55 protein-coding genes, 2 tRNA genes and 1 pseudogene (1 of these 58 only partly in view) are annotated in these 56,583 nt (G+C 54.5%); 29 read left to right on the top strand and 29 right to left on the bottom strand.

Annotated elements, in window-relative coordinates; genetic code table 11:
* The 10 genes in view from GYRE_RS07120 to acpT are tightly spaced (at most 3 nt apart) and all read left to right on the top strand, a layout consistent with a single transcriptional unit that may run on beyond the window.
* Nucleotides 1-1,465 carry the 3' portion of a glycosyltransferase family 2 protein gene (locus GYRE_RS07120; RefSeq protein WP_038254151.1) on the top strand. It extends 227 nt beyond the left edge of the window, so only the last 1,465 of its 1,692 coding nucleotides appear in the window; its start codon lies off the left edge, out of view; it ends in the stop codon at nt 1,463-1,465.
* Nucleotides 1,466-1,468: 3 nt separating this feature from the next.
* The gene (locus tag GYRE_RS07115; protein WP_006818694.1) at nt 1,469-1,891 is read left to right on the top strand and encodes an acyl-CoA thioesterase; all 423 of its coding nucleotides are present in this window, start codon (nt 1,469-1,471) and stop codon (nt 1,889-1,891) included.
* Complete coding sequence (locus tag GYRE_RS07110; protein WP_038254149.1) at nt 1,888-2,493, top strand: outer membrane lipoprotein carrier protein LolA; 606 nt, start codon at nt 1,888-1,890, stop codon at nt 2,491-2,493. Before GYRE_RS07115 ends, GYRE_RS07110 begins: the two co-directional genes overlap by 4 nt.
* Complete coding sequence (locus GYRE_RS07105; protein ID WP_038254147.1) at nt 2,462-4,783, top strand: MMPL family transporter; 2,322 nt, start codon at nt 2,462-2,464, stop codon at nt 4,781-4,783. Before GYRE_RS07110 ends, GYRE_RS07105 begins: the two co-directional genes overlap by 32 nt.
* Entirely contained in the window at nt 4,780-5,364 is a 585-nt protein-coding gene (locus tag GYRE_RS07100; protein ID WP_006818691.1) for a DUF3261 domain-containing protein, read from the top strand. The genes GYRE_RS07105 and GYRE_RS07100 overlap by 4 nt, the downstream gene beginning before the upstream one ends.
* 1 nt (nt 5,365) lies before the next feature.
* Nucleotides 5,366-6,535: a beta-ketoacyl-[acyl-carrier-protein] synthase family protein gene (locus GYRE_RS07095; protein ID WP_038254145.1), complete on the top strand. Its 1,170-nt coding sequence runs from the start codon at nt 5,366-5,368 to the stop codon at nt 6,533-6,535.
* Nucleotides 6,532-7,008: a hotdog family protein gene (locus tag GYRE_RS07090; protein WP_038254142.1), complete on the top strand. Its 477-nt coding sequence runs from the start codon at nt 6,532-6,534 to the stop codon at nt 7,006-7,008. The genes GYRE_RS07095 and GYRE_RS07090 overlap by 4 nt, the downstream gene beginning before the upstream one ends.
* Nucleotides 7,005-7,736, top strand: a complete 732-nt coding sequence (locus GYRE_RS07085; protein ID WP_038254139.1) for a 3-ketoacyl-ACP reductase FabG2 — start codon at nt 7,005-7,007, stop codon at nt 7,734-7,736. The genes GYRE_RS07090 and GYRE_RS07085 overlap by 4 nt, the downstream gene beginning before the upstream one ends.
* Nucleotides 7,733-8,962, top strand: coding sequence for a beta-ketoacyl-ACP synthase (locus tag GYRE_RS07080; protein WP_038254137.1), 1,230 nt, complete (start codon nt 7,733-7,735; stop codon nt 8,960-8,962). Before GYRE_RS07085 ends, GYRE_RS07080 begins: the two co-directional genes overlap by 4 nt.
* A gap of 1 nt (nt 8,963) precedes the next feature.
* Nucleotides 8,964-9,566, top strand: a complete 603-nt coding sequence (gene acpT, locus GYRE_RS07075; RefSeq protein WP_072009052.1) for a 4'-phosphopantetheinyl transferase AcpT — start codon at nt 8,964-8,966, stop codon at nt 9,564-9,566.
* Here acpT and GYRE_RS07070 read toward each other — a convergent pair.
* Nucleotides 9,499-9,948, bottom strand: a complete 450-nt coding sequence (locus GYRE_RS07070; protein ID WP_038254135.1) for a PACE efflux transporter — start codon at nt 9,946-9,948, stop codon at nt 9,499-9,501. The two genes, acpT and GYRE_RS07070, sit on opposite strands and share 68 nt — an antisense overlap.
* Nucleotides 9,949-10,167: 219 nt before the next feature.
* Here GYRE_RS07070 and dbpA point away from each other — a divergent pair, with 219 nt between their 5' ends.
* On the top strand, nt 10,168-11,541 hold the full coding sequence (gene dbpA, locus GYRE_RS07065; protein WP_038254295.1) for an ATP-dependent RNA helicase DbpA: 1,374 nt from the start codon (nt 10,168-10,170) through the stop codon (nt 11,539-11,541).
* Nucleotides 11,542-11,647: 106 nt separating this feature from the next.
* Here dbpA and zinT read toward each other — a convergent pair whose 3' ends face one another.
* Together zinT and GYRE_RS07055 are read right to left on the bottom strand one after the other, a co-directional pair.
* On the bottom strand, nt 11,648-12,298 hold the full coding sequence (zinT, locus tag GYRE_RS07060) for a metal-binding protein ZinT (protein ID WP_038254132.1): 651 nt from the start codon (nt 12,296-12,298) through the stop codon (nt 11,648-11,650).
* Between the two features lie 70 nt (nt 12,299-12,368).
* Nucleotides 12,369-13,517 (bottom strand): alpha/beta hydrolase, encoded by a 1,149-nt coding sequence (locus GYRE_RS07055; RefSeq protein ID WP_038254129.1) that lies wholly within the window; start codon nt 13,515-13,517, stop codon nt 12,369-12,371.
* 333 nt (nt 13,518-13,850) lie between these two features.
* Between GYRE_RS07055 and GYRE_RS07050 the strand changes: the two genes are divergently transcribed.
* Together GYRE_RS07050 and GYRE_RS07045 are read left to right on the top strand one after the other, a co-directional pair.
* Nucleotides 13,851-14,108, top strand: coding sequence for a YjhX family toxin (locus GYRE_RS07050; protein ID WP_038254127.1), 258 nt, complete (start codon nt 13,851-13,853; stop codon nt 14,106-14,108).
* Nucleotides 14,109-14,118: 10 nt separating this feature from the next.
* Entirely contained in the window at nt 14,119-14,865 is a 747-nt protein-coding gene (locus GYRE_RS07045) for an SAM-dependent methyltransferase (RefSeq protein ID WP_038254124.1), read from the top strand.
* 217 nt (nt 14,866-15,082) lie between these two features.
* Here GYRE_RS07045 and GYRE_RS07040 read toward each other — a convergent pair whose 3' ends face one another.
* The 6 genes and pseudogenes from GYRE_RS07040 to proB form a co-directional block, all read right to left on the bottom strand.
* Nucleotides 15,083-15,838 carry a transporter substrate-binding domain-containing protein gene (locus GYRE_RS07040; protein ID WP_038254123.1) on the bottom strand — a complete coding sequence of 252 codons (756 nt, stop codon included), beginning with the start codon at nt 15,836-15,838 and terminating at the stop codon, nt 15,083-15,085.
* Nucleotides 15,839-16,685: 847 nt separating this feature from the next.
* Nucleotides 16,686-17,828 (bottom strand): hypothetical protein, encoded by a 1,143-nt coding sequence (locus GYRE_RS07030; protein WP_038254293.1) that lies wholly within the window; start codon nt 17,826-17,828, stop codon nt 16,686-16,688.
* Between the two features lie 211 nt (nt 17,829-18,039).
* Nucleotides 18,040-18,665 (bottom strand): annotated as a pseudogene (locus GYRE_RS24950) (tyrosine-type recombinase/integrase); the annotation flags it as partial.
* A gap of 133 nt (nt 18,666-18,798) precedes the next feature.
* A tRNA-Thr gene (locus tag GYRE_RS07020) sits at nt 18,799-18,874 on the bottom strand.
* A 111-nt stretch (nt 18,875-18,985) separates the two neighbouring features.
* A complete protein-coding gene (gene proA, locus GYRE_RS07015; RefSeq protein ID WP_038254120.1) occupies nt 18,986-20,239 on the bottom strand; it encodes a glutamate-5-semialdehyde dehydrogenase in 1,254 nt (417 codons plus the stop codon).
* Between the two features lie 10 nt (nt 20,240-20,249).
* Nucleotides 20,250-21,353 (bottom strand): glutamate 5-kinase, encoded by a 1,104-nt coding sequence (gene proB, locus GYRE_RS07010; RefSeq protein WP_038254119.1) that lies wholly within the window; start codon nt 21,351-21,353, stop codon nt 20,250-20,252.
* A 290-nt stretch (nt 21,354-21,643) separates the two neighbouring features.
* Between proB and GYRE_RS07005 the strand changes: the two genes are divergently transcribed.
* The gene (locus GYRE_RS07005) at nt 21,644-22,741 is read left to right on the top strand and encodes a porin (RefSeq protein ID WP_038254117.1); all 1,098 of its coding nucleotides are present in this window, start codon (nt 21,644-21,646) and stop codon (nt 22,739-22,741) included.
* Nucleotides 22,742-22,794: 53 nt separating this feature from the next.
* Here GYRE_RS07005 and crl read toward each other — a convergent pair whose 3' ends face one another.
* The 3 genes from crl to gpt form a co-directional block, all read right to left on the bottom strand.
* Complete coding sequence (gene crl / locus GYRE_RS07000) at nt 22,795-23,196, bottom strand: sigma factor-binding protein Crl (RefSeq protein ID WP_038254115.1); 402 nt, start codon at nt 23,194-23,196, stop codon at nt 22,795-22,797.
* A 57-nt stretch (nt 23,197-23,253) separates the two neighbouring features.
* Complete coding sequence (frsA, locus tag GYRE_RS06995; protein ID WP_006818614.1) at nt 23,254-24,498, bottom strand: esterase FrsA; 1,245 nt, start codon at nt 24,496-24,498, stop codon at nt 23,254-23,256.
* Between the two features lie 106 nt (nt 24,499-24,604).
* On the bottom strand, nt 24,605-25,063 hold the full coding sequence (gene gpt / locus GYRE_RS06990; protein ID WP_038254113.1) for a xanthine phosphoribosyltransferase: 459 nt from the start codon (nt 25,061-25,063) through the stop codon (nt 24,605-24,607).
* A 258-nt stretch (nt 25,064-25,321) separates the two neighbouring features.
* Here gpt and pepD point away from each other — a divergent pair, with 258 nt between their 5' ends.
* Nucleotides 25,322-26,779: a cytosol nonspecific dipeptidase gene (gene pepD / locus GYRE_RS06985; protein WP_038254111.1), complete on the top strand. Its 1,458-nt coding sequence runs from the start codon at nt 25,322-25,324 to the stop codon at nt 26,777-26,779.
* Between the two features lie 53 nt (nt 26,780-26,832).
* Here pepD and dinB read toward each other — a convergent pair whose 3' ends face one another.
* Nucleotides 26,833-27,888 (bottom strand): DNA polymerase IV, encoded by a 1,056-nt coding sequence (dinB, locus tag GYRE_RS06980; protein ID WP_006818611.1) that lies wholly within the window; start codon nt 27,886-27,888, stop codon nt 26,833-26,835.
* A gap of 209 nt (nt 27,889-28,097) precedes the next feature.
* On the opposite strand from dinB, the gene GYRE_RS06975 reads away from it, so the two are divergent.
* Both GYRE_RS06975 and GYRE_RS06970 read left to right on the top strand, forming a co-directional pair.
* Nucleotides 28,098-29,102: a hypothetical protein gene (locus GYRE_RS06975; protein ID WP_038254109.1), complete on the top strand. Its 1,005-nt coding sequence runs from the start codon at nt 28,098-28,100 to the stop codon at nt 29,100-29,102.
* Nucleotides 29,103-29,114: 12 nt separating this feature from the next.
* A complete protein-coding gene (locus GYRE_RS06970; RefSeq protein ID WP_038254107.1) occupies nt 29,115-29,426 on the top strand; it encodes a hypothetical protein in 312 nt (103 codons plus the stop codon).
* Between the two features lie 67 nt (nt 29,427-29,493).
* Here the strand turns inward: GYRE_RS06970 and nqrM are convergent, their stop codons facing one another.
* From nqrM to GYRE_RS06935, 7 genes are read right to left on the bottom strand one after another with little or no spacing between them, the layout of a single operon-like run.
* The gene (nqrM, locus tag GYRE_RS06965; RefSeq protein WP_038254291.1) at nt 29,494-29,706 is read right to left on the bottom strand and encodes a (Na+)-NQR maturation NqrM; all 213 of its coding nucleotides are present in this window, start codon (nt 29,704-29,706) and stop codon (nt 29,494-29,496) included.
* A 2-nt stretch (nt 29,707-29,708) separates the two neighbouring features.
* Entirely contained in the window at nt 29,709-30,932 is a 1,224-nt protein-coding gene (gene nqrF, locus GYRE_RS06960) for an NADH:ubiquinone reductase (Na(+)-transporting) subunit F (RefSeq protein WP_006818609.1), read from the bottom strand.
* A 12-nt stretch (nt 30,933-30,944) separates the two neighbouring features.
* A complete protein-coding gene (gene nqrE, locus GYRE_RS06955) occupies nt 30,945-31,541 on the bottom strand; it encodes an NADH:ubiquinone reductase (Na(+)-transporting) subunit E (protein ID WP_006818608.1) in 597 nt (198 codons plus the stop codon).
* A gap of 6 nt (nt 31,542-31,547) precedes the next feature.
* The gene (locus GYRE_RS06950; RefSeq protein WP_006818607.1) at nt 31,548-32,186 is read right to left on the bottom strand and encodes an NADH:ubiquinone reductase (Na(+)-transporting) subunit D; all 639 of its coding nucleotides are present in this window, start codon (nt 32,184-32,186) and stop codon (nt 31,548-31,550) included.
* Nucleotides 32,179-32,973, bottom strand: coding sequence for a Na(+)-translocating NADH-quinone reductase subunit C (locus GYRE_RS06945; RefSeq protein ID WP_038254105.1), 795 nt, complete (start codon nt 32,971-32,973; stop codon nt 32,179-32,181). Before GYRE_RS06945 ends, GYRE_RS06950 begins: the two co-directional genes overlap by 8 nt.
* Complete coding sequence (locus tag GYRE_RS06940) at nt 32,966-34,204, bottom strand: NADH:ubiquinone reductase (Na(+)-transporting) subunit B (protein WP_038254103.1); 1,239 nt, start codon at nt 34,202-34,204, stop codon at nt 32,966-32,968. The genes GYRE_RS06945 and GYRE_RS06940 overlap by 8 nt, the downstream gene beginning before the upstream one ends.
* A gap of 3 nt (nt 34,205-34,207) precedes the next feature.
* A complete protein-coding gene (locus GYRE_RS06935; protein WP_038254101.1) occupies nt 34,208-35,551 on the bottom strand; it encodes a Na(+)-translocating NADH-quinone reductase subunit A in 1,344 nt (447 codons plus the stop codon).
* A 414-nt stretch (nt 35,552-35,965) separates the two neighbouring features.
* Between GYRE_RS06935 and dpaA the strand changes: the two genes are divergently transcribed.
* Entirely contained in the window at nt 35,966-36,706 is a 741-nt protein-coding gene (gene dpaA, locus GYRE_RS06930; RefSeq protein ID WP_006818603.1) for a peptidoglycan meso-diaminopimelic acid protein amidase, read from the top strand.
* Here the strand turns inward: dpaA and GYRE_RS06925 are convergent.
* Together GYRE_RS06925 and lpcA are read right to left on the bottom strand one after the other, a co-directional pair.
* On the bottom strand, nt 36,677-37,444 hold the full coding sequence (locus tag GYRE_RS06925; RefSeq protein WP_006818602.1) for a class II glutamine amidotransferase: 768 nt from the start codon (nt 37,442-37,444) through the stop codon (nt 36,677-36,679). The genes dpaA and GYRE_RS06925 overlap by 30 nt on opposite strands.
* A 50-nt stretch (nt 37,445-37,494) precedes the next feature.
* Nucleotides 37,495-38,076: a D-sedoheptulose 7-phosphate isomerase gene (lpcA, locus tag GYRE_RS06920; protein WP_006818601.1), complete on the bottom strand. Its 582-nt coding sequence runs from the start codon at nt 38,074-38,076 to the stop codon at nt 37,495-37,497.
* 240 nt (nt 38,077-38,316) lie between these two features.
* On the opposite strand from lpcA, the gene fadE reads away from it, so the two are divergent.
* The 7 genes from fadE (at nt 38,317) to GYRE_RS06885 (ending at nt 47,079) form a co-directional block, all read left to right on the top strand.
* Complete coding sequence (gene fadE / locus GYRE_RS06915; RefSeq protein ID WP_038254099.1) at nt 38,317-40,761, top strand: acyl-CoA dehydrogenase FadE; 2,445 nt, start codon at nt 38,317-38,319, stop codon at nt 40,759-40,761.
* A 115-nt stretch (nt 40,762-40,876) separates the two neighbouring features.
* The gene (locus GYRE_RS06910; protein WP_038254097.1) at nt 40,877-41,647 is read left to right on the top strand and encodes an amidohydrolase; all 771 of its coding nucleotides are present in this window, start codon (nt 40,877-40,879) and stop codon (nt 41,645-41,647) included.
* 263 nt (nt 41,648-41,910) lie between these two features.
* The gene (locus GYRE_RS06905; RefSeq protein WP_006818598.1) at nt 41,911-43,017 is read left to right on the top strand and encodes an AI-2E family transporter; all 1,107 of its coding nucleotides are present in this window, start codon (nt 41,911-41,913) and stop codon (nt 43,015-43,017) included.
* A complete protein-coding gene (locus GYRE_RS06900) occupies nt 43,010-44,533 on the top strand; it encodes an efflux transporter outer membrane subunit (protein WP_038254095.1) in 1,524 nt (507 codons plus the stop codon). Before GYRE_RS06905 ends, GYRE_RS06900 begins: the two co-directional genes overlap by 8 nt.
* Nucleotides 44,530-45,624: an HlyD family secretion protein gene (locus GYRE_RS06895; RefSeq protein WP_038254094.1), complete on the top strand. Its 1,095-nt coding sequence runs from the start codon at nt 44,530-44,532 to the stop codon at nt 45,622-45,624. The genes GYRE_RS06900 and GYRE_RS06895 overlap by 4 nt, the downstream gene beginning before the upstream one ends.
* Before the next feature lie 8 nt (nt 45,625-45,632).
* On the top strand, nt 45,633-46,658 hold the full coding sequence (locus GYRE_RS06890; RefSeq protein WP_038254092.1) for a DUF2955 domain-containing protein: 1,026 nt from the start codon (nt 45,633-45,635) through the stop codon (nt 46,656-46,658).
* A gap of 1 nt (nt 46,659) precedes the next feature.
* Nucleotides 46,660-47,079, top strand: coding sequence for an ion channel (locus tag GYRE_RS06885; protein WP_006818594.1), 420 nt, complete (start codon nt 46,660-46,662; stop codon nt 47,077-47,079).
* Between the two features lie 59 nt (nt 47,080-47,138).
* On the opposite strand, the gene GYRE_RS06880 is transcribed toward GYRE_RS06885, so the two are convergent.
* Nucleotides 47,139-47,215 (bottom strand) — tRNA-Asp (locus GYRE_RS06880).
* A gap of 132 nt (nt 47,216-47,347) precedes the next feature.
* Nucleotides 47,348-48,079, bottom strand: coding sequence for a DNA polymerase III subunit epsilon (gene dnaQ / locus GYRE_RS06875; protein ID WP_006818593.1), 732 nt, complete (start codon nt 48,077-48,079; stop codon nt 47,348-47,350).
* On the opposite strand from dnaQ, the gene rnhA reads away from it, so the two are divergent.
* Nucleotides 48,033-48,599 carry a ribonuclease HI gene (gene rnhA, locus GYRE_RS06870; protein WP_161617679.1) on the top strand — a complete coding sequence of 189 codons (567 nt, stop codon included), beginning with the start codon at nt 48,033-48,035 and terminating at the stop codon, nt 48,597-48,599. The two genes, dnaQ and rnhA, sit on opposite strands and share 47 nt — an antisense overlap.
* A gap of 2 nt (nt 48,600-48,601) precedes the next feature.
* Here the strand turns inward: rnhA and GYRE_RS06865 are convergent, their stop codons facing one another.
* On the bottom strand, nt 48,602-49,318 hold the full coding sequence (locus GYRE_RS06865) for a class I SAM-dependent methyltransferase (RefSeq protein WP_006818591.1): 717 nt from the start codon (nt 49,316-49,318) through the stop codon (nt 48,602-48,604).
* A 33-nt stretch (nt 49,319-49,351) separates the two neighbouring features.
* Here GYRE_RS06865 and gloB point away from each other — a divergent pair, with 33 nt between their 5' ends.
* Nucleotides 49,352-50,107 (top strand): hydroxyacylglutathione hydrolase, encoded by a 756-nt coding sequence (gene gloB / locus GYRE_RS06860; protein ID WP_038254085.1) that lies wholly within the window; start codon nt 49,352-49,354, stop codon nt 50,105-50,107.
* A 71-nt stretch (nt 50,108-50,178) separates the two neighbouring features.
* The gene (gene mltD, locus GYRE_RS06855; protein WP_038254083.1) at nt 50,179-51,546 is read left to right on the top strand and encodes a murein transglycosylase D; all 1,368 of its coding nucleotides are present in this window, start codon (nt 50,179-50,181) and stop codon (nt 51,544-51,546) included.
* Nucleotides 51,547-51,601: 55 nt separating this feature from the next.
* Here the strand turns inward: mltD and GYRE_RS06850 are convergent, their stop codons facing one another.
* The 3 genes from GYRE_RS06850 to GYRE_RS06840 all read right to left on the bottom strand — a co-directional run bounded on the left by GYRE_RS06850 (nt 51,602) and on the right by GYRE_RS06840 (nt 54,570).
* On the bottom strand, nt 51,602-52,372 hold the full coding sequence (locus GYRE_RS06850) for a class I SAM-dependent methyltransferase (protein WP_038254081.1): 771 nt from the start codon (nt 52,370-52,372) through the stop codon (nt 51,602-51,604).
* A gap of 79 nt (nt 52,373-52,451) precedes the next feature.
* Nucleotides 52,452-53,252 (bottom strand): endonuclease/exonuclease/phosphatase family protein, encoded by an 801-nt coding sequence (locus GYRE_RS06845; protein ID WP_071777513.1) that lies wholly within the window; start codon nt 53,250-53,252, stop codon nt 52,452-52,454.
* Between the two features lie 142 nt (nt 53,253-53,394).
* Nucleotides 53,395-54,570, bottom strand: a complete 1,176-nt coding sequence (locus GYRE_RS06840) for an MFS transporter (protein ID WP_038254077.1) — start codon at nt 54,568-54,570, stop codon at nt 53,395-53,397.
* Between the two features lie 106 nt (nt 54,571-54,676).
* On the opposite strand from GYRE_RS06840, the gene yafC reads away from it, so the two are divergent.
* Nucleotides 54,677-55,579, top strand: a complete 903-nt coding sequence (gene yafC / locus GYRE_RS06835; protein ID WP_038254075.1) for a DNA-binding transcriptional regulator YafC — start codon at nt 54,677-54,679, stop codon at nt 55,577-55,579.
* A 34-nt stretch (nt 55,580-55,613) separates the two neighbouring features.
* On the opposite strand, the gene dkgB is transcribed toward yafC, so the two are convergent.
* Nucleotides 55,614-56,417 (bottom strand): 2,5-didehydrogluconate reductase DkgB, encoded by an 804-nt coding sequence (gene dkgB, locus GYRE_RS06830; protein WP_038254072.1) that lies wholly within the window; start codon nt 56,415-56,417, stop codon nt 55,614-55,616.
* Between the last annotated feature and the right edge of the window lie 166 nt (nt 56,418-56,583).

Genomic DNA, 56,583 nt, shown 5'->3' with positions numbered 1-56,583 from the left:
TGGCCTGCAGGCCGCGCAGCAGATGGGCTTCAGCCATGCGGTGCAGGTGGATGCCGACGGTCAGCACGCTATCGAAGATATTCCGCGGATGCTGGCCCTTGCTGAACAGCACCCGCAGGCGCTGATTTCCGGTCAGCCGATTTATGATGACTCTATTCCCCGCGCCCGGCTGTATGGCCGATGGGTCACTCACGTCTGGGTGTGGATTGAGACCCTGTCGCTACAGCTGAAAGACAGCATGTGCGGCTTTCGCGTTTATCCGGTCGCCCCAACGCTGCAGCTGGCGCGCCGGGTGAAGATCGGCAAACGGATGGACTTCGATACCGAGGTGATGGTTCGCCTCTACTGGCAGGGTAACACCAGCTATTTTGTTCCCACCCGGGTGACCTATCCCGAGGATGGACTGTCGCACTTCGACGCCCTGAAGGACAACGTGCGCATCTCATTGATGCACACCCGGCTGTTCTTCGGCATGCTGCCGCGCATTCCTTCCCTGCTGCTGCGCCGTCGTTCATCGCACTGGGCGCAGCAGAAAGAGGTCAAGGGTCTGTGGGGGATGCGCTTTATGCTCACCGTCTGGCGGCTGCTCGGGCGCAACGCGTTTACCGTGCTGCTGTGGCCGGTGGTTGCCGTCTACTGGCTGAGCGCGACCCGCGCCCGCCAGGCCTCGCAGAACTGGCTCGCGCGGGTGCGCCTGCAGCTTGCCGCCCGGCAGATGCCGGTGCCAAAGCCCTTCAACAGCTATCACCATTTCCTGCGCTTCGCCAACGCCATGCTGGATAAGATAGCCAGCTGGCGCGGTGAACTGCACTTTGGCCGCGACGTGGTCTTTGCTCCAGGAGCCGAAGCCACGCTGGCACTCGATAAACCGCAGGGCAAACTGCTGCTGGCCTCGCATCTTGGCGACGTTGAAGCCTGTCGGGCGCTGGCGAGCCTAAAAGGTACCAGCCCTATCAACGCGCTGGTGTTCAGCGAGAACGCTCAGCGCTTTAAGCAAATCATGGAAGAGATGGCCCCGGAAGCCGGAGTGAACCTGTTACCGGTGAACGACATCGGCCCGGAAACCGCCATCATGCTGAAAGAGAAGCTCGAACGCGGTGAATGGGTAGCCATCGTCGGCGATCGTATTGCGGTCAACCCGCAGCGCGGCGGCGATTTCCGAGTCACCTGGAGCCCGTTTATGGGCCAGCCGGCACCGTTCGCCCAGGGACCGTTTATTCTCGCCTCGATTCTGCGCTGCCCGGTGCTGCTGATTTTTGCACTACGCCAGCAGGGCGTACTTAACATCCACTGCGAACCGTTCGCCGACCCGCTCCTGCTGCCGCGCGCCGAGCGCCAGGCCGCGCTGGAGCAGGCCATCCACCGCTACGCCGCACGTCTTGAACATTACGCGCTGCTGTCGCCGCTGGACTGGTTTAACTTTTTTGATTTCTGGCAGCTGCCAGACGCCGCCGATAAGGAGTAAAGGGTGCTGACCGATCCCCGCTTTACCGCCGAGGTTGAACTGACCGTACCGTTCCACGACGTCGATATGATGGGCGTGGTGTGGCACGGCAACTATTTTCGTTACTTTGAAATCGCCCGCGAGGCGCTGCTCAACCAGTTTGATTACGGCTACCGGCAGATGAAAGCTTCCGGCTACGTCTGGCCGGTAGTGGATACCCGGGTGAAGTACCGCGACGTACTGACCTTTGAACAGCGTTTTCGCGTGCGCGCGAAGCTCGAAGAGTATGAAAACCGCCTGCGTATTGGTTATCAGATTTTCGATGCCGCCAGCGGCAAACGCACCACGACCGGCTACACCATTCAGGTAGCGGTAGAGGAACAAAGTCGGGAGATGTGCTTCGTCAGCCCGGCGGTCCTGTTTGAACGTATGGGAGTCACGCTATGAAATTCTGGCCCGTTGTTCTGCTGCTACTGAGCCCGTTCGTCAGCGCCGTAACCCTCGACGAGCTGCAGCAGCGCTTTACCGAGCAGCCGGTGGTGCGCGCTCATTTTGATCAGACCCGGACGATAAAAGATCTGCCGCAGCCGCTCAGATCGCAGGGTGAAATGCTGATCGCCCGCGATACCGGCCTGCTGTGGGATCAGAAAACGCCGTTCCCGATGCTGCTGATGCTCGACGATAAGCGGATGGTGCAGGTGATAAACCACCAGCCGGCGCAGGTGATCACCGCCGAAAATAACCCGCAGATGTTCCAGTTTAACCATCTGCTGCGCGCGCTGTTCCAGGCCGACAGAAAGGTGCTGGAGCAGAACTTCCGTATTGATTTCCAGGATAAGGGACAGGGCCGCTGGACGCTGCGTCTGACGCCAACCACCACGCCGCTGGATAAGATCTTCGCCACGATCGATCTGGCGGGACAAACCTATCTGGAAAGTATTCAACTGAATGATAAGCAGGGCGATCGCACCGATATCGCGCTTTCTCAACATCAACTGACGCCCGCCGCGCTGACCCATGACGAACGCCAACGCTTTGCCGCCCAGTAATTCCCGCCGCCCGGCGCTGCTGTGGGGCATATTGTGCCTGGCGCTTGTCGGCGCACTGCTCGTGCTGCTGCCGCAGTCGCGGATGAACAGCAGCGTGCTGGCGATGCTGCCAAAACAGGCGCTGGGGGCAATCCCTCCGGCGCTGAATGACGGCTTCATGCAGCGCCTTGACCGCCAGCTGGTGTGGCTGGTAAGCCCGGGGAAAACCGCCGATCCGAAAGCCGCACAGGCGTGGCTCACCGCGCTGCAAAAATCATCCGCACTCAGCGAGGTGAAAGGCCCGATGGATGCAGCCGGTCAGCAGGCCTGGGGCGCGTTCTTCTGGAGCCATCGCAACGCGCTTATCGATAGCGCTACCCGTGCGCGGCTGCAAAACGGCGGCGAAGCGCAGGCGCAATGGATCCTCTCCCAGATGTATTCGGCGTTTTCCGGCGTCAGCGGGAAAGAGCTTAAAAACGATCCGCTAATGCTGATGCGCGGATCGCAGCTGGCGTTAGCACAGAACAGCCAGCGCCTGCAGCTCAAAGACGGCTGGCTGGTGACCCAGGACGAGCAGGGCAACTACTGGTATCTGCTGCACGGCGAGCTTGCGGGCAACTCCTTCGATATGCAGCAAACCCACCGGCTGGTTACCACCCTTGCCGGACTTGAAGGCGAGCTTAAAGCGCAGTACCCACAGGCGCAGCTGCTGTCACGCGGCACGGTGTTCTACAGCGATTACGCCAGCCAGCAGGCCAAACGCGATATTTCGACCCTCGGCGTGGCCACCATTCTTGGGATTATTCTGCTGATTGTGCTCACCTTCCGCTCCCTGCGACCGCTGCTGCTGTGCCTGATTTCTATTGGCATCGGCGCGCTGGCGGGTACGGTAGTGACGCTGCTGCTGTTTGGTGAACTGCATCTGATGACGCTGGTGATGAGCATGAGCATCATCGGTATTTCGGCTGACTATACCCTCTACTACCTCACCGAACGGATGGTGCACGGCGCGGAGCATTCGCCGTGGCAAAGCCTGCTTAAAGTGCGTAATGCTCTGCTGCTGGCGCTGCTCACCACCGTGGCCGCCTACCTGATTATGATGCTGGCCCCCTTCCCCGGCATTCGCCAGATGGCGGTGTTCGCGGCGGTGGGACTGAGCGCTTCCTGCCTGACGGTGCTGTTCTGGCACCCGTGGCTGTGCCGTGGTTTACCGGTGCGCCCGGTTCCCGCCATGGCACCGATGCTGCGCTGGCTGGCGGCCTGGCGGCGCGACAAGCGGCTGCGCATTGGTCTGCCGGTGGCGTTGACGCTGCTGTCGCTAACCGGGCTGGCGCTGTTAAAAGTGAATGACGATATCTCGCAGCTGCAGGCGCTGCCGCCGTCAATTCTGGCACAGGAGAAAGCCATCACCCGCCTGACCGGCCAGAGCGTCGATCAGAAGTGGTTTGTGGTGTACGGCGATACGCCGGAGCAGACCCTGACGCGCATGGAAGCCTTTACGCCAGCGCTCGAAGCGGCGCGCAGAGACGGCGTGCTGAAGAGTTACCGCACGATCCCGTTAAACTCGCAGGCGCGCCAGCAGCAGGATCTGCAGCTGCTGCGCGACGCAACGCCTGCGGTTGAGCGCACGCTGCAAAGCGCCGGACTCAGTGCCGTCACGCCCGATCTCAGCCCGATGACCGTCACCGTCGACGCCTGGCTGCAAAGCCCGGCCAGCGAAGGCTGGCGGCTGATGTGGTTGACGCTGCCAAACGGTGCCAGCGGGGTGCTGATCCCGGCTGATGGCGTCACCGACAGCCACGCGCTGGCGGTGCTGGCGGCGAAACAGCCGGGTATTGCGTGGGTCGATCGTAAGCTGACCTTCGATGCGCTGTTTGCCGAGTACAGAACCCTGCTGACCGGCCTTCTTGGCATCGCGCTCGCGGTGATTGCCTGCGGCGCGGTTGCCCGCCTGGGCTTACGCAAGGGGCTGATAAGCCTGGTGCCGTCGGTACTGTCGCTCGGCTGCGGGCTGGCAGCCTTGTCGCTTAGCGGTCATTCGGTGAACCTGTTTTCACTGCTGGCGCTGGTGCTGGTGCTCGGTATCGGCATCAACTACACCCTGTTCTTCAGTAACCCGCGCGGTACGCCGCTGACCTCGCTGCTGGCGATTACCCTCGCGATGCTGACCACGTTATTAACCCTTGGCATGCTGGTCTTCAGCGCCACCCAGGCTATCAGTAGTTTCGGCATTGTGCTGGTGAGCGGTATTTTCACCGCTTATCTGCTTTCGCCATTAGCCATGCCGGACAAAAAACGAGAAAAACGATGATGAAACACTCCCTCTGGCGCGCTGTCGCCCTGCTGGCCGCCTTCACCCTTGCGGGCTGTAGCCATTCGGTTCAGGAAAATAACGGTCGCCCACAGGCCTGGCTGGAACCTGGCGCGCGCGTCACATTACCGAAGCCGGGGATAAGCCCGGCGGTCAACTCGCAGCAGCTGCTGACCGGCAGCTTCAACGGCCAGACCCAGTCGCTGCTGGTGATGCTCAACGCCGACGACAAAAAGCTGACCCTCGCGGGGCTCTCTTCCGTCGGGATCCGTCTGTTCCTCGTGACCTATGATGAAAAAGGGCTGCATACCGAGCAGTCGATCGTCGTGCCACAGCTGCCGCCGGCAAGCCAGGTGCTGGCAGACGTGATGCTAAGCCACTGGCCAATCAGTGAGTGGCAGCCGCTGCTGCCAAAAGGCTGGACCCTCATCGATAAGGGTGATAAACGTGAACTGCGCAACGCCCGTGGCACGCTGGTGACGGAAATTATCTATCTGCAGCGCAAGGGCAAACGCGAGCCTATCAGCATTGAGCAGCACGCCTTTAAATACCACATCACCATTCAATATCTGGGTGACTGAGATGATCTACATTTCTGCCATCGGCATGATTAATGCGCTGGGCAACAACGCAGCAGACGTGGCGGCGAACCTGACCCGTGGCGTGTCGCCGGGGATGCGCCCACGCGCAGGCTGGCTGCAAGGCTTCCCTGAGGCGGTACTGGGCGGCGTGGACGCGGAGCTGCCGCCCATTCCCGATAGTTTTTCTGCTCATCGAACGCGCAATAATCAACTGCTGCTCGCGGCGCTGGCACAGATCCAGCCGCAGGTGGATGAAGCGATTGCACGCTATGGCCGCGACCGTATCGCCGTGGTGATGGGCACCAGCACCTCGGGGCTTAACGAAGGCGACGCGCACGTTAATCTTTCGCTGAACCAGCAGCCAAGCCCGCACTGGCAGTACCCGCAGCAGGAGCTCGGCGATCCGTCACGTTTTCTCAACCGCTGGCTGGGGCTTGCGGGCCCGGCGTTTACCCTTTCCACCGCCTGCTCATCCAGCGCCAGAGCTATCATCAGCGGTCGCCGCCTGATTGAGGCCGGGCTTGCCGACGTGGCCATTGTCGGTGGTTCTGACACCCTGAGCCGGATGCCGGTTAACGGTTTCAACAGCCTGGAATCCCTTTCCCCCACCCTGTGCCAGCCGTTTGGCCGTGACCGCAGCGGCATTACCATTGGCGAAGGTGCCGCGCTGATGGTGCTGACCCGCGAACCGCAGCCCATTGCGCTGCTGGGCGTCGGGGAATCCAGCGACGCATGGCATATCTCCGCGCCGCATCCGCAGGGCGAAGGGGCGATTCGGGCGATTACGCAGGCGCTCAACGACGCCGGGCTACAGCCGGATGACGTGGGCTATATCAACCTGCACGGCACCGCCACACCGCTCAACGATCAGATTGAATCCAGAGTGGTGCATGACCTCTTTGGCGAACGAGTTCCGTGCAGCTCGACCAAACATCTCACCGGCCATACGCTGGGCGCGGCGGGGATAACGGAGGCGGCGATCGCCACGCTTATTCTGCAAATGCAGCTGCCGCTGCCGCCGCAGGACTTCAGCCGCGGCGAGATTGACCCGACGCTGCCTGCCTGCGGCGTTCTGCGTGAAGCGCAGCCGCTGGCCCGCCCGGTTATCCTCTCCAACTCATTTGCCTTTGGCGGTAACAACGCCAGCATTCTGCTGGGGAGAGTGTCATGAGCCACTATTTAGCCCCTGCCAGCTACCTGCCGCACGAGGCGCCGATGCTGTTGCTGGAAGAGGTGGTTAACGTCACTGACAATACCGCCCATTGCCGGGTCACCGTCTGCCGCCACGGCGTACTGGCACCGTTTATCGATCCTCACGGTCATCTGCCAGGCTGGTATGCGCTGGAGCTGATGGCCCAGACGGTCGGCGTATGGTCAGGCTGGCACCGTCAGCACGACGGCAAAGAGTGCATCGCGCTCGGCATGGTGCTCGGCGCGCGCGAACTGGTCTGCGCCGAAGGGCATTTACCGGCGGGAGCAACTCTTGATATCGAGGTGAAACTGCTGATGCAGGACGAGCGTTTTGGCAGCTTCGAATGCACCATTAAAGCAGATGGCGCTCAGCTTGCCAGCGGTCGCGTTAACACCTTCCAGCCGACGAACGAAGAATTAACCACGCTTTTTAATCAGGGAGATAGCGCATGAGTCGCTCAGTGCTGGTCACCGGAGCCAGTAAAGGAATTGGACGCGCAATTGCCCGTCAACTTGCCGCCGATGGATTTACCGTTGGTGTTCACTACCACCGCGATGAGGCGGGGGCAAAAGAGACGCTGGCCGCCATTGAGCAGGCGGGCGGCACGGGCCGCGTACTCGGTTTCGACGTTGGCAACCGCGAGCAGTGCCGCGAGGTGCTGGAGCAGGAAATAGCCCAACATGGTGCCTGGTACGGCGTGGTCAACAACGCGGGCATTACCCGCGACGGCGCGTTTCCGGCCCTGAGCGAAGACGACTGGGACAGCGTTATCCATACCAATCTCGACAGCTTTTACAACGTCATTCACCCCTGCATTATGCCGATGATTGGCCTGCGCCAGGGTGGGCGGATAATTACGCTGTCTTCGGTATCCGGAGTTATGGGTAACCGCGGCCAGGTGAACTACAGCGCGGCGAAGGCCGGGATCATCGGCGCGACCAAAGCGCTGGCCATTGAGCTCGCCAAACGCAAAATCACCGTTAACTGCATTGCCCCCGGGCTGATTGATACCGGGATGATAGAAATGGAAGAGGCGGCGCTGAAAGAAGCGATGGCGATCATCCCGATGAAGCGCATGGGTCAGGCCGAGGAAGTCGCCGGGCTTGCCCGCTATTTAATGTCCGACATTGCGGGCTACGTCACCCGACAGGTCATTTCCATCAACGGAGGGATGCTATGACTCGTCGCGTTGTGATAACCGGGATGGGCGGCGTCACCGCCTTTGGTGAGAGCTGGGATGCGGTTTCCCGCCGTCTGCTGGGCTACGAGAACGCCGTACGCAAAATGCCGGAGTGGCAGGTTTATGACGGCCTGAACACCCTGCTCGGCGCACCGATCGACAATTTCACACTTCCCGAGCACTATACCCGCAAGCGCATCCGCGCTATGGGCCGCGTGTCGCTGCTCTCGACCCGTGCCAGCGAACTGGCGCTGGAGCAGGCCGGGCTGATTGATGACCCGGTACTCACCAACGGTGAAACCGGGATTGCCTACGGCTCTTCTACCGGCAGCACCGGTCCGGTGAGCGAGTTTGCCACCATGCTGACCGAGAAACACACCAACAACATCACCGGCACCACCTACGTACAGATGATGCCACACACCACGGCGGTGAACACCGGGCTGTTCTTCGGCCTGCGCGGACGGGTGATCCCGACCTCCAGCGCCTGTACCTCCGGCAGCCAGGCCATCGGCTACGCCTGGGAAGCCATTCGCCACGGTTACCAGACCGTGATGGTGGCAGGCGGCGCGGAAGAGCTCTGCCCTTCGGAAGCCGCGGTGTTTGATACTCTGTTCGCAACCAGTCAGCGCAACGACGAACCCAAAACCACGCCTTCACCGTTCGATCAGAAGCGCGACGGGCTGGTGATTGGCGAGGGTGCAGGCACGCTGGTGCTGGAAGAGTTAGAGCACGCCAAAGCGCGCGGGGCGACCATCTACGGGGAGATCGTCGGCTTTGCCACCAACTGCGATGCGGCGCACATCACCCAGCCGCAGAGCCAGACGATGCAGGTTTGCATGCAGAAGGCGCTGAATATGGCAGGGCTTGGACCACGCGATATTGGCTACCTCTGCGCGCACGGCACCGCGACCGATCGTGGCGATATTGCCGAGAGCCAGGCCACTGCGGCAATCTACGGGGATAACGTGCCAATCTCCTCGTTGAAAAGCTATTTCGGCCATACCCTGGGTGCCTGTGGCGCGCTGGAAGCGTGGATGAGCCTGCAGATGATGCGCGAAGGCTGGTTTGCCCCTACCATCAATTTGACCCATCCGGACGAGCAGTGCGGCGCGCTGGACTACATCATGGGTGAAGCCCGCCGTATCGACTGCGAGTATCTACAGAGCAACAACTTTGCTTTCGGCGGGATCAACACCTCCATCATCATTAAGCGCTGGGCGTAACGTGCTGCGGGTCTGGCTTGGAAGTCTCTCACAGCTGAGTCAGGCCCCGTTGCCCGCGGGGCTGCAGGTGCCGGTTTCACCACGTGCAGGCTGGCATGCCGGCCGCGTGCTTCTTGCGCACGCCCTCTCCCCTTCCCCATTACCAGAGCTGGTGATCCATCAGAACGGTAAACCGGCGTTCGCAGGAAAACCGAGGCTGTGGTTTAACCTGAGCCACAGCGGCGATGACATTGCGCTGGCGATAAGCGATGAGGGCGAAATCGGTTGTGATATCGAGGTGGTTCGCCCGCGTAAAAACTGGCAGGGCGTGGCCGAGGCGGTATTCAGCGACGGGGAGCGTCAGCAACTGACCGACGCGCCAGAGCCGGAGCGGTTAAACCTCTTCTGGCAAATCTGGACGCGCAAAGAAGCGATTCTGAAACAGGCCGCCGGGCAGGTGTGGCAGATGGCGGATGTGGATAGCGTGGCACCGCACCACGCGCTTCGCCAGCAGTTAATTGACGACAGGCTGTGGCTTGCGGTGTGCGCAGAAGCGGCTACCGACTGGCAGCTTCAGCGTGTTTACCTACCAGCTGCCAGCGCAAGTGATCGTAAGTCAGGTTAAACACCAGCGTATAAGGTAAGAAGAACAGCACCAGCCCCGTCTCCACCACCAGCGCTTCCATCATCGTCAGATCCAGCAGATACATCGCCACCGGCAGCAGTGCCACAATCAGCCCGGCTTCAAAAATACAGGCATGAATAGCCCGCACTTTAAACGTCCGCTCGAACTTATAACGGCGCTGAATACCATCGAAGATGTAGTTAAAAATATAGTTCCACAGCGTAGCGGTGGCGGCAGAAACAACCGAAAGTGTGCCGGAAATAGCCAGTGATACGCCTAATAATTTCGCCACCGACACGGCAATAATGATGTTTGCTAACACTTCAAATAACACGGCATGCAGTATGCGTTCTTTAAAACTTTTATTTAGCTCAACCTTCACCCATTGTGCTCCTTATTTCCATTACCAATAAAAAACCATGCACATCATAGGGCCGAGTGATACTTAATCAAGGACAGAGCCCGTAAACCTGAGGTTTTGTACCGATTTGTTAAGAAAAGCGTGAACACGGTGGCGCTATCGTCTGTGCAGATTACTGCCACCTGACGTCGGCGAATCTGCTAGCATACGCGCTGACCGATATTTTATGAGATGACCAACGTGACCGCTTTTTCCGCTCTGAACGCCTTACCTGAAGCACAACTCGCCAACCTGAACGAACAGGGATACCACAGTATGACCCCCGTTCAGGCCGCGGCGCTCCCCGCCATTCTTGCCGGGAAGGATGTCCGTGCTCAGGCGAAAACCGGCAGCGGTAAAACGGCAGCCTTCGGCCTTGGCCTGCTGCAGCACATTGACGCCAGCCAGTTTTTAACCCAGTCGCTGGTGCTGTGCCCGACGCGCGAACTCGCCGACCAGGTAGCAAAAGAGCTGCGCCGTCTGGCACGCTATATGCCGAACATTAAAATCCTGACCCTCTGCGGCGGGCAGCCGTTCGGTATTCAGCGCGACTCCCTGCAACATGCGCCGCACATTATTGTGGCAACGCCGGGCCGTCTGCTGGATCACCTCAAAAAAGAGACCGTAAACCTCGATGCGCTGCAGACGCTGGTGCTGGATGAAGCCGACCGGATGCTCGATATGGGCTTTGCCGATGCGATTGACGAGGTGATAACTCACGCTCCGGCTAATCGCCAGACGCTGCTGTTCTCCGCCACCTGGCCGACGGCGATTGCCGCCATCAGCAGCCGCGTGCAGCGCGACCCGCAGACCATCGAAATTGATTCGGTGGATGAACTCCCGGCGGTGGAGCAGGTATTTTATGAAGTTTCGAACAACGGCAAAATCAACCTGCTGCTGGCGCTGCTCAGCAAGCACCAGCCCGCTTCCTGCGTGGTGTTCTGTAACACCAAAAAAGACTGCCAGGCGGTGTGCGATGCGCTGAACGAGCGTAACCAGAGCGCGCTGGCGCTGCATGGCGATATGGAGCAACGCGATCGCGACCAGACGCTGGTTCGCTTCGCCAACGGCAGCAGCCGCGTCCTGGTGGCGACCGACGTTGCCGCCCGTGGCCTCGACATCAAGGCCCTGGAGATGGTGGTGAACTTTGAGCTTTCCTGGGATCCGGAAGTTCACGTACACCGCATTGGACGTACCGCCCGCGCCGGGCAGAGCGGCCTGGCGCTGAGCTTCTGCGCACCGGAAGAGGCCCAGCGCGCCAACGTGCTTTCAGAAATGCTGAGCCTGTCACTCAACTGGCAACCGCTGCCGACCGGCATTGCCATCAAACCGCTGGAAGCCGAGATGGCAACGCTGTGCATCGATGGCGGCAAGAAAGCCAAAATGCGTCCTGGCGATATTCTTGGCGCGCTGACCGGGGAAATGGGGCTTGAAGGTGCCGATATCGGGAAAATTGACGTTCACCCGATTCACGTCTTCGTCGCCATTCGTAAATCCGTTGCTCGCCATGCCTGGAAAAAGCTGCAACAGGGCAAAATTAAAGGTAAATCCGTGAAGGTACGGCTGCTCGGCTGAGCCTAATACCATGAAATCATAAAGGGGCCTACGGCCCCTTTTAGCCATTAACCGTCTGGAGGGAGGCAATGATGATGAAAAACGATTGTTACTTCCCGCCTCTTTGCTAGTGATGCAGCATATCGTCAATCACCTGATCGTTCTTTAGCTGATAAGGATAGTAAGTCGGCCAGTTGTCCATTTCTGCTAACAGCGCCTGCTGCGAGGTGTTACCCATGAAGATATGGAAGTGAGCTGATTTGCGCGGGGCGATGATGTGGTCACTGAACTGAACAAATTTCGGGGCTTTACTGCTCGCGTCGTGGCACTCAAAAAGGTAGCGGACGCCCTTTTTTCCTGATGTGTAGGTCAGGATTTTATACCCGGCATAGTCATATTTGCAGGACGCAACCTTGTTCCCGGTGTGAAATTCCATAACACCGTTTTCAATGCCGATAGTATCCACGTCTGTTGCATATCCTTTGCGGTAATACTCCTTCACCTCGTTGAAGGTTTTACTCTTATCTTTCTCCGCTTTCTTTTTGAAAACAGGATCCAACTCGCCACTCACCAGATACGGATAAACGGATTGCCAGACCCCATCCCAATCGCTCAGCTCGCGGTCTTTAACGTTCTTATCGTCGAAAACACCTTCTGAAGCTTTTTTCTCAATGTCGCTCATGGGAACACCGTGGGAGTGGTCACCATGCGCCAACGCCTGACCACTGATAAACAACATCCCCAGAGCTATCGATAATTTTTCAAAATGAATAGCCAAAATTTCACCCTCATTAATTATTTGAGAGCGATTGTTATATTATAACATAACTTCAAATTCAATACTGATGTTACTGGGCATTTCTTGATTGAGCATTGGCCCTGAAGATAAAGGGCACAGAGTCACGCAGCGATGGGTTCACGGTGCCGCTGTGATCCAGCCCCTCATACACATGAACATCGGCCGCAGTACCTGCGGATTTTACCGCCTCGGCGAATCGCATTTGCATCGAGGTAGGTACGTTGACATCCTTGTCGCCCATTCCGATAAATACCGGGTGCGAGAGCTTCAGCGTAGGGTAGCGCAGCGTACTGACCTGAGTACTAAGCAGAGATTCAATACCTGGTTTCAAGGTATTCGCCGCATTTAACCCCGCCTGCATGGTGGCATCGCTCAGAGGAGTGATGCACTGCTGACTGGCCATTTGCAGGTACGGTAATGCTTTTTCCTGGAAATAATCAGAAGGTTTAAGTGAAGGATCGGCATCAGCGGCAGAAAGATAAATATAAAAAATGTACGGTATTTTGGGGTCACCCGTCGTCGGTAAGGCCCCCTTCGCCGGCGGTAAAATATCTGCAGCCGTGGTGCCTTTGTCGAAATAAGGTGTACCGGTCAATACCGTGGCACGGATGTTAAGCTCCGGCGCATACTGCGGTTGAAAACCGGCGCTGGAGAATGCGGCGTGGGCCCCCTGAGATTGCCCAACCAGAATGAGATCGTTTTTCAGCGGGAAGGTTTTCAGCGCTGCCCGCACAGCGTCCAGCACGCTCCAGGCCTCGCCGCGGGCGTCGAGGTAATGGTGCAGACCAGCGGAGCCAAGCCCCGCGTAGTCTGGCGCCACGACGGCATATCCCAGCGACAGCCAGGTATTCAGGTACTGTTTATCGCGATCGGAACGCACATTTAATGATGGAGCACAGTGGTTTGCCACCCCCACGGTGCCGTGCGCCCACACCACCACCGGCCAGCCACCCGCAGGTGTTGCGCCAAAGGGAATAAACACGGCAGCGGTATCTTCACGCTTCGTTTTGCCATCAACGCCACTTACGGAGGGGTAGCGCAGCAAGTATTGCCTGGCGGCTTCCGTCAGCCCTCGCTCCTCCGGGATTGGCGTGTAGTTTGTAGCGACCTCAGTTGCCGCAGCGCATACCCCAGCGGTAGATAGCAGTAGCGATGAAACGGCAGTGGCGAATCCTGGTACCGAAAAAAATTTAGTCATCTCAATGGGCTCTGAAGTTAGTCATGCTAGCAATGTAGACTATAAGCGCTCAATAAAGGGTCAACCAGGACGGCGTTAGCCTTGCATGAAAGGCACTCTTCAGGTTCACATTTTTCAACCCTGGCTATTCACTTATAAAAAACAGGTGTTATTATTCACCCGTTAAATACCTTTCAACTCAACCCGAGGCTTTGATGCTGGAGAATGTAATCATCCGATAATCAGCTTACTGACCTATTCAGGCCAGACTGATTATCAATGCGCTGAAATCAACTGCGGACACCGCTGTGTGTTTGCACGTTTTGCACATGATGATTAAACAGGTTTTCCAGTATGAATTTATCCCGTCAGGAACAACGTACCTTACACGTTCTCGCTAAAGGTGGACGAATTGCGCACGTCCGCGATTCGTCAGGCCGCGTCACCTCTGTGGAATGCTACAGCCGCGAAGGGCTGCTGCTCAGCGACTGCACGCTCGCCGTCTTTAAAAAACTCAAAACCAAGAAGCTTATCAAATCCGTCAACGGTCAGCCCTACCGCATCAATACCATGGGCCTGAACAACGTTCGCGCTCAACCGGACAATCGTTAAGGAGAGGATGATGGATATTCCCCGGATTTTTACTATTAGCGAAAGCGAACACCGTATCCACAACCCGTTTACGCCGGAAAAATACGCCACACTAGGGCGCGTATTACGCATGAAGCCAGGCACACGCATACTCGATCTGGGCAGCGGCTCGGGAGAGATGCTTTGTACCTGGGCACGCAATTACGCTATCACCGGTACCGGCATTGATATGAGCCCACTCTTCATCGCGCAGGCAAAGCGGCGAGCAGAGGAGCTCGGCGTCAGCAAGCGTGTGCATTTTATTCATAACGACGCCGCCGGGTACGTTGCGGATGAAAAATGTGGCATCGCGGCCTGCGTAGGTGCCACCTGGATTGCCGGTGGCGTCGTCGGGACGATTGATCTGCTGGCGAGAAGCCTCAGACCAGGCGGTATGATTCTCATCGGCGAACCATACTGGCGTCAGGTCCCGGCGACGGAAGACATCGCCCGGGCCTGCGGCGTCTCTTCCATCGCAGACTTTCTCACACTCTCCGAGCTTGTCGCCTCTTTTGGCGAGCAGGGTTTTGACGTGGTGGAGATGGTACTGGCAGATCAGGAAGGCTGGGACCGTTACGAAGCAGCAAAATGGATGACCATGCGCCGCTGGCTGGAGGAAAACCCTGACGACGAATTTGCGAAGGAGGTTCGGGCGGAGCTGACCATATCGCCAGCACGCCACGTCACCTACGCACGGGAATACTTTGGCTGGGGTGTGTTTGCGTTGATTCCCCGATAGTAAGGAGTGAAGCGCGTAGCCCGATCGGCCTTTTTTAAAGGCCGATCGTTTTGTTATACATCCCCATACCAGCTTTCAATATTAGCTATCCGCTGAGGTTGTCAGCCATTCGACGTAAGCACAGCTCATGAGCATTAACAGGCTTGCCCCTGTGATCACTTTCGCTTCAATTATCCTGACCTGGTTTTATGGGTGATGCGCGGAAACAACATATAACTTACTCTGCTATTTTCCACTGGTGCTTGAGTACGGTGTGATCCCGTTTCATCAGCCACTGATTAGTTTTCTCCAGCAACTGCGGATTATCCTTACTCATCATATAAACCTTATAGCTCTCCGTACCTGGTAGCGGCTGTTTCGTTGCCACGCAGAATACACCCGGCTCCTGCTCCTGATACCAGATACCTTCAATAAGGTCGGTAACCATCATGTCGGCAGTTTTATCCCTCAGCGCCTGCAGATTATCCACGTTGTTCTTCACCCGAATAATCTGCGCATGCTTAATATACTTATCCACATAACTCTGATTGGTTCCCCCTGGATTGACCACCACCTTCACCTCCGGGCGGTCAATTTGCTTCAGGCTTCCGAGCAAGGGTGCGACCTGGCAGTTAGACAGGGCAATTTTCCCATTGGCAACGACAGGCTGGCTCAGGGCAAACGCCTTTTCCCGCTCTTGTGTGCGGGTGACGCCGCCCATAGCAATATCAAACCTGTCAGCTTTCAGATCGGTAGAGAGTGTCGGCCAACTAGTCTGGACGAAGTCCACCCTGAGCCCCAGAGTTTTACCGAGATCTCTTGCCATATCGATATCGTAGCCAAGCAGTTCACCGGCCTTGTTATGGAAGGCCAGTGGTGCGTAGTCACCCGGGACCCCAATCTTCAGCACACCGCTGTGGGTAATGGTCTGCATATCACGCGCCTGGCTGCCGAACGCCAGCAACAACAGTACAACTCCTGCCCTTAGTGTCATCCTTTTATCCTTACAGATGGATATGTGTATTCCGCTCTGAATAAACATATTTTCTCAAGGGGCATCGTTCAGTGAATTGCTGTTTTCGACGCCCCTGGAGAATTGGATTACTCTTCTCTTTTAAGCTGTATTTAGATTATTTTCCAGCATCTATTTATTTTTTCATGGGTTTCCCAAGGATAGCAAAAATGAAGATGGGTTCAGCGGATGCTTGTCTGCCCGCTATAGCGCCATCAAAACGCAGTCGGACTTTGCAGAAAGTTCCCTGATTCGGATCGGTGTCCAGGAAGGTTTTCATTAGCACAGCTAACCCGAACTTTGCGGTTTCTCGCATGGCATCCTCGACAGCGCTTCGTAAACTGTCGGCAGAAATACCTCGCTATAAACAAACTGGTGCCGGGAGCTGACAAGTGAAGTGCGAAGCGTCAACAAGCGTGTGCATTTTCCTCATAACGACAACGTCGGGTACGTTGCGGATGAAAAATTTGCGAAATATAAGGCACCAACAAGAATTCAGCTGAACATAAAGCATAGAGCACGCACATTCGCTTGGCCCACTTAAGATGGAAGTATGCCTCGGCATGGTATATTGGTCGTGCCACCAGCCACGTTTCTGCTACACAAAGACCTGGGGCTATGAACACGGTCATAAGCCAGATTGTTATGCTTAGCCCGCGCTTACCGATAAAAACTAAAGGTATTGCAAAAAATAAAAGAGAGGGTGACGGTATCTAACAGTATATCTTTTAATATATTTCAAACAATTGGGCTAAGTTTTCATTCATTGAATACATTTAGTTATTTTTTACAATTAAAGCCCCTTGTTAAGGGGCCTAATCCAGGATGATTAAAGAGAGCTTTTTTTTGTTTTCTCAAACTCAGCTTCACAAACATCATAATTTGTGAATGAATACTGCAGGTGAACATTACCTTGTTCGGAATCTTTCGACCTAGCCTCAATGAATATAGTGGCAATATTATTTTTAAGTGGCATTTCTTTTGTTCCCTTCCAGGTGGCAGATAAGAAGCGTTCTTTTTTGCTTAGCCCCATCATCCAGTCCTGAGGTTCTTTCCATACTGAACCGGCCAGTAAAAGGTCTTTGGTTTTTGCCTTTCCATAAAGCGAACTGAGTGGGGCTCTTAAATATTCAAACTTGGATTTCAGAGCAAGCCCATAACTATCGGTATCAATGAGTTTACCAACAGCTGTAATTTGACATAAGCCAACATTAGGTGAGATCAACAAGCCATACATATCAAATTCAGAATTTGGCTTTGGTAATTTATCGGAAACATACAGATTCAACCCCTCAGGAAGTCGTTCTAGTTTTTCCCCGATCATGTCTTCGATATTTTTTTGGGTCAGCCCAGCCTCCAGACCGAACGGACCTTCAGAAGGTGGCAGCAGAGGGGGATGTTCCTGGATAGTTTTAGCTGTAGCCTCCTTCTTAGCGCTGGTGGCTGCGACATTATCCTGAACCGGCGCCAGCCTAACTTCCGCAAGCCCATACTTAGCGGTAAGATATCTTTGCTGCAGCATAGCCATGCTTTGTTCTTCAGTAGCAACGGCTGATAGTTTAAGTACCTGTATTAAACCACCACTGTACTGGCTGGCATCTGCTTTAGCTTCGTTGATTTTTGCAGTCAGATTATCTATCTCTGTTTTAATAGAGGCCGCAAGTTCAGGGTCTGGCTTGGTACCAGAGATAACTACATCAATTTTGGCTCCGGACTCAATAGCATTTATACGCTGTTCTAAAAGAGCCTTATTAGTTCCTAAAACCTCCAATCTTGCGGTAGTTAAATTCTTTATTAGCCCACCAGAAAATTGTTGGTCAACGTCTTTCGCTGCTGAGATTTCCCCCTCCGTTTGGGACAATTCAGCCTTAAGTGCAGAAACTTCCTGTTTTTGTTCGGGGGTTAACTCTTGTGGTCCACACCCGGTTAACATCGTTATGCCCACTAATGTTGCAATCAAAGTTATCTTCATATCCCTATCCCAATCGAAAGTATTCGGATTAATCCTATCAAGAAGATAACCATAACTGAACATTTGAATGGCTTTTTTTCTACCAGCAAAACTGACAATTTCTGACTCCAGAAAAAAACATCTCCTCTATGCAAAGCCTTTCAACCATCTTTTGAGAGCGCTAAGCTCACAAAAATCACCGTCAGATATAGTAAAAAAATCTCAAGGCAGAAATTTTTGTTGCCAGTATAATGACCTGTTCTGACAAAAGAACAATATATTGGCGGCGCCTTTTTATTCTTTCCGCAGGTACTTCCCATATTTCCCCTTCAAATTCATCTCATGAGGTAACTCTTATCTTTCCGGTTCTAACACCTGTCAGTTAAAATGGGGGTGATGATTGGACTGATGACTTTGCATTGAAATGGTTAGATTAGAGGTGGGGCTATACTTAGCACGCCCAGTAACGATGGCAAAGCGAAAAACTTCCCCGAAACGTTGGCGTACTCTTTTGGCTTTCTCTGTTGCCCCCCGGGCTTCATTTCCGAGATCACTATATTGCCGATAAAAGGAAAAATGTCTTTGTTGCGCGCTTCGAGGATGTCAGAAGCATTTCCAGCAGACCACTTCTTAAGTTTGCTTTCATACCATTCCAGAACGATTTCGTTAAATGTATTCTTTACAACCAGAACCCGAGTAATCTTCTCTTCTCGCTTAGATATTCCCAGAGATCCCCCTCTTCGCCTCACCTCGATTTGAACGAGCATCAGCAGGGGCAACTGCAGGGTAAACACCTAAAGCCAGGAGTCTCTCTTTGCCATCCACACGGGGTTTTAAGCGCCAGTAGCGAGCTCCGTTGGCGGTATCTCATTTAGACCGAACAGCATATATCCCAAAATAATGTAGATTAAGGTGTACTTCACTCGACCTCAAAATATTGAGAAAGGGTTGAGGCTTTGAGGACTTGAGTAAACTTCGATAGATCTTGAAATGGTGCCGATAATAGGAGTCGAACCTACGACCTTCGCATTACGAATGCGCTGCTCTACCAACTGAGCTATATCGGCCCTGAGAGGGGTTCACGAACGTGAAGCACGGTGTAGAAGGTTAAAACTATCAGGGTGATGCGTCAATGGCCTTGGGAATCAAATGGCTACTTTTGCATCACCCTTTGTTAGTTACGCACGAATCGTATCGTCGCCGATGCCGATCCATTTGTAAGTGGTCAGCGCTTCCAGGCCCATCGGACCGCGGGCGTGCAGTTTTTGTGTGCTCACCGCCACTTCCGCGCCCAGGCCAAACTGGCCGCCGTCGGTAAAGCGGGTGGAAGCATTCACGTACACGGCTGACGAATCCACTTCGTTGATGAAGCGGTCGGCGTTGCGCAGAGTCCGGGTCAGAATCGCATCCGAGTGCTGAGTTCCGTGCTGGCGAATATGGGCGATAGCGTCATCAATACCAGTAACCACCTTCACGTTCAGATCCAGCGACAGGAACTCGTCGTCGTACTGCTCTGCTTTCACCGCCTCAACCTTCGCTGGACCATTTTTCAGCAGCGTTATGGCGTTGTCGGCCGCATGCAGCGTTACGCCACTCTCTGCCATCTGCTTACTCAGCGCAGGCAGGAAGCTATCGGCAATGTTCTGATGAACAAGCAGCGTCTCGACGGTATTACAGGTGCTCGGGCGCTGCGTTTTGGCGTTGACGATGATTTTCAACGCCGGAGCAATTTCAGCACTCTCGTCGACGAAAATGTGACATACGCCAATCCCACCGGTGATCACCGGGATCGTCGACTGCTCGCGGCACAGCTTATGCAAACCTGCACCACCGCGAGGGATCAGCATGTCGATGTATTTATCCATGCGCAGCATTTCGCTGACCAGCGCACGATCCGGGCTTTCAATCGCCTGTACCGCACCAGCCGGCAGACCGCACTCTTCCAGCGCCTGCTGGATAACTTTTACGGTGGCAGCGTTGGTGCGCCAGGTCTCTTTCCCGCCGCGCAGGATGGCCGCATTGCCGGTTTTCAGGCACAGCGAGGCGACATCCACCGTCACGTTCGGACGAGCTTCATAAATGACACCAATAACGCCAAGCGGCACGCGGCGGCGCTCAAGACGCAGACCGCTGTCGAGTAGCCCGCCGTCAATCACCTGCCCAACCGGATCCGCCAGGTTGCATACCTGACGCACGTCGTTTGCAATGCTCTGCAAACGCGCTGGGGTGAGCGCCAGACGATCGAGCATCGCATCGCTCAGGCCGTTGGCTCGCGCTTCGGCGAGATCCTGCTGGTTGGCCTCGAGGATAGTCTCAGTCTGTGCTTCCAGATAATCGGCAATTTTTTCCAGCACCCGATTTTTCTCGCGGCTGGAGAGTAGCGCCAGTTGGTAAGATGCCGCTTTGGCGGCGATCCCCATTTGTTCCAGCATGGTGGTCTCCTTAACGGGTGATCATATCGTCACGATGTACGGCAACCGGGCCGTACTCGTAGCCAAGAATGGCGTCAATCTGCTGCGAATGATGCCCCGCAATGCGGCGCAGCGCATCGCTGTTATAACGGCTAACGCCGTGGGCGATGTCGCGGCCTTCAAGATTACAGATACGAATCACTTCACCACGGGAGAAGTTACCTGTCACGCTTTTAATTCCTTTCGGAAGCAATGAGCTCCCACGTTCCAGAATTGCGCTGGTTGCCCCTTCATCGACGGTAATTTCACCCGCTGGCGGTGCACCAAAGATCCAGCGTTTACGGTTTTCCAGCGGTGATGCCTGAGCATGGAAGCGGGTACCTACAGAAACCCCTTCCATCACATCACCAATCACCCCAGGGCGACTCCCGGCGGCGATGATGGTGTCAATGCCCGCACGGCAGGCAACATCGGCGGCCTGCAGCTTGGTGCCCATACCGCCAGTCCCCAGGCCAGAGACGCTGTCTCCCGCAATAGCGCGCAGCGCGTCATCAATACCATAAACGTCTTTAATCAGCTCCGCCTGCGGGTTGTTACGCGGGTCGGCGGTGAAAAGGCCCTGCTGATCGGTCAGCAGCAGCAGTTTATCGGCACCGGCGAGAATAGCCGCCAGTGCGGAAAGATTGTCATTGTCGCCAACTTTGATTTCGGCAGTAGCAACCGCATCGTTTTCGTTAATCACCGGAACGATGTTGTTGTCGAGCAGCGCGCGCAGGGTGTCACGTGCGTTGAGGAAACGCTCGCGGTCTTCCATGTCGGCTCGGGTCAGCAGCATCTGGCCAACGTGAATGCCGTAAATAGAGAACAGTTGTTCCCAGAGCTGAATCAAACGGCTTTGCCCTACCGCCGCCAGCAGCTGTTTGGAGGCAATCGTCGCGGGCAGTTCAGGGTAGCCAAGGTGCTCTCGTCCGGCGGCAATCGCCCCGGAAGTCACAATTACAATACGATGCCCTGCGGCATGCAACTGTGCGCACTGGCGCACCAACTCCACGATATGGGCGCGGTTCAGGCGGCGCGATCCGCCCGTTAAAACACTGGTGCCCAGTTTTACCACCAGCGTCTGGCTGTCACTCATGATTCTCTGCCGTTCACAATAAGAGGAAATTTGATGTTGAAGTGACGTTTTAACAGGTGTCAGGCCGCTTGCCAACTCCCACGGCACAAGGCGTAACACTTTATTGCGCGGGATCAGCAAGCCTGCCTGCAACATTTGACATTTTTATGACAGAAACATGAAAACACAGTTTTTTAAAATTATTCTTACTTTGTCATAAAACTTTCATTTCAGAGGGTTAAAAACCTCTCTGTTTTTCACGGGACAGAGATCCCACGAATATTAGCGCGTTTGAAAACTCGGGAATGAAAATGAAAAAAAGCACACTGGCATTAGTGGTAATGGGCGCAATGACCTCTCTGGCTGCCCAGGCTGCAGAAATTTATAACAAAGACGGGAACAAACTGGATCTGTACGGCAGGGTTAAAGCTGAGCACTACATGAGCGACAACAATGCTGTCGACGGTGACCAGTCTTATATCCGTCTGGGCTTTAAAGGCGCGACCCAGATTAACGACCAGCTTTCAGGTTACGGTCAGTGGGAATACCAGGTTGCCGCAAACCGTGTGGAAGGCGATCCGAATACCGCTAAAACCCGTCTGGCGTTTGCTGGCCTGAAAGCCGGTGACTACGGCTCATTCGATTACGGTCGTAACTACGGCGTACTGTATAACGTCGCCGCTTACACCGATATGATCCCAGAATTCGGTGATGACTCCTTCGTTAAAACCGACAACTTCATGACCGGCCGTGGTAACGGCATGGCGACCTATCGCAACAACAACTTCTTCGGTCTGGTAGACGGTCTGAAGCTGGCGCTGCAATATCAGGGTAAAAACGAAAACGACGCCCGTGCCGCCAGCAAAGCGAACGGTGACGGCTTCGGTACTTCTCTGAGCTACGACTTCGGCGATTCTGGTTTCACCCTGGGTGCTGCCTATGCTAACTCCGACCGTACTCAGGCGCAGGAAAGCCAGCGCCTGGGCCACGGCGCCAACGCAGAAGCCTGGACCACCGGCGTGAAATATGATGCTAACAACGTCTACCTGGCCGCTATCTATGCGGAAACCCGCAATATGACGCCAATTTCTGGTACCGCTTCAATTAACGGCGTAAATACCAGCGTGAGCGGTTTTGCGAATAAAAACCAGGCATTCGAAGTGGTCGCCCAGTACCAATTCGACTTTGGCCTGCGTCCGTCCATCGGATATATCCAGTCCAAAGGTAAGGATATTGAAGGCGTTGGCGATGCTGACCTGGTGAAATACATCGACGTCGCGGCAACCTACTACTTCAATAAAAACATGTCAGCGTTTGTGGATTACAAAATCAACCAGCTGAGCGATGACAACAAACTCGGTCTGAACAATGACGACGTGGTGGCATTAGGTCTGGTTTACCAGTTCTAATTCCCGCCATAAAAAAAGAGCCCTTCTGATGAAGGGCTCTTTTTATTTTATCTTCAGGCCGAAAGCCTGACGGCTTCTTCGTTAAAATCATCCGCAGGTTCGAACTCAAGGCCCAGGCCAGCCAGCAGCTCTTTAACACGTTCATGGAACGTGCGCCGCGTTAGCTCAAGCTTCTCAGTCACTTCGCTGTCCTTGATAACCGTCGGCTGCCACTTGCCGTCTTTGTCATAAAGACCGAACTGGTAGCTGTAGGTAAAACGCTTTTCCTGCGCTTCCATAATCATCCACCAGCCCCAGAATTCACGCTTTTCCGGAGCCGGTTTAACATTTACACATACAGCAAGGCAGTCGAAAAAAAAGCGAGTATCTTCACACTGTTCTTCGCGAATATAAGGGCCAAGCGCAGCAAATTTCTTGATCAGTCTACTTTTCGGATGTCCACTCGGTAACGTCATTGCGATCTCCTTTAGTGATGCAACTGTTTTACCAAATCAATAAAATTTAGCAATATATTAACTTAATTGCCGGTTGATCCATGTGGCAATTTCCTTCAAAGCTTTGTCAAAATTGCGATACACCGGATTAAACGGAATCGATAATAATTTTCCCTCGGCGGATGACGAGGTGATTAAACGCGATTCCTCTTCCGGGCTGAACGGGTCGTTCTGCCAGAAGCCGGAAAGCATCGGGGTTGGACAACGGCGTCCCAGCAGTCCCTGGGTTTTCAGGGAGTAACGGTTTAGCTCGACGCGCAGCGCCTCATCCGAAGAATCGTGCATACCCAGCCGCGAGGCCAGTACGTCGAGGTACATCTCCGGTACGCTGCCCTGACGCGCCGGATCGACCAGGAGATGATGTACGACCGGCCCAAGACAGGCGACGGCCCGCAACCGGGAGGATTCCAGATAAGCCAGACGCACCGCAATATTCCCACCAAAGCGGAAACCAAACGCCGCCACGCGGGTATTATCGACCCAGGGAATATTCGGCAGTGACTTCAGTACGTGCTGGTGCAGAAAACTGGAATCCTGGGTGAGTTTCCACTTTGACGAGAATCCAATTGAAGGCATATCGAGCGTCAGCATCGCAATACCCAGTGGCGCTAAATAGTTCTCGTAGAGGTTGTAATAATCGCTCTGCAGAGCATCAAGACCACCGCACATCAGCACGGTTGGGAATGGTCCTTCGCCGCCGGGCATATGTAAGAAGCCCACCACGGACGGGCCATCCGGAATGGTAAACTCCAGTTCACGAATGGTGCCAGGCAAGCGCTGCGCCGCCTCTTCAAAAGCACGGTTAGCCAACGCCTGAGCCTGCTCGGCCAGGTCATCGCCTTTAAGGTGCGGATAAGCGGCAATACTATAGAGCTTGGAGGCGTGCATCCAGTGGCGCCCACTCAGCTTTTCATCCGTCTCCTGGCAGGCTTTTTGCTGCCAGAGCATCGCCTGTTTCGCCCACTCGTAGATCCAGTTGCCACCACGGTAACCCACAACCGTGTCGTAGAGCTCAGGATCGGTGCGTTCGGCATCACTCATGACGATACGCGACTGCACGTCAAGAATCTCCTGCGGAGAGACGCCGCGCCAGACCCACATCAGGCGGTTGACCATCCGATACCAGTGCGGGGTGCTCTGGCCTTCCAGTGCCAGATGCATAGCGGGTTGATGGTCGCGATGCGCTCGACGGACCAGAGTAGATGTTTCCGGATGCTTGAACCGGGGTTTGAACAGGGTTTCGCTGAGGTTAGCCTCTGACATCGCGCAGCCTCCATGAGAACGATACTGCCCTTATTGTAACCTGCCCGCGCCCAAAATGAATAACGCCCGGCTAAACCGGGCGTTATTTTACAAAATACGTTGGCGATTATCGGCCAGAGATTGGCGGTACGAAGACTACGCCCATATCCCACGGCTGTTCAATCCAGGTATCCTGAGGGATATCAATCACATAATCGTCTACCAGCGGCTGACCAGCCGGTTTAGCAAAAATGGTAACGAAGTGAGCTTTTGGATACATTTCGCGGATAGCAACCGCAGTACCACCCGTATCAACCAGATCGTCGATAACGATGAAGCCTTCACCGTCACCTTCAGCGCGCTTCAGAACGGTCAGCTCACGCTGATTGTCGTGGTCATAGCTGGAGATGCAAACGGTATCCACATGACGAATTCCCAGCTCACGGGCCAACAGGGCGCCTGGTACCAGACCACCACGGCTAACGGCAATAATGCCTTTCCACTGTTCAGCGGGCAGCAGGCGGCTTGCCAGCTTGCGGGCGTGAATCTGCAACATGTCCCAGGTGACGACGTATTTTTCGCTCATGTCATATATCCCAGCCTGTCTAATACGGCTTAAAAAGTGTTCGAGGGGGAAAAGGTTGCGCGAGATTATAGAGATCTGGCGCACTAAAAACCAGCGTTAAGCGGCGGAGCCTGCTCTTTTTGCATGCCTGGCACTACCAGAGCAAGCAGAAAGTGGTATTCTCGAACACCATCTCGCAAGCACTGCTTGTGTTGAAAATGAATTAGCTAACCCTTTACCTGCAAGCGACTTTTGCAGAATGCCGTAAGGAGACTTATCGTGTCTGAACTGTCTCAATTATCCCCGCAACCGCTGTGGGATATTTTTGCCAAAATTTGTTCCATCCCGCATCCGTCCTACCACGAAGAACAACTCGCAGCGCACATCATGGGCTGGGCGAAGGAAAAAGGCTTACACGCAGAACGCGATCAGGTTGGTAACATTCTGATTCGTAAAGGCGCGACCGCAGGTATGGAAAACCGTAAACCGGTCGTCCTGCAGGCGCACCTCGACATGGTGCCGCAGAAAAATAACGACACCGTTCACGACTTCACTAAAGACCCGATTCAGCCGTATATCGATGGCGAGTGGGTCAAAGCGCGTGGCACCACCCTTGGCGCAGACAACGGTATCGGCATGGCTTCTGCCCTGGCGGTACTGGCCGACGACGCCGTTCAGCACGGTCCGCTGGAAGTGCTGCTGACCATGACCGAAGAAGCGGGCATGGACGGCGCGTTTGGTCTTCAGCCGAACTGGCTACAGGCCGATATCCTCATCAACACCGATTCCGAAGAAGAAGGCGAAATCTATATGGGTTGCGCCGGTGGAATTGACTTCACCTCTAACCTGACGCTGAACCGTGAAGCGGTACCGGCAGGATTCCAGAGCTTCAAACTGACGTTAAAAGGCCTGAAAGGCGGTCACTCCGGCGGTGAAATCCACGTTGGTCTGGGCAACGCCAACAAGCTGCTGGCGCGCTTCCTGGCCGGTCACGCAGAAGAGCTGGATCTGCGCCTGGTCGATTTCAACGGCGGTACCCTGCGCAACGCTATTCCGCGTGAAGCCTTTACCACCGTTGCCGTTCCGGCAGATAAAGCTGATGCACTGAAAGCACTGGTCAGCACTTATCAGGACATCCTGAAAAACGAACTGGCGGAAAAAGAGAAGAATCTGGTCGTGCTGCTGGAATCCACTAGCCACGACAAAGCGGCGCTGACTGCGGCTTCTCGTGACGGATTTATTCGTCTGCTGAACGCCACACCGAATGGCGTTATCCGTAACTCCGACGTAGCGAAAGGCGTGGTGGAAACCTCCCTCAACGTGGGCGTTGTGACCATGACCGACAGCAACGTTGAGATCCACTGCCTGATCCGCTCGCTCATCGACAGCGGTAAAGACTACGTGGTCAGCATGCTGGATTCTCTGGGCAAACTGGCGGGTGCCAAAACTGAAGCGAAAGGCGCGTATCCTGGCTGGCAGCCGGACGCTAACTCTCCGGTGATGCATCTGGTACGTGAAACCTATCAGCGTCTGTTCAACAAGACGCCGAACATCCAGATTATCCACGCCGGTCTGGAATGTGGTCTGTTCAAGAAACCGTATCCGAACATGGATATGGTTTCCATCGGGCCAACCATTACTGGCCCGCACTCTCCGGATGAGCAGGTTCATATCGAAAGCGTTGGCCAGTACTGGACGCTTCTGACTGAACTGCTGAAGGCGATCCCGGCGAAGTAAGCCATTACGTAGCGTACCCGGCAGCATTGTCGGGTGCGCTGCGCTTACCCGACCTACAGTCCAAGCACCAGCTGGCGCTCCATTTGCGGATCCAGCAGCGTCACGTGCAATCCCACCAGCCTTACCCCCCTGCCGCTTCTTCGTTCCTGCCAGGTGTTATACGCCGTAGCAATTAAATCGGCTTTGTTAAGCTTCGGCCAGACGTGTTCCTGGGTTGTGAGCTGGAAATCGTTGAATTTAAGTTTGATACCCTGACGGGCAATCAGCAGATCCGGTTTCACCTTCGCCAGCCGACGCTCCAGCTCAGGGTACAGCCGTTCAATGATGGCTTCACACTCTGCCCAGTCGTGAATATCTTCTATCAGGGTACGCTCTACGCCCACCGATTTACGCAGGCGCTCACTGCTTATCTCACGCTCATCGATCCCCTGGCTGCGCTCCCACAGCACCCGACCAAACTTACCAAAACGCTTGAGCAGCATGGCGAGATCGCTTTTCTGCACATCTTCGCAGGTACGTAGCCCCATACTTTCAAGCTTTGCGGCGGAGACTTTCCCGACCCCGGGGATCTTTGCAAGCGGCAGCGTCTTCAGAAAGGCCGGGACATCGGCGGGGGTTATCACATACTGGCCGTTGGGTTTGTTGAGATCGGAGGCAATTTTAGCGAGGAATTTAACCGGCGCGACGCCCGCCGAAGCCGTCAGCTGCAGCTCGTTGAATATCGTCTGGCGGATCTCCTGGGCCATCAGCGTTGCCGAGCCCAGGCAGTGAACGCTGTCGCTGACATCAAGATAAGCTTCGTCCAGCGATAAGGGCTCGATAAGCGAGGTGTAGCGGGAAAAGATCTCGCGAATATGCACCGAGGCTTCTTTATAGGCATCGAAGCGTCCTGGCAGCAGCGTGAGATGCGGACACAGCTTCAGCGCCATCGCCGTCGGCATGGCGCTGCGTACACCAAATTTCCGCGCCGGGTAGTTGGCGGTACTGATAACCCCCCTTTGTACCCGGCTGCCGCCAATGGCTATCGGGATGTCGCGCAGGGCTGGATTATCCCGCATTTCAACCGCGGCGAAAAAACAGTCCATATCGACATGGATAATTTTGCGCATTGTTAGCCCTCACTCACCACTGGATAAGTATACAGCACAAATCCTCACACAGGGAAGTTCGGCGTTGCGACCTGAATCGGGCTAAGCAGAAAAAATAATACTTATGTGCTGTGGCAAAGAATTAAAAAGTGACATAGCTTTATTTTACTAACGCAGTGTTACTATTTGTTTCCGTTTGTTCATGACTCACACTACAGCAAGGTTTAAGTATGAATAAAACAAAACTAATGATGGCTATATCTATAGCCTGGATATTATCTGCCTGCGCCAAAGGGCAAATGACTGAAGAGCAAACCCAAAAAACAGTTGCCGAAGGACAAAAAGTCATCATTGCTTCCAATGATTATTTTAATAGTCTTATTGCTCTACAAATTCAGAGCGCATCAATTATTTACGCTACTCACCCAGAGTGTAATTTTAATGCGGAAGGGAAATACCTACCGCCAAAAAACCTTTCGAGTAACCTTTGCTCATCCGAAAAAAATAGTGGTTTAGATTATAAAGACCTCCCGAGCTTCCTGCCACTATCTCAATCTGATTTCGCCGTCGACCAGGCGGCGCTAAAATCATTCAGCGAATATCTGAATGCGCTGAGCGCCTATACATCCAATGATGATTCAGCGTTAAAAGACCTGTTAGATGCGGCAAAAACCGATAGCGATGCAGCTAAGAAGCTGGCAGAGCAAGCCCATCTCGACGCATCACAGGTCTCTGCCCTTAAGGATATGGCTGATTTCATGCTGACACTCGCCCAGCAGCACGCCAATGGTGAAGATATCGGAGAGTTAGTGAAAGCCCGCGGACCGCAACAGTCACAAAACTTAGAATCACTTCGTACTCATGTGATTCAACTTAAAGATAATTATGTGGTTGCTATGAACCAGACCAGCATCAATGCGATGGTCAGGTATTATAACAATCCTGCCATTCGTAAAAAGAACTTTACCGACTTTGATAAATCAAGCGAGTTTGCCGGTCGAGTACTGAATATGAAAAATAGTCTAAACATCATCAAAGAAAATAAAACTTCCACAGAAATTGCTATTGATTCATTTGTAAAATGTAATAATGAGCTTCTCGCCATTATCAGCAATACGGGATTAACTCCAGAACAGAAGTCGAGAAAAAATGAAATTGCCAGAGCTAACCTACGCAGAGCCGTTAATGACATCACGCAAATTGTTAAACCTCTCGCTAAAGCAGCATTACTTTAAGAGGATATGATGATGGCAACTCAAGTACAGAAAACATTATTAATAGACAACCTTAGAATACTCGCTGAGAAATGCAGTCAAAACATCGGCGCACCCGGTGTTAGCGATGAAGAGAGTGGGTATTACGAAAGCGCTGCCTCACATATCTGGGTTTATATTCAGGCCATTGACAAAATAGCACCGGGCGACCTGAACTCTGGTCAGGCCAACCTTGCCAGGATACTCACGCTAGCAGCCATTGATGAGCTCAATAATGGCATTGATTATAATGACATTGCAGCACTTAACTTACTTTTCAAGCAATTAGATACGCTGTTAGTCTGATTATTCTCTTTCCACTGACACACTGCAGCCGATGTCCTTCATGCAGGAGACATCGGCTGCGTTTGCATTACAAAATCCGGTTTTGCTGGCGAGCCTCGCGGGCCATGCGTTTTTTCCGCGCGTCGCAGGGCTCCGGGCAGTCGCAGACTTTTTCCATCCCGAGGGAGGAGATACCACCGCAGCTGCCCTGAATGCTTTTACGCTTCACCAGATACCCAAGCGACATGCCGAGAACCACCAGCAAAAAGATGCCAAATGTCGCCAGAAACACGGTTAACATCATCAGCCTCCAAAGTCGTCGAGCATGATGTTTTCATCCTCCACGCCCAGGTTTTTCAGCATGCTGATAACCGCTGCGTTCATTACCGGCGGCCCGCACATATAAAACTCACAGTCCTCAGGCGCCGGGTGGTCGCGCAGGTAGTTTTCATACAGCACGTTATGGATGAAGCCTGTATAACCCGTCCAGTTATCTTCCGGCTGAGCGTCAGAAAGCGCAACGTGGAAGGTAAAGTTCGGGTTATCACGCGCCAGCTGTTCGAACTCGTCGTCATAGAACATTTCGCGCAGCGAGCGCGCCCCGTACCAGAAGCTGATTTTACGCTTGCTGCCCAGACGCTTGAGCTGATCGAAAATGTGCGAACGCATTGGCGCCATCCCGGCACCACCGCCGATGAAGACCATCTCAGCGTCGGTCTCTTTGGCAAAGAACTCGCCGAACGGCCCGGAGATGGTGACCTTGTCTCCTGCCTTCAACGACCAGATCCAGGAGGACATAATGCCCGGCGGAACGTCCGGCGCCGACGGCGGCGGCGTGGCGATACGCACGTTGAGCATGATAATCCCCTTCTCATCCGGGTAGTTCGCCATCGAGTAGGCGCGCAGCGTCGGCTCCGTAACCCGAGATACGTAGCGGAACAGATTAAATTTGTCCCAGTCTCCGCGGTACTCTTCGGGCACATCAAAATCGGCATAAGCCACTTCATGCGGCGGGCATTCAATCTGAATATAGCCACCAGCGCGGAACGGTACGCTTTCCCCCGCCGGGATAGCGAGCTTCAGCTCTTTAATGAAGGTAGCTTTGTTGTCATTCGAGATGACCTCACATTCCCACTTCTTCACGCCGAAAATCTCTTCCGGCAGCTCGATTTTCATGTTCTGGCGTACCGCCACCTGACAGGCCAGGCGACAACCGGCTTTCGCTTCACGTTTGGTGATATGGGCAAGCTCGGTCGGCAGAATGTCACCACCGCCCTCTTTCACCGTCACCCGACACTGCCCGCAGGAGCCACCGCCACCGCAGGCGGAGGAGACAAAAATACCATTGCCGGAGAGCGTATTCAGAAGCTTGTCGCCCGCAGGCGTGCGCAGCCTGAGGTCTGCTTCATCGTTAATTTCAATGGTCACGTCACCGGCGTTAACCAGCTTCGATCGCGCCGCCAGAATCAGTCCCGACAGTACCAGAACGATCAGGGTGAACATCACCACCCCAAGAATAATTTCCATACTTTTCCGCCCTTACAGCTGCACACCGGAGAAGGACATAAAGCCCAACGCCATCAGGCCGGTGGTGATAAAGGTGATCCCTAAGCCACGCAGTCCTGCGGGCACGTTCGCATATTTCATTTTTTCGCGGATCCCCGCCATCGCGACAATCGCCAGCATCCAGCCAATACCGGATCCGAATCCATATACAACAGATTCACTGAAGTTATAGTCGCGCTGCACCATAAATGAGACGCCGCCAAAAATGGCGCAGTTTACGGCAATCAGCGGCAGGAAGATGCCGAGCGCGTTGTACAGCGCCGGGAAATACTTATCGAGGATCATCTCGAGAATTTGCACCAGCGCGGCAATGACGCCAATAAAGGTGATGAAGTTGAGGAAGCTGAGATCCACCCCTTCCACCAGCGCACCGTCGCGCAGCACCAGGTTATACACCAGGTTATTGATTGGCACCGACAGGCCGAGCACGACGGTCACCGCCACGCCAAGACCAAACGCCGTAGATACCTTCTTCGACACCGCGAGGAAGGTACACATACCGAGGAAGAAGGCCAGCGCCATGTTCTCAACAAACACCGCCCTGACAAACAGAGTGAGATAATGAGCCATTCGCGGTTACTCCTTTTCCTGCTGTTCGGGCTTCCAGGTACGCAGTGCCCAAATCAACAACCCGATAATAAAGAATGCGCTGGGTGCCAGCAGGAACAATCCGTTCGGCAGATACCAGCCACCGTTTTGCACGGTATCCAGCACCTGAACACCAAACAGCTTGCCGCTGCCGATAAGCTCACGCACAAAACCAACCACAATCAGGATAACACCGTAGCCAAGGCCATTACCGATACCGTCCATAAAGGAGGCCAGCGGCGGCGATTTCATGGCATAGGCCTCCGCACGCCCCATCACGATACAGTTGGTGATGATTAGCCCCACAAAGACCGAAAGCTGCTTCGAGACTTCATAGGCAAACGCCCGCAGCAGCTGATCGACCACGATCACCAGCGAGGCAATAATCGCCATCTGCACGATGATGCGTACACTATTTGGGATGTGATGGCGGATCATAGAGATAAACATGCTGGAAAACGCCGTCACCAGAGTGACCGCGACGGTCATCACCACCGCCGTCTCGAGCTTGGTGGTTACCGCCAGCGCCGAACAGACCCCCAGCACCTGCAGGGCAATCGGGTTATTGGCGAGCAGCGGCCCGACCAGCACCCGCTTAACTTCTTTCATCTCGCTTTGTTCAGCCATTGTTCAGCACTCCTTCACGAACCTGTTTCAGGAAAGGCCCAAAGCCCAGTTCGCCCATCCAGAAATCAAAACTGTGTTGTACGCCATTTGAGGTGAGCGTCGCGCCGGAAAGACCATCCACGGCATATTCATCACCGGGACGAGCTGCGCCCTTCATGACCTTCAGCGCCGGCGAACCGTTGTCGTCGAGGATTTTCTTACCGACAAACTGTGCGCGCCAGTTCGGGTTTTCAACTTCACCGCCAAGCCCCGGGGTTTCACCCTGGTCGTAGTAAGTAATCCCTTTTACCGTCCGGCCATCGGTTTCCAGCGCGACAAAAGCGTGCATCATCGACCACAGGCCGTTGCCGTATATCGGCAGCACCACTTCCTGCACCTTTTGCTGGGCGTCTTTCACCAGATAGATTTCAATAATGTTGCTGCGTCGCTTAATCCCGGCAGGATCCTGGCCTGCCTCAAGCGCAATACTGCGCTCCGGGTCTTTCAACGCCTGCGCCTGGTTGAATTTCGTCGGGTCTTTATCCAGCAGCGTACCGGTTTTCAGCTCCAGCAGGCGTGGGGTGATACGGGAGTTAAAGGTCTGCGCGACGTCATCGGCGCTCATCTCTGGCTGCATCAGCCCGGCGACCGCAAGGATGTTGCGCTGCTTATCCAGTGCACGCTGCGCCTGCTGGCGCGATTTAAGTCCTACCGCCGAGCCTGCTACCACAATGGAGCACACCAGGCAGAGCACCAGCACCACCAGCAGCGTTTTGCCAATACTGTCGTTACTTTTTTTCTCAGCCACGTGACTTCCTCCGCTTAATGTTGGCCTGCACCACCAGGTAATCGAACAGCGGCGCAAAGAGGTTAGCGAACAGAATGGCCAGCATCATCCCTTCCGGATAGGCCGGGTTCACCACGCGGATAAGCACGCACATCACACCAATCAGCGCGCCGTAGCACCATTTACCTTTATCGGTAAACGATGCGGAAACCGGATCGGTTGCCATGAACATCATGCCAAACGCAAAACCACCCAGCACCAGGTGCCAGTACCACGGCATGGCAAACATCGGGTTGGTGGCCGAACCTATAACGTTGAACAGCGTAGCGGTTGCCACCATGCCGACCATCACCCCGGCGACAATGCGCCAGGAGGCAACGCGACCAAAGATAATGATTGCGCCGCCGATGAGGATCATCAGGGTTGAAACTTCGCCGATCGAACCGGGAATATTGCCGAGGAAGGCGTCAAACCAGGTAACCGGCTGACCGCTAACGTTGTTGACCAGCGCCTCTCCACCGTGGCTTGCCCACTGGGAAAGCGGAGTCGCGCCCGAGAAACCATCCGCTGCCGTCCACACCAGATCGCCAGAAATTTGCGCCGGATAAGCAAAGAACAGGAACGCACGCCCCGCGAGCGCCGGGTTAAGGAAGTTACGTCCGGTACCGCCGAAGATCTCTTTGCCGATGACCACCCCGAAAGAGATCCCAAGCGCCGCCTGCCATAGCGGGATGGTGGGTGGGACGATCAGAGCAAACAGAATTGAGGTGACGAAGAAGCCTTCGTTGATCTCATGCTTACGCACAATAGCGAACAGCACTTCCCAGAATCCGCCGACGAGGAAAACGGTAAGATAAATCGGCAGGAAGAACACTGCCCCCAGCCCCATCATGCTCAACCAGCCGGCATCCGCTGCAAAGCTGACCCCAAGCGCCTGCGCCACGCGATAGTGCCAGTGGCTGGCAATCACCTGCTGCAGTTGTTCCGCACCATACAGGCTGTGCAGCGCCGGAATGGTCTGCAGGCCCACGTTATACATGCCCCAGAACATCGTCGGGAACACCGCGAACCACACCAGGATCATCATTCGTTTCAGGTCGATGGCATCACGGACGTGTGAGGCGCCTTTCGTCACCTGACCTGGGGTATAAAAGATAGTGGCTGCCGCTTCATACAGCGGGTACCACTTCTGAAGTTTGCCGCCCTGCGTAAAGTGCGGCTCGATTTTTTCCAGATAATGTTTTAAGCCCATCACTTATCCTTCCTGCTCAATACGGGTCAATATCTCGCGCAGCACCGGGCCATATTCATATTTCCCCGGGCAGACGTAGGTACAGAGCGCCAGATCTTCTTCATCCAGCTCCAGACACCCCAACGCCTGAGCACTGTCGGAATCTCCGGCCAGCAGATCGCGCAGCAGCGGGGTTGGCAGGATATCGAGCGGCATAACGCGCTCGTAGTTGCCGATAGGGACCATGGCGCGCTCACCGCCGTGGGTATCAGTGGAGAAGTTAAACAGACGGTGTTTCAGGAAGTGACCGAGCGTGGTACGGGTCACGGAGAATTTGTCTTTCCCCGGCATCACCCAGCCGAACAGCTCTTTGTTACGCCCTTCAGCCACCACGCTTACCTGCAAATGGTAGCGACCAAGGAAGCCGTGCGGTCCGCGGGCAATAGTCCCGTTCAGCACCGAGCCAGAAATTACCCGGTTTTCCCCTTCCTCTAGTTCACCTGCCAACAGGTCTTCAAGACTCGCACCCACAACGGTGCGCAGCAGACGCGGCGCTTTTACCTGCGGGCCACCGAGGGCGATGATGCGTTCGCTCCACAGTTCACCGTCGAGGAACAGCTTGCCAATGGCGATAGCATCCTGGTAGTTCAGGTGCCAGACCTGCTTTTGCAGACTGACAGGGGCGAGAAAATGAATATGCGTTCCCACCAGTCCGGCAGGGTGAGGGCCGGTGAATTCGTTGAACTTCACCTGACCGCAGGGATGGCCGCCAAGTTTGCCACCGCTAGCCTGGCAGACGTGTATCGGGCCATGCGTCAGACGGCTGAGTAGTGTCAACCCCGCGTTGAACGCTTCGCGATGCGCGAGAACGATCGGCTGCGGATCCGCCGCCAGCGGGTTGGTATCCATGGCGTTAACGAAGATAGCCGTTGGTTCGGTGCCCGGAACCGGGGTTTTGCTATAAGGACGGGTACGCAGGGCAGTCCACAGACCAGACTCAAGCAGCTGTTTTTGCACCTGTTCTGCAGTCAGCATGGCCAGTTCGTCAGCGGCGAAACGGTCAAACGCCATGGATTCATCACCTTCAACGTCGATGACCACCGACTGCAGCACCCGGCGCTCGCCACGGTGAATAGCACTCACCACGCCGCTTGCCGGAGAGGTAAAACGCACGCCCGGGTTCTTTTTATCTTCGAAGAGCAACTGCCCTTTCTTTACCCGGTCCCCTTCCTGAACAGCCATGGAGGGACGCATGCCGACGTACTCTTCGCCGAGCAGCGCCACGCGCTTGACGGGCGCACCTGCGGAAATCTGCGATACAGGTATGCCAGCTATGGGCAGATTTAGCCCTTTTGTGATTTTAATCATATGGTTAGCAGGTATCCATAAACACAAAATCAGCCATAAGCTGATATCAGCGTATTGATAAATGAACGTAAGAAAGGTACTGCAGGCGCCCGAACAATGTCCCTGTGGGCATGAGAGGGGAAAAGCATCCTTTCTTATTCCGTCAAATGACCGCGGGAGTGTAGCATTTTAGCCACCCAGGAGGCAGCATTTCGCCGGGTCAGGCTGCGGTTTTGCGAGCTATTGCGCAAAGTTCTGAATGTGGCTTGCGGTTATTTGCGATATAACGAATAAGTAAATTGTAAACACTGCGGTCCGGGCTTGCGAAAAACTACGGTGATGCTAATGTGAGCGCAGCTAATCAGGATTAGTCCTATTTTTGGGTCTCTTTTGCCGTCCTGGCATTCATTACGGGTTTATCAAGGAACAAGTAGTATGCGCAAAATCGCATTGTTCATTGCGATGTTTCTGATTCCGTGCGTCTCATTCGCCGGTTTGCTTAGCAGCAACCACGGGTCCACGCCGGTCAGCAAAGAATTTAAGCAGCAGTTGATGGGATCGCCGGTATATATCCAGATCTTTAAAGAAGAGCGCGCGCTCGACCTCTACGTCAAAATGGGTGAAACTTACCAGCTTCTTGATAGTTATAAGATTTGTAACTATTCCGGTGGCCTGGGCCCAAAACAGCGCCAGGGCGATTTTAAAAGCCCGGAAGGTTTTTATAACGTCAGCCGCAACCAGCTCAAACCCGACAGCCGCTTTTATAAAGCGATCAATATCGGTTTTCCAAACGCCTATGACCGTGCGCACGGTTATGAAGGTAAATACCTGATGATTCACGGTGCCTGCGTGTCGATCGGCTGCTACGCCATGACCGACAGCGGTATTGACGAGATCTTCCAGTTTGTCACTGGTGCGCTGGTGTTCGGCCAGTCAAGCGTCCAGGTCAGCATCTACCCGTTCCGTATGACCGATACCAATATGCAGCGCCACAAATACTCTTATTACGCTGACTTCTGGAAACAGCTGAAACCTGGCTACGACTATTTCGAACAGACCCACAAGCCGCCGGTGGTTTCCGTCGTTGACGGCCGCTATATGGTGAGCAAGCCTATCAGCAGCGACGTGGTTCAGCCGCAGCTGGCGTCAAACTACACGGTCCCCGAGACAAAATAACGTCCACTCGCCTGGCATAATCTTGTGCCAGGTTTCATTTCCCGTCAGCGGCTGCGTGGCAATCACAGAGACGACATCGTTCGGTGTGGTCTCTTGCTGAAAATCAATTTCCACGTCCTGGTCCAACAGCTTCGCCACACCAAACGGCGCACGACGCGTTATCCAGAACAGGTTGGTTGAGCAGTACGCCATCACATAACGACCGTCCGACAGCAGCATGTTAAACACGCCCATCTCACGCAATTCTCCCGCCAGTTCCGCAATGTAGCGAAACATCGCAGGCATATTCCCCGGAGTGCGCGGGTAGCGCTGCGTTAGCTTATGCAGCAGCCAGCAAAACGCTTTTTCGCTGTCGGTTTCCCCGACCGGGCGAAAATTACCGGTTTCCAGCGATTTGTAGCCGGTGAGTTGGCCGTTGTGCGCATAGGTCCAGTTACGTCCCCACAGTTCGCGGGTGAAAGGATGCGTATTCTCCAGGGCAACCATTCCCCGGTTCGCCTGGCGAATATGTGCAATCACCGAGCAGGATTTGATTGGGTAATCCTGCACCAGTTTAGCGACAGGAGACCGAAAACTCGGTTGAGGATCTTTGAACGTACGACAGCCTTTTCCCTCATAGAAGGTAATTCCCCAGCCGTCTTTATGCGGGCCTGTCCCGCCGCCGCGCTGTACCAGTCCGGTAAAGCTAAAGCAGATATCAGTTGGGACATTCGCGCTCATCCCGAGCAGTTCGCACATACGTTACTCCTCACCCACCCCCTCCCGTGAGAGAGGGGGACATCGGGGAATTAAGCCTTAACCATCTCTTTTTCGATAAGCATGATCAGGATGTGGATCACTTTGATGTGAATTTCCTGAATGCGGTCGGCATAGCCAAAGTGCGGTACGCGAATTTCTACATCAGCGGAGCCCGCCATTTTACCGCCGTCTTTACCGGTCAGCGTGATCACTTTCAGGCCTTTGGCACGCGCGGCTTCGATAGCTTTAATCACGTTGCCAGAGTTACCGGAAGTTGAAATCCCAAGCAGTACATCACCTTCGCGGCCTACGGCTTCAACATAACGAGAGAATACATAGTCGTAGCCAAAGTCGTTGCTGACGCAGGAAAGGTGGCTTACGTCAGAGATAGCAATACCTGGGTAGCCCGGACGGTTTTCACGATAACGACCCGTCAGCTCTTCGGCAAAGTGCATAGCGTCGCAGTGTGAACCACCGTTACCACAGGAAAGTACCTTACCGCCCGCTTTGAAGCTGTCGGCCAGCAGGACCGCCGCACGCTGAATAGCGTGGATATTTGCTTCATCTTTCAGGAAGTTAGCCAGCGTGTCTGCCGCTTCGTTCAGTTCGTTACGAATAAGATCCTGGTACATGAGTATATTCCTTCAACTTTATAAGAAATGACATCCCGAAGTGTACCGGATAGCGCCAGATGCGAGAAGCTAAAGGGGAAGGAAAAGGGACAGCTTTTGATTTTCCGTGCTTCTTAAAACGATAACAATGTGAGCGGCGTTGTAATTATTTTGTAAACACATTGCTAAAACAATTTACATCCTCTACAACCTTAATATCACAAGTGGTCAGACCTCCTACAAGCAAGGGAGCTTTTCTTTATGATGATTTTGAGTGTTGTTGCAACCATCGTGTTACTCGGCGTGCTCTTCTATCACCGGGTGAACTTGCTGCTTAGCAGCGTAATATTGCTGGCCTGGACCGCGGCGCTGGGCGTTGCTGGTCTGTGGAATATCTGGCTGCTGGTACCGCTGGCCATCATTCTTCTGCCGTTTAACCTGGCACCGATGCGTAAGTCGATGATTTCTGCACCGGTGTTTCGCGCATTCCGTAAAGTGATGCCGCCGATGTCTCGCACCGAAAAAGAAGCTATCGATGCGGGTACCACCTGGTGGGAAGGCGACCTGTTCCAGGGCAAACCCGACTGGAAAAAACTGCACAACTATCCGCAGCCACATCTGACGGAAGAAGAGCAGGCCTTTATTGACGGCCCGGTTGAAGAAGCCTGCCGTATGGCGAATGATTTCCAGATAACCCACGAAATGGCGGATCTGCCGCCGGAACTGTGGGCTTATCTGAAAGAGCATCGCTTCTTTGCGATGATCATTAAGAAAGAGTACGGCGGCCTGGAATTCTCCGCCTACGCACAGTCTCGTGTACTGCAGAAACTCTCTGGCGTCTCCGGGATCCTCGCGATCACCGTTGGCGTACCTAACTCACTCGGCCCGGGCGAGCTGCTGCAGCACTACGGTACCGATGAGCAGAAAAATCACTACCTGCCGCGCCTGGCACGTGGTCTGGAGATCCCATGCTTCGCGCTGACCAGCCCGGAAGCGGGTTCCGATGCCGGCGCGATCCCGGATACCGGTGTGGTATGCATGGGCGACTGGCAGGGCGAGCAGGTGCTCGGTATGCGCCTGACCTGGAACAAACGCTATATCACCCTGGCGCCGATCGCCACCGTGCTTGGCCTGGCGTTTAAACTTTCTGACCCGGATAAACTGCTGGGTGGCGAAGAAGATCTGGGCATTACCTGTGCGCTGATCCCGACAGGCACGCCAGGGGTGGAAATTGGTCGTCGTCATTTCCCGCTGAACGTTCCGTTCCAGAACGGTCCGACGAAGGGCAAAGATATCTTCGTTCCAATTGACTACATCATCGGTGGTCCGAGCATGGCCGGTCAGGGCTGGCGGATGCTGGTGGAATGTCTGTCGGTGGGTCGTGGTATTACCCTGCCGTCTAACTCTACCGGGGGTCTGAAATCGGTTGCCATGGCGACCGGGGCTTATGCGCACATTCGCCGTCAGTTCAAAATCTCCATCGGTAAGATGGAAGGTATCGAAGAGCCGCTGGCGCGCATTGCCGGTAACGCCTATGTGATGGACGCTGCCGCGTCGCTGATTACCTACGGCATTATGCTGGGCGAGAAACCGGCCGTACTGTCCGCTATCGTGAAATATCACTGTACCCACCGTGGTCAGCAGTCGGTCATTGACGCGATGGATATTGCCGGGGGTAAAGGCATTATGCTCGGCGAAAGCAACTTCCTCGCCCGAGCCTACCAGGGGGCACCGATTGCTATCACCGTTGAAGGTGCAAACATTCTGACCCGCAGCATGATGATCTTCGGCCAGGGTGCTATCCGCTGTCATCCGTATGTGCTGGAAGAGATGGCGGCGGCGCAAAACAACGACGTGAACGCCTTCGATAAGCTGCTGTTCAAACATATTGGTCACGTAGGCAGTAATAAGGTTCGCAGCTTCTGGCTTGGCCTCACCCGTGGTCTCACCAGCTACACGCCGACCAGCGATGCGACCAAGCGCTACTATCAGTACCTGAACCGTCTGAGTGCAAACCTGGCGCTGCTGTCTGATGTATCGATGGCCGTGCTGGGCGGTAGTCTGAAGCGTCGCGAACGCATTTCCGCCCGCCTGGGTGATGTGCTGAGCCAGCTGTATCTGGCCTCTGCGGTACTGAAGCGCTACGACGACGAAGGCCGTCACGAAGCCGACCTGCCGCTGGTCCACTGGGGTGTTCAGGATGCGCTGTATCAGGCAGAACAGGCCATTGACGATCTGCTGCGTAACTTCCCGAACCGCCTGGTCGCCGGTGCGATGCGTGTGGTTATCTTCCCGACCGGGCGTCACTACGATGCGCCGTCAGATAAGCTCGACCACAAAGTGGCGAAGATCCTGCAGACACCGTGCGCAACCCGCAGCCGTATTGGTCGCGGTCAGTATCTGACCCCGAGCGAGCATAACCCGGTTGGTCTGCTGGAGCAGGCACTGCTGGATGTGATGGCGGCGGATCCAATCCACCAGCGCATCTGCAAAGAGATTGGCAAAAATCTGCCATTCACCCGCCTTGATGAACTGGCGAAGAATGCGCTGGCAAAAGGCTTTATCAACCAGGATGAAGCTGAGATCCTGACCAAAGCCGAAGTGAGCCGTCTGCGTAGTATCAACGTTGACGACTTCGAGCCAGAGGAGCTGGCGACACAGCCGGTAAAGATGCCAGAGAAAGTCCGCAAAATTGAAGCCGCATAATCTCTGAAATATCTAAAAAGCGGAGCCTGGCTCCGCTTTTTTTTATTCTGTTCCCGGCCCCTGCCCTTACCTGATATGGTGTTAGGCCATCTCTTCAATTCAGGAGCTCACGATCGTGTCTGGTTTGAAAATTACGTTATTGCAGCAGCCCTTAGTATGGATGGACGGTCCGGCCAACCTGCGCCATTTCGATCGCCAACTGGAAGAGATAAACGGACGAGATATCATTGTCCTGCCGGAGATGTTTACCACCGGCTTTGCGATGGAAGCGGCGCAGCAGTCGTTGCCGCAGGAAGACGTTGTGGCGTGGATGCATGCCAAAGCGCAGCAAACCCGGGCGCTCATCGCGGGCAGTGCTGCCCTGCAAACGGACAAGGGTCCGGTGAACCGCTTCCTGCTGGTCGAACCCGAAGGCAGCGTCCATTTCTACGACAAGCGTCACCTGTTCCGCATGGCCAATGAACACCAGTTTTATCAGGCCGGTGGCGAGCGGGTGGTGTTTGAGTGGCGCGGTTGGCGCATTCTGCCGCTGGTGTGCTACGACCTGCGTTTTCCGGTCTGGTCACGCAACCGCGATGATTACGATCTGGCACTGTATGTCGCTAACTGGCCTGCACCGCGCTCTCTGCACTGGCAGTCGTTACTGCTTGCTCGAGCGATAGAGAACCAGGCCTATGTGGCGGGATGTAACCGCGTTGGTACCGACGGCAACGGCCATCACTACCGTGGCGACAGTCGCATTATCAGCCCGCAGGGCGAGATCCTGGCGACGGCCGATGCCCATCAGGCCACGCGCCTTGACGCCGAGCTCTCTTTAAGCGCGTTAAAGGAGTATCGGGAGAAGTTTCCTGCCTGGCAGGATGCGGATCCTTTCGCACTCGGTTAACCTTCAGCAACAGTCTCTTTTTATGGCCCGAACGTCTTACCGGACGGGCCAAAACCCAGCCCCAATTCCCACTCAGTAATATTTGCCAGTCTGCTTAATTTTCTGTTCTACACTAATAAAATGGATAAATTTCAATATTAATGAGAACTATTTTTAAATAACTTCCAACGTCTTTTAAAACGATGACTTCTTTATACTGGCCCGCTTTGCGCAGCGAGCCCCGGGCGGTTGTGTGCTTTCATAATCAACTGGAATAAACCATCATGGATAATAATGATTTCCTTATTGTTGAAAAAAGAATTGTTGCCAGATTTATGGATATGTTCATTAAGTTTGGACTTATTCTAGGATTAGCCTCCTTCTGTTTTACCGTTTTCTCTCCATTTCTCAATATGATGCTGTGGGCACTCATACTCGCGGTTACGCTCTATCCATTACATCAATACTTCGCTGCCCGTTTAGGTGGTAGACAAGGTTGGGCATCGACGCTGCTGGTCCTGCTTGGCGTATTGTTAATTGTCGCACCTACGGTACTGATGATTAGCTCACTCGGTGAGAGCGTCAGCGCGATGATAGATAAAATGGGTGACAGCCATCTGGTTATCCCACCGCCTTCTGAAAGCGTGTCATCTATTCCGATTATTGGCGGAAAATTACATGCGCTATGGCTGAAAGCCTCGGTGGATTTACCCGGATTACTTTCAACTTATCGGACCCAGATTGGTGAAATTGCCAAACAGGTATTGAGTATTCTGGCGAGCATGGGCGGCGGTCTGATTGGCTTTGTCGTCTCGTTTATTGTCGCCGGGATCATGATGGCCTGGGGTGCAGCGGGAGCCAATAGCGCGAACCGTATCGCAATGCGCATTACTGATGAGAAAAAAGGTCTGTCCCTGACCAAACTCTGCACAGGCACCATCCGCGCGGTAGCGCAAGGGGTTATCGGCGTGGCGCTGATCCAGGCGCTGCTCGCCGGGGTGATTATGGCGATGGCCGGTATTCCTGCCGTTGGGATCTTCTTTATTCTGGCGCTGATACTTGGCATTGCTCAGGTGCCGGTGATTCTGGTCACGGCGCCAGCGATTGCCATTATGTGGAGCACTGGCGATCACGGCATGGGCATGAATATTTTCTACACGGTACTGCTGATTGTGGCAGGCATGGTTGATAACGTGCTGAAACCACTGATGCTCGGACGCGGTGTGGATGCGCCAATGCCAGTGGTGCTGCTGGGTGCACTGGGTGGCATGGCGGCGAGCGGTATTCTCGGCATGTTCATCGGTGCAACCCTGCTCTCAATTGGCTATCGCATCTTCATGGCCTGGGTCAACGATGGTCTGTCCAGCGCCGCGAGCGGTAATAATGGCTAAAGACGGCTCCTTCGGGCGTCTCCTGTTAACCGGGTGCGCCTGTCTGGTGTTAACCGCCTGTACCAAACTCGGGCCAGACTACACCCCGCCGAAGACGCCGGAGCTCGCGCAATGGCAACCGGCAACGGTGGGGATACCGGCCCACGCCACCAGCCAGAGCTACGACAGATGGTGGACCCAGCTTAACGATCCGACGCTCACCGCCCTCGTCAACGAAGCGCTGCGCAAAAACCCGGACGTCAGAATAGCCGGGCTGCGCCTGCTGGAATCTCGTGCCCAGTTGGGGATTGCTGAGAGTTTACTTGGCCCACAGGCGACCATCGGCAGCGGCGAAGTGCTAAAAACCGGCCAGGTACGCGATGGTCGCTCAAGTAGCGCCACACGCTACGGGGCGGGCTTCAATCTGGGATGGGAAATTGACTTCTGGGGCAAATTTCAACGCGGAGTAGAGTCTGCCGATGCCAGCTATTTTGCGACGCTCGCTCAGTATGACGATATTCAGGTCCTGATGGCCGCTCAGGTGGCACAGCTGTATGTCAACATTCGCACTCTCGAATCCCGGCTTAAGATCACCCGCAATAACGCCAAAATCCAGCAGCGTAGCCTGCAAATTACCGAACGTCTGTTCCTGAGCGGCAACAGCGCCGAGCTGGACGTTCAACAGGCAAAAACACAATATCTGTCAACGCTCTCTACCATTCCGTTGCTGGAAACCAGTCTGCGACAGAGCCAGAACGCGCTTGGCGTCCTGCTTGCGCGTAAACCAGGCCCGCTACCGGAAATGGCCAGCAATATCGGGGTGATCCCTCAGGGAAGTCTGGCACTGGTTGCCGAGTTGCCTGCCGATCTGATGCGTCGACGCCCGGACGTCAGAGCCGCTGAACGTCAGCTTGCCGCGCAGTCGGCGCTGATAGGCGTAGCAGAAAGCGAACTTTATCCGTCGATCTCACTTATCGGAAGCGTCGGGATCAGTATGCAAACCGGCAACAGCAGTGCACTTTCCTGGACCGTCGGGCCGACTTTTAGCTGGAATTTGCTGGACCAGGGCAGGCTCAGCAATCAGGTGCTGGTTCAGGACGCGCGCTTCTTACAGCTTCATGAAAACTATCGCGACACCGTATTTCAGGCCGCCCGCGAGGTGGACGATGCTGCAGTCGCCTACGCTAACGACAAAGACCAGATTGCCCTTCTGATTGATACCGGTAAAGCGGCCAGCCGTTCCCTGGACATTGCTAACACCCAGTACCGCGAGGGCATGGCGGACTTTCAGCGGGTCCTCGATTCGCAGCGCGCGCTGTTTACTCAGCAGGAGCAACTGGTGAATACCCAGGGCGCCATGATGCTCGATCTCATCACCCTGTATAAAGCGCTCGGCGGCGGCTGGGAAAGTGGTCGTGAGCGCCCGATTGTCGATAAAGAAACGGAAGCACACCTGCGCAAGCGGAAGGACTGGGCACCGCTGCTGGATACGCCTCTGCCCCCCGCGACTGAGCTAAAAGAAGGAAATTCACCATGAACTCCACGACTTCACCGGCCGGTGAGGGCAGCCGTCGCGGCATGCTGATCCTTATCGTGAGTATGATTTTGCTGTTCTGCTGGTATCTGATTTCTGACAGGTTCACCCCCTATACTTCCCAGGCTCGGGTGCAGGCGTTTGTGGTCCCTGTTGCGGCAGAGGTCAGCGGACAGATCCAGAAAGTGTACGTCCGTGATAACCAGCAGGTTGCCAGCGGCGATCCGTTATTCGAGCTGAACCCGGAGGCCTACGATATCGCGCTGGCACGCGCCCGCTCGGATTACGAGAGCGTGCTGAGCTCGGTGAAAGCTAACGGCGAAGGCGTGGCGGCGGCAAAAGCGGGGTATCAGGCAACCGTCGCGGCCTATGAAAATGCCGCCAAAGATGCCGAGCGCCAGGAGCGACTCTACCGTGAAGATCCGGGCACCATTTCCGTGCGCCGTCTGGAAATCGCCCAGGCAACGCGGGAAACCGCACGTAGCCAGATGGCTGCCGCCGCAGCCGACGTACGCCGTGCCACGGAGGCCGCCGGGTTAACCGGCGACGACAACTCCCAGCTGCTGAGCGCTCGCGCAGCGGTTCACAAAGCCGAGCTCGACAGACGAAACACCCGCGTTCTCGCCCGTAGCCGCGGACTGGTGACCGACCTGCGAACGGATATCGGTGAGTTTGTTGGTGCCGGCGCCCCCGTCATGACGCTCGTCGCCATCAATGATGTCTGGATAAGCGCCGACATGACGGAAAACAACCTTGGCCACGTGAAAGCGGGCGATAAGGTTGCCATCCTCCTCGACAGCATGCCTGGCCACGTTTACACCGGCGAGGTCCGCAGTATCGGCTATGGTGTCAATACCTCCAGCGCACAGCCCGCTGGCGCACTGCCAACCGTCGATAATAATCGCGACTGGCTGCGCCAGGCCCAGCGTTTCCCGGTCAAAATTGCCTTTACTCAGGACGACCACCCACCGGTGCAGAGCCTGCGGGTTGGTGGCCAGGCGGATGTAATGGTTTATGCCAGCGACAGCGGAATACTGAACTTCTTCGGGCGAATCTATATTCGTCTGATGAGCCTGTTCTCGTATTTCTATTAAGGGCACCTATGCATAACGCGGACCGGGCAGCATTGAGGATAGGCAGTGGCATCGCTGTAGCGGCATTTATCTGCTACGGCACCGCCCTGCCGATGCCACACCTCGGCTGTATTATGGCGTGGATTGTGCTGTGCCAGGGAAAGCCGCTACCGCTGAAAAAAGGTATCGTCGTTGGGTTACTCCTGACGACAACCATGATTGGCGGCGTACTGCTGGTACCGCTGCTGACCTACTACCCGCAACCGACGCTATTACTCATCGCGCTTCTGCTCTATCGACTGATGCTAATGAGCCTTGCCGGGAAGAGTACGCCTGCCATGCTGCTGATAGTGGCCATCGCGATTATTCCGGTGGCCGGGCTGGTTGAACAAACGCTGGCGATAGGTATTGCGCAGATGATGGGTATTGGCATTATCACCGGCACACTGGTGAACCGGTTGACGCTGGCACTGTTTCCACCGCAGCCTGCCGTCGCGGCTGAGAAAAAATCATCTACTGCCGTGGTAGTCCCCTCTCGCTACCTGGCAGGACGCGCGGTATTGATAGTGCTTCCGGTCTGGTTTCTGGCGCTAAGCAATCCCGCGTTTTACATACCCGCGGTCATGAAAACCGTGATGCTGGCTCAGCAGACCAATACCCTTTCCGCAAAGCAATCCGGGCTCGAACTGGTGCTCTCGACATTAATGGGAGCTCTGCTGGCGCTGGTATTGTGGTGCGGGCTGAGCCTCTGGCCGTCACTACTGATGCTGGTGCTGTGGCTGGCGCTCATGAGCCTGTGGGTGGCAAGACGGTTACTGAAGCTCACCCCCTCCCGCTTCCCTCCTTCTTTCTGGAGCAACGCCTGGATAACCGCGCTGATTTTATTTGGCCCGGCGATTCAGGATAGCGCTTCAGGAAAAGACGTCTGGACCGCTGCCGCCATGCGAGCCGCGTTATATGTGGCCGTCGCGTTGTACGGCTGGGCCTGCGTGGCCCTGCTGGCAAAGTATCGGGCTCATCGCCCCGCTACCGCCGAATTATCTTCAGGAGACTAATATGTTGTTACCCCTACTGGTAGGGATGCCGGTTATCCTTTGCAATATGCTGCTGCAGTCGTTGGTTGCGGTCTGCTGTATTCGTTTTTACATCCGACGTTTTCGGCATAAAGAGGGCTTTGTTGCCGGTACGTTCGCGCTGTTTGGCACTATCACCATTGTGCTGCTCGGCAACCTGCTGCAGATCCTGCTGTGGGGGATGCTGTTTTTGTGGCTGGGGGAGTTTCCGACGCTCAACGCCGCGGTGTACCACTCCGGCGTTAACTTTGCCACCCTCGGCTACGGCGATGTCGTGATGAGCCCGCAGTGGAAACTGCTTGGCCCGCTGGAAGCGGTAAACGGTGCAATGATGATTGGTTTGTCCGGTGCCAGTATGCTGGCCGTGTTGCAGCACCACATCCGTAAGCAGCTGAAGCCGTGATCCTGAGAGACAGAAACGACGAAGGCCTGAATCATTGCTGATTCAGGCCTTCTGAATAGTGGCGGAACGGACGGGACTCGAACCCGCGACCCCCTGCGTGACAGGCAGGTATTCTAACCGACTGAACTACCGCTCCGCGTTGTGTTCCCTTGGGAACGAGGCGAATATTACGTATTCCCCTGCGGGCCGTCAATGCTTTTTCCCGCGTTTTGAATCGTTTGCTGCAAAAATCACCCACGCGGCGATTTTCACATCATAACCTGCACATTCACGCGCGCCAGAGACAGCTTCCACCTTTCTTTTGCACCAGATCGAGGCGGGATTCATGGTTAACCAGCTCTTCATCACTGGCTAAAATCACCCGTAGATTGCTGGCTGCACGTACAACGCGCTGAATTCCGGTATCTCCGGCCTGCTGACGGGACTCCCCTTCCACCGAAAACTTCATCGACGTTTGACCACCGGTCATCGCCAGATAAACTTCTGCCAGAATTTGGGAGTCAAGCAACGCCCCGTGGAGCGTACGTTTGGTGTTGTCTATTTCATAACGCGAGCAGAGCGCATCGAGGCTGTTCCGCTTGCCCGGGAACATTTTCCTCGCCAGCGCCAGGCTGTCGGTCACTTTGCAGAAGGTGTTGGTTTTCGGAATATCGCGATTCAGCTTACCGAACTCGTAGTCCATAAAGCCGATATCGAACGACGCGTTGTGGATGACGAGTTCTGCGCCACGGATAAACTCAATGAACTCATCGGCCACATCGCCAAACGTCGGTTTGTCGAGAAGGAATTCATCGGCAATCCCGTGAACGTTGAACGCCTCCGGATCCACCAGCCGATCGGGCTTAAGATAGACGTGGAAATTCCTGCCGGTCAGGCGACGGTTAATCACCTCGACGGCACCGATTTCGATGATTTTATGCCCTTCATAATGGGCGCCAATCTGATTCATACCGGTGGTTTCGGTATCGAGTACGATCTGGCGTGTAATTGCAGTGCTCATAACGGTCATTTATGTCAGACTTGTCGTTTTCATCAGAGGAAGTCTACCAGAGATGCTTAAACAGGTAGAAATTTTCACCGACGGATCTTGCCTCGGTAATCCGGGCCCTGGTGGTTACGGCGCTATTCTACGCTATCAGCAGCACGAGAAAACCTTTAGCGAAGGGTTTCGTCTCACCACCAATAACCGCATGGAAATGATGGCGGCAATCGTTGCGCTGGAAGCGCTGAAAGCGCCGTGCGCGGTCGTGCTCAGCACCGACAGCCAGTATGTTCGCCAGGGTATCACTCAGTGGATCCACAACTGGAAAAAGCGCGGCTGGAAAACAGCCGACAAGAAGCCGGTGAAGAATGTTGATCTCTGGAAGCGTCTGGACGCCGCTCTGAGCCACCACCAGATCCAATGGGAGTGGGTTAAAGGCCACGCCGGACACCCGGAAAACGAACGCTGCGATGAGCTGGCCCGCACCGCGGCCGGGAACCCGACCCTGGAAGACACCGGCTACCAGCCGGAAGCGTAATGTTACGGTTTACGGTATTGTCGGGTTGCCCCAACCGCTTGCCGTATCCGGGTTTTCGTTTTGTTCTGCCGCATAGGATTCAGCGTTAAAGGGATAGTCCGTTTTCGGGCAATAATCAGCTGTAAGCAGCCTAATGCCGGGACATGCGTACTCAGCAGCCTTCCTCCCTGCCGCGTCCAGGGTAATACCTGAAAACGGCTATAATGAAGTACTTCAAAATTCAGCAACGCCAGCCAGTCAAGCTGACGAGTCAGTGTAAACATACGGCTGTTGTAGGGCGTGGTATTCCGCAGCACCGGCACCAGCTTGCGAAGCCCCATCAGGCTTATCGGATTAAAGCCAGTAAGAATTAGCCAGCCATCGTCAATAAGCACCCTGTCCGCCTCACGCAGTAAGCGATGGGGATCTTCACACCAGGGTAGCGTATGCGCCAGCAGGCAGGCGTCGACTGATTTCTCTGCAAAGGGAAGCCATAGCGGATCTGCCTGCACCTGCATTGGCGCCCCCTGTAAGGAGACGTTGACCTGGTGGGAGATAGCGCACGCTTCGGTATTGATTTCTGCGCTGAGATTGCCAATCTTAAGCAGATGAAATCCATACAGTTTTGTCAGCCACGGTTTGAGCTGATATTCCAGTGCTTCGCGGTAGTACTCTCCCCATGGCATTTCAGACCAGTGAATGGGGGGTGCGACTGTCTGGGGTATCCTTGCCGGTTTCATCACAACCTTCCGCTACGCTTTAAGGGGGAATTTATGAATCTTATCAGTATTCCTGCTTTTCAGGACAATTACATCTGGGTTCTGAGCGATGAAGAAGGTCGCTGTGTGATTGTCGATCCGGGTGACGCAGCCCCGGTACTTGCGGCTATTCGCGAACACCAGTGGCAGCCGGAAGCCATTTTACTCACCCATCACCACCACGATCACGTTGGCGGCGTAAAAGAACTTCGGCAACATTTTCCAGGCGTAGTGGTTTACGGACCGGCAGAAACACAAGATAAGGGAACGACGGTTGTTGTCAAAGAGGGTGATGAGGTTAATGTTTTAGGACACAAATTTTCTATTCTGGCGACACCGGGCCATACATTAGGACATATCTGTTTCTTCAGTTTTCCTTATCTGTTTTGCGGTGACACCCTGTTCTCGGGGGGCTGTGGGAGATTATTCGAAGGCACTGCAACACAGATGTATCAATCGTTGCAAAAAATTAATGCACTTCCCGACGATACGTTAATTTGTTGTGCGCACGAGTATACTTTAGCAAATATGAAGTTTTCGCTCAGTATCCTTCCTCAGGACAAGGCTATTAATGATTACTATCATAAAGTGAATGAGTTACGTGCAAAAAACCAAATAACACTCCCCGTAATTCTGAAAAATGAACGTAAAAATAATCTTTTTTTACGCATAAATGACATTGATTTAATTAAAGAAATTGACAAAGAAACAAAATTGCAACAATCAGAAGCGCGATTTGCATGGTTAAGGTCAAAGAAAGACAACTTCTGACAATTCTGAGTTGCCTTTTAAAAACTTCGCCGTTATGATCGGTCGTCTTTTAAGCAACTATTGACACACACATGAAGGCAAAAGCGATATTACTCGCCTCTGTCCTGCTGGTGGGGTGCCAGGCGTCAAAGCCAGATGGCAACGTTCAACAGCACGCACAGAGCCTTTCTGCAGCTGGTCAAGGAGAAGCCGAGAAATTTGCCAGTCAGGCGCGTTGGATGGACGATGGAACTTTCAACGCGCAGAATCAGGACTTGTGGGCTTTCATCGGTGACGAGCTAAAGATGGGCATTCCGGAAAACCCCCGGATCCGCGAACAGAAACAGAAGTACTTAAGAAATAAGAGCTATCTCCACGATGTAACTTTACGGGCAGAGCCGTATATGTACTGGATAGCCGGGCAAGTTAAGAAACGTAACATGCCAATGGAACTGGTATTACTACCCATAGTGGAGAGCGCTTTTGACCCGCACGCAACGTCTGGTGCCAATGCCGCAGGCATTTGGCAGATCATTCCGAGCACAGGGCGAAATTATGGTTTAAAACAGACCCGCGGTTATGATGCGCGTCGCGATGTGGTGGCCTCAACAACGGCAGCCCTCGATATGATGCAGCGTCTTAACAAGATGTTTGATGGCGACTGGTTATTAACCGTGGCCGCCTATAACAGCGGTGAAGGTCGAGTGATGAAGGCAGTGAAAGCGAACAAAGCTCGTGGTAAATCCACGGACTTCTGGTCACTCTCATTACCTCAGGAGACCAAGGTCTACGTGCCAAAAATGCTGGCGTTGAGTGATATTCTCAAAAACAGCAAACGCTATGGTGTTCAGCTGCCAAGTGCAGATGAAAGCCGTGCGCTGGCGCGGGTCCGTCTGAATGGTCCGGTTGAACTGACACAGCTCGCCGATATGACCGGAATGTCTGTCACCAAACTGAAGGCGTTTAACGCCGGTGTGAAGGGTTCCACCCTTGGTGCCGTCGGCCCGAAGTACGTGATGGTGCCAAAGAAGCACGCGAATCAGCTGCGTGAATCTCTGGCCTCCGGTGAAATTGCCGCTGTTCAGCCTACGTTGATAGCGAACAACACGCCGTTGACCAGCCGTAGCTATAAGGTGCGTTCCGGCGACACCGTTTCAGGGATTGCCGCACGTCTTGGCGTGTCGACAAAAGATCTGCAGCAGTGGAATAACCTGCGCGGCTCGAGCCTGAAAGTGGGCCAGAACCTGACCGTTGGCGCAGGCAACAGTGCGCAGCGTCTTGCCAGCAACAACGATAGTATTACCTATCGTGTGCGCAAAGGTGATTCACTGTCCAGCATTGCCAAACGTCACGGTGTCAACATCCGCGACCTGGTGCGCTGGAATGACGACGCTAACAACCTGAAGCCTGGCGACCAGCTGACGCTGTATGTCAAAAACAGCGACAGACCAGACTCCTGACAGAGTTTAAACTCCTATGAAAAGGCACCGTTCTCCGCGGTGCCTTTTTTATTGGCTATTTTGCCTTATGGGCTTCTAACCAGATAGTGTCGCTGGTAAACGAGCCATCCGCCTGCAAAGCAAAGTAGCGCTTCACCTCTTCAGACGCACTCTCCTGATACAGACGAATGGCCTCGCACAGCGCCTGTGGCGTACGCATTCTGGCAACCCAGGAGGTGTATTCCAGCGCCAGACGATCGGTAACCAGAGTATGCGTAGTAAGTCCCGCATCATTAACCATCGTCATCCACTCTCCACTGGAGTAGTTACGCACATGCGACGTGTCGCGAAGCGCTTCGACGGTCTGCAGCCAGATATCACGCAGCGGATGCCCTGGTGACATCACATCCATCATTATTAATATGCCGCCGGGTTTGAGTACACGCTGCACTTCCCGCAGCGCCCGACCCACATCGTGCCAGTGGTGTGCTGAGTAGCGGCTGATAACAATATCGAAACTGGCATCAGCAAACGGCAATACCTCGGCATAACCCTGCCGGGTGGTAATGTTGCGAAGCCCCCTCTCCTGTGCCGCGTCGGCAACCACGTCCAGCATCTGTGGGGATAAATCATAAGCCGTTACGTTTGCGACTGCGCCAGCTGCGGTAAAGCTCGCATGCCCTGCCCCACAGCCCATATCCAGAACGCAGGCTTGTGAAGAATCACGCAGACGCTCCGCCAGGCGCTGAAGATCGCGTCCGGCCGCATGCACGGCACTGGTTAAATAGTCTTTCGCTTGTGAGCCAAACTGCTTGTCGACGTGATCATGATGAGAGTGTGTTGTCATTGTGCTGTCCTTTGGTGATGGAAATTGAGAGGGCAGCACCGCATCGTCAGGCCTGCCCCACGGCAGACCTGACGCACCGTTATCTGTCGGGTTTGCCGGGACTGAATTCGACGAGTAGCGGGTTATGATCGGACGCACGGGTGACCAGCACTGAGGCATCGTCAACCGCCAGTCCGCGGTAAAACACAAAATCCAATGGGCGGCCAAAGGCGCGCTTACGCTGATCGTCGCTAAAGCGCACTTCACGCAGCGACATTTCACGGGCAAAGCGATAAAGCGCATTCATCCGCGGGCGGCTCCATGCATTGAAATCACCCGCCATGATGACCGGCCCACTGTGGTGAGCTATCTGGTCGCCAATGGGAAGTAATTGCTTACTGTAGACGTCCACGCCGAGGCTGAAATTGACCGCATGAATATTCACGACCATCAACAGGCGCATATCCGGCAGCGGGTAGACCGTCACCAGCGCAGACTTCGCCAGGCGCAGAATAGGTTCGCGTTCGCGTAATGGGCAGCAATAGACAGGATGCGCCGCAGACAGCGTCATCACCCCGGAGGGATGCTGTGGTAAGACAAAAGCGGGTACCTGGTCAGCCGCCAGATAGTTGGTAGTTGCAAACGAGACCAGTTCAGGGGTCGTTTGCGCTTCCTGGAGCAGCACCAGATGCGCATCTTTGCCGAAATTCTTTAATACCGACATCCATTCAGCACGCTGTTGTTTGAAGATGTTCCATACCAGAACACGGATCTTTTCTTCGCTGCTTAAAGGAACTCCGGCGGGTAACGCTTTACCAATGCTCGCGAACGAACCTGGCGGCATTATCCGCTCTGCAGGTTGTCCGGCGACATAACGCATGGCATAGGTATTTTTTCGCACTTTTAAACTCTAACCTCAATAACAGAAGACCCACACTTTCTCGGGTGGGTCTTTCTGTTATAGGGATTTTTGTGCACAGTTTCAACGCTAAATACCAGAAACATTCGTCAGCTTCTGTAAGCAAGCGCTTACTGCCCGACGCTTACCCCAAAGCGACTCTGGCCGGCTTATCGAGACGTCCACTCACGCCGATGAGCAGGAAAGCAATAAGGACTATCAGCGCCCCAATCCACGGGGTCTGCGCCAGCCCATAATGGGCAACGGTTTGCCCGCCGATAACCGATCCCAGCGCTATCCCGATATTAAACGCCGCAATGTTTAATCCGGAGGCAACATCTACCGCCACCGGAGTGTACTGCTCCGCTTTCTGCACAACGTAAACCTGCAGACCAGGAACATTTCCGAAGGCAAAGATCCCCATCACCAGTACGGTTGCCAGTGCTGCATATTGCATAGAAGCCGTAAACTGGAAGACCAGCAGGAGCACCACCAGTGCTGCAAAAATAATTTTCAGTGCCGGAACGGCGCCATGCTTATCAGCAAGTTTACCCCCCCAGATGTTACCGATAGCCACCGATACACCATACCCTAAGAGGATCCAGCTAACCGCGCTGGCTGAGAATCCAGCAAGTTCCTGCATCATCGGCGCAAGGAAGGTAAACGCCGTGAACACACCACCATAACCCAGGGCCGTAATGGCATAGATGATAAGCAGACGAGGATGAGTCAGAACTTTTACCTGATCGCGCAGGCTGGCAACCGCACGACCTGGGATGTTAGAGGGTACCAGAACCAGGCTGCTTAGCAGTGCCACAACGCCCAGTACTGATACTGCAAGGAACGTCTCCCGCCAGCCAAAATGCTGGCCGATGAAGGTCCCCAGCGGCACCCCGGTTACCAGCGCCACGGTCAGCCCGCCGAACATGATGGCGATGGCTGAGGCGGCCTTCTCTTTTGGTACCAGGCTGGTGGCAATCGTCGACCCGATGGAGAAGAACACGCCATGTGCCAGACCGGTCAGCAGGCGGGCAATCACCAGCGTCGTGTATCCCGGAGCCTGCCAGGCCAGCAGGTTACCGGCGGTAAACAGCACCATCAGTGCCAGCAGCAGCTGTTTACGAGGCAGACGCCCAGTCAACGCGGTCAGCACCGGGGCGCCTACGGCAACACCAAGCGCGTAGATAGAAACCAGCAGCCCCGCAGATGGCAGTGAGACCGACAGTTGTTCCGCAATAGTAGGCACCAGACCAACAATCACGAATTCAGTAGTACCAATCGCAAAGGCACTGATAGTCAGGGCAAGTAGCGCCAGTGGCATAATAAACTCCGTATCAACAGTATTATGAGATGACACGTAGTATGCGACGCGGTATAAATAACAAAAACCACCAAAATCTCAATTGAATTTTGCTTCAGGTGCAAAAATGAAAGCCACATCAGAAGAAATTGCTATTTTTGTTGCCGTCGTCGAAAGCGGTAGCTTCAGTCGGGCTGCCGAGCAGCTGGGCCAGGCGAATTCGGCGGTCAGTCGGGCGGTCAAAAAGCTTGAGTCAAAGCTTGGCGTCAGTTTGCTAAACCGGACGACGCGCCAGCTGAGCCTGACGGAAGAAGGCGAGCGCTATTTCCGCCGTATGCAGGTGGTGTTACAGGAGATGGCGGCGGCAGAAAATGAGCTGATGGAAACGAGAAACACACCGCGCGGGCTACTGCGGGTCGATGCCGCAACCCCGGTGATGCTGCATTTTCTGATGCCGCTCATTAAGCCATTCCGCGAGCGCTATCCGGAAATGACCCTTTCGTTAGTCTCTTCAGAGACCTTTATCAACCTTATTGAGCGCAAGGTCGACGTCGCTATCCGTGCCGGGACCCTTACCGACTCCAGCCTACGCGCGCGTCCATTGTTTAACAGCTATCGAAAAGTGATCGCTTCCCCGGAGTACCTTGCTGAACATGGTGTCCCGCAGACTACCGACGAACTTGGCGAGCATGTGTGCCTTGGATTCACCGAACCCTCCTCGCTCAATACCTGGCCGCTGGCCCGCTACGACGGGCAGTTGCTTGAAGTGGAGTGCGGACTGACCTCAAATAGCGGTGAGACCCTGAAACAGCTGTGTCTCAACGGCAACGGGATTGCCTGCTTGTCGGATTATATGGTGGATAAAGAGATAGCAAACGGAGAGTTTGTGGAGATCCTGGCGGATAAACGCCTGCCGGTCGAGATGCCATTTAGTGCCGTGTATTACAGTGACCGCGCCGTTAGCACACGTATTCGGGCATTCATTGATTTCCTGAGTGAGCACGTAAAACAGCTCCCGAAGGAGCTGTAAGAGGGTTAAGTCAGGGGACAGAGCAGGCTGGAAATTAATCCCAGTTTGGTGCCAGACCTTCCGGGCTAACCAGGCGATCGTTGCAATCCAGTGCGGCGATCGCTTTTTTATCTTCTGCATCTAACTTCAGATCCAGCGCCAGCAGGTTGCTCGCCAGGTTTTCGCGTTTGGTAGATGATGGGATCACGGAGTAACCTTCGCTCATCGCCCATGCGAGGATCACCTGTGCAGCCGTTGCGTTGTGTTTCGCTGCAATGCGGGCAATCACTTCATCTTTCAGTGCTTTACCGTAAGCCAGAGTCATATAAGACGTGATGTGGATGTTGTGCGCTTTCGCCCAATCCACCACTTTACGACTCTGCAGATACGGAGACAGCTCAATCTGGTTGGTCGCAATGTTTTCAGCGCCCACCGCGGCAATCGCTTTTTCCATCAGCGGAATAGTGAAGTTAGAGATACCGATTTCACGGGTCAGGCCCTCTTTCTTCGCTTCCAGCAGCGCCTGCATGAACTCTTCTACAGAGACTTCGTCGTTCGGTGACGGCCAGTGGATCAGCGTCAGGTCAACGTAATCGGTACGCAGTTTCTTCAGGCTCTCTTTCAGGCTCGGGATCAGTTTGTCTTTGCTCAGATTCTCGATCCAGATCTTGGTGGTGATATACAGGGAGCTGCGCGCTACGCCGCTCTCCGCAATCGCCTGGCCTACAGCGGCTTCGTTATCATAGATTTGTGCCGTATCAACCGCACGGTAGCCGAGCTCCAGCGCAGTTTTAACAGAAGCGATAACGACGTCGTCTTTCAGACGGAAAGTGCCAAGACCGAATGCAGGGATAGTCATGATGTTCCTCTTTCTCAATGAATTAGTGAATGTTCGTTCGATGAGGGGAGTATGACGGGTTTAGCGTGAGGTAAAAAGGCAGGTAAACGCAGAGGATTTTTGCTAAAACAGCAATAATAGCATCTGGAAAAATAGAAAAAGCCCTGAGCAGATGCTCAGGGCTCTT

The sequence above is a fragment of the Yokenella regensburgei ATCC 49455 genome, from assembly GCF_000735455.1.
GTDB classification, from domain to species: Bacteria; Pseudomonadota; Gammaproteobacteria; order Enterobacterales; family Enterobacteriaceae; genus Yokenella; species Yokenella regensburgei.
The sequence above is the reverse complement of the archived record's forward strand: the minus strand, read 5'-3'. Positions and strand labels throughout refer to the sequence as shown.

What these genes read in the sequence shown, in the direction of transcription:
- GYRE_RS06970 (WP_038254107.1), top strand. Translation starts at nt 29,115, where the DNA reads ATGGCAACTCAAGTACAGAAAACATTATTAATAGACAACCTTAGAATA.
- nqrM (WP_038254291.1), bottom strand. Translation starts at nt 29,706, where the DNA reads ATGTTAACCGTGTTTCTGGCGACATTTGGCATCTTTTTGCTGGTGGTT.
- dpaA (WP_006818603.1), top strand. Translation starts at nt 35,966, where the DNA reads ATGCGCAAAATCGCATTGTTCATTGCGATGTTTCTGATTCCGTGCGTC.
- dkgB (WP_038254072.1), bottom strand. Translation starts at nt 56,417, where the DNA reads ATGACTATCCCTGCATTCGGTCTTGGCACTTTCCGTCTGAAAGACGAC.
- GYRE_RS07100 (WP_006818691.1), top strand. Translation starts at nt 4,780, where the DNA reads ATGATGAAACACTCCCTCTGGCGCGCTGTCGCCCTGCTGGCCGCCTTC.
- GYRE_RS06975 (WP_038254109.1), top strand. Translation starts at nt 28,098, where the DNA reads ATGAATAAAACAAAACTAATGATGGCTATATCTATAGCCTGGATATTA.
- GYRE_RS06905 (WP_006818598.1), top strand. Translation starts at nt 41,911, where the DNA reads ATGGATAATAATGATTTCCTTATTGTTGAAAAAAGAATTGTTGCCAGA.
- gpt (WP_038254113.1), bottom strand. Translation starts at nt 25,063, where the DNA reads ATGAGCGAAAAATACGTCGTCACCTGGGACATGTTGCAGATTCACGCC.
- GYRE_RS06850 (WP_038254081.1), bottom strand. Translation starts at nt 52,372, where the DNA reads ATGACAACACACTCTCATCATGATCACGTCGACAAGCAGTTTGGCTCA.
- yafC (WP_038254075.1), top strand. Translation starts at nt 54,677, where the DNA reads ATGAAAGCCACATCAGAAGAAATTGCTATTTTTGTTGCCGTCGTCGAA.
- GYRE_RS06925 (WP_006818602.1), bottom strand. Translation starts at nt 37,444, where the DNA reads ATGTGCGAACTGCTCGGGATGAGCGCGAATGTCCCAACTGATATCTGC.
- GYRE_RS06900 (WP_038254095.1), top strand. Translation starts at nt 43,010, where the DNA reads ATGGCTAAAGACGGCTCCTTCGGGCGTCTCCTGTTAACCGGGTGCGCC.
- GYRE_RS07040 (WP_038254123.1), bottom strand. Translation starts at nt 15,838, where the DNA reads ATGACACTAAGGGCAGGAGTTGTACTGTTGTTGCTGGCGTTCGGCAGC.
- lpcA (WP_006818601.1), bottom strand. Translation starts at nt 38,076, where the DNA reads ATGTACCAGGATCTTATTCGTAACGAACTGAACGAAGCGGCAGACACG.
- GYRE_RS07030 (WP_038254293.1), bottom strand. Translation starts at nt 17,828, where the DNA reads ATGAAGATAACTTTGATTGCAACATTAGTGGGCATAACGATGTTAACC.
- GYRE_RS07005 (WP_038254117.1), top strand. Translation starts at nt 21,644, where the DNA reads ATGAAAAAAAGCACACTGGCATTAGTGGTAATGGGCGCAATGACCTCT.
- GYRE_RS07110 (WP_038254149.1), top strand. Translation starts at nt 1,888, where the DNA reads ATGAAATTCTGGCCCGTTGTTCTGCTGCTACTGAGCCCGTTCGTCAGC.
- proA (WP_038254120.1), bottom strand. Translation starts at nt 20,239, where the DNA reads ATGCTGGAACAAATGGGGATCGCCGCCAAAGCGGCATCTTACCAACTG.
- GYRE_RS06840 (WP_038254077.1), bottom strand. Translation starts at nt 54,570, where the DNA reads ATGCCACTGGCGCTACTTGCCCTGACTATCAGTGCCTTTGCGATTGGT.
- GYRE_RS07085 (WP_038254139.1), top strand. Translation starts at nt 7,005, where the DNA reads ATGAGTCGCTCAGTGCTGGTCACCGGAGCCAGTAAAGGAATTGGACGC.
- proB (WP_038254119.1), bottom strand. Translation starts at nt 21,353, where the DNA reads ATGAGTGACAGCCAGACGCTGGTGGTAAAACTGGGCACCAGTGTTTTA.
- GYRE_RS07105 (WP_038254147.1), top strand. Translation starts at nt 2,462, where the DNA reads ATGACGAACGCCAACGCTTTGCCGCCCAGTAATTCCCGCCGCCCGGCG.
- GYRE_RS07055 (WP_038254129.1), bottom strand. Translation starts at nt 13,517, where the DNA reads ATGACTAAATTTTTTTCGGTACCAGGATTCGCCACTGCCGTTTCATCG.
- GYRE_RS06935 (WP_038254101.1), bottom strand. Translation starts at nt 35,551, where the DNA reads ATGATTAAAATCACAAAAGGGCTAAATCTGCCCATAGCTGGCATACCT.
- GYRE_RS07090 (WP_038254142.1), top strand. Translation starts at nt 6,532, where the DNA reads ATGAGCCACTATTTAGCCCCTGCCAGCTACCTGCCGCACGAGGCGCCG.
- GYRE_RS07095 (WP_038254145.1), top strand. Translation starts at nt 5,366, where the DNA reads ATGATCTACATTTCTGCCATCGGCATGATTAATGCGCTGGGCAACAAC.
- dinB (WP_006818611.1), bottom strand. Translation starts at nt 27,888, where the DNA reads ATGCGCAAAATTATCCATGTCGATATGGACTGTTTTTTCGCCGCGGTT.
- GYRE_RS07050 (WP_038254127.1), top strand. Translation starts at nt 13,851, where the DNA reads ATGAATTTATCCCGTCAGGAACAACGTACCTTACACGTTCTCGCTAAA.
- GYRE_RS06890 (WP_038254092.1), top strand. Translation starts at nt 45,633, where the DNA reads ATGCATAACGCGGACCGGGCAGCATTGAGGATAGGCAGTGGCATCGCT.
- GYRE_RS06885 (WP_006818594.1), top strand. Translation starts at nt 46,660, where the DNA reads ATGTTGTTACCCCTACTGGTAGGGATGCCGGTTATCCTTTGCAATATG.
- nqrE (WP_006818608.1), bottom strand. Translation starts at nt 31,541, where the DNA reads ATGGCTCATTATCTCACTCTGTTTGTCAGGGCGGTGTTTGTTGAGAAC.
- GYRE_RS07045 (WP_038254124.1), top strand. Translation starts at nt 14,119, where the DNA reads ATGGATATTCCCCGGATTTTTACTATTAGCGAAAGCGAACACCGTATC.
- nqrF (WP_006818609.1), bottom strand. Translation starts at nt 30,932, where the DNA reads ATGGAAATTATTCTTGGGGTGGTGATGTTCACCCTGATCGTTCTGGTA.
- GYRE_RS06940 (WP_038254103.1), bottom strand. Translation starts at nt 34,204, where the DNA reads ATGGGCTTAAAACATTATCTGGAAAAAATCGAGCCGCACTTTACGCAG.
- gloB (WP_038254085.1), top strand. Translation starts at nt 49,352, where the DNA reads ATGAATCTTATCAGTATTCCTGCTTTTCAGGACAATTACATCTGGGTT.
- GYRE_RS06895 (WP_038254094.1), top strand. Translation starts at nt 44,530, where the DNA reads ATGAACTCCACGACTTCACCGGCCGGTGAGGGCAGCCGTCGCGGCATG.
- dnaQ (WP_006818593.1), bottom strand. Translation starts at nt 48,079, where the DNA reads ATGAGCACTGCAATTACACGCCAGATCGTACTCGATACCGAAACCACC.
- fadE (WP_038254099.1), top strand. Translation starts at nt 38,317, where the DNA reads ATGATGATTTTGAGTGTTGTTGCAACCATCGTGTTACTCGGCGTGCTC.
- mltD (WP_038254083.1), top strand. Translation starts at nt 50,179, where the DNA reads ATGAAGGCAAAAGCGATATTACTCGCCTCTGTCCTGCTGGTGGGGTGC.
- GYRE_RS06950 (WP_006818607.1), bottom strand. Translation starts at nt 32,186, where the DNA reads ATGGCTGAACAAAGCGAGATGAAAGAAGTTAAGCGGGTGCTGGTCGGG.
- frsA (WP_006818614.1), bottom strand. Translation starts at nt 24,498, where the DNA reads ATGTCAGAGGCTAACCTCAGCGAAACCCTGTTCAAACCCCGGTTCAAG.
- GYRE_RS07080 (WP_038254137.1), top strand. Translation starts at nt 7,733, where the DNA reads ATGACTCGTCGCGTTGTGATAACCGGGATGGGCGGCGTCACCGCCTTT.
- crl (WP_038254115.1), bottom strand. Translation starts at nt 23,196, where the DNA reads ATGACGTTACCGAGTGGACATCCGAAAAGTAGACTGATCAAGAAATTT.
- GYRE_RS06865 (WP_006818591.1), bottom strand. Translation starts at nt 49,318, where the DNA reads ATGAAACCGGCAAGGATACCCCAGACAGTCGCACCCCCCATTCACTGG.